The 57,671-nt window shown below is 52.0% G+C and carries 39 protein-coding genes, 19 pseudogenes and 1 other annotated feature (2 of these 59 running past the window's edge); of the genes and pseudogenes, 27 read left to right on the top strand and 31 right to left on the bottom strand.

What is annotated here, in order from left to right; translation table 11 throughout:
- Nucleotides 1–599 carry the 5' portion of an alpha-amylase family glycosyl hydrolase gene (locus O3W44_RS24920; protein ID WP_442954604.1) on the bottom strand. The gene continues 151 nt to the left of window position 1, outside the view, so 599 of the gene's 750 nt are visible here — the first part of the coding sequence; the start codon lies at nt 597–599; the stop codon falls past the left edge of the window.
- A 266-nt stretch (nt 600–865) separates the two neighbouring features.
- Between O3W44_RS24920 and O3W44_RS04755 the strand changes: the two genes are divergently transcribed.
- The 4 genes and pseudogenes from O3W44_RS04755 to pdxY all read left to right on the top strand — a co-directional run bounded on the left by O3W44_RS04755 (nt 866) and on the right by pdxY (nt 4,180).
- Nucleotides 866–1,192 (top strand): MliC family protein, encoded by a 327-nt coding sequence (locus O3W44_RS04755; RefSeq protein ID WP_269292181.1) that lies wholly within the window; start codon nt 866–868, stop codon nt 1,190–1,192.
- Nucleotides 1,193–1,197: 5 nt separating this feature from the next.
- Nucleotides 1,198–1,851, top strand: a pseudogene (pdxH, locus tag O3W44_RS24915) (pyridoxamine 5'-phosphate oxidase).
- A 140-nt stretch (nt 1,852–1,991) separates the two neighbouring features.
- A complete protein-coding gene (gene tyrS, locus O3W44_RS04735) occupies nt 1,992–3,266 on the top strand; it encodes a tyrosine--tRNA ligase (protein ID WP_269292177.1) in 1,275 nt (424 codons plus the stop codon).
- A 53-nt stretch (nt 3,267–3,319) separates the two neighbouring features.
- Nucleotides 3,320–4,180 carry a pyridoxal kinase PdxY gene (gene pdxY, locus O3W44_RS04730; RefSeq protein ID WP_269292176.1) on the top strand — a complete coding sequence of 287 codons (861 nt, stop codon included), beginning with the start codon at nt 3,320–3,322 and terminating at the stop codon, nt 4,178–4,180.
- Nucleotides 4,181–4,223: 43 nt separating this feature from the next.
- Here pdxY and gstA read toward each other — a convergent pair whose 3' ends face one another.
- Both gstA and dtpA read right to left on the bottom strand, forming a co-directional pair.
- On the bottom strand, nt 4,224–4,829 hold the full coding sequence (gene gstA / locus O3W44_RS04725) for a glutathione transferase GstA (RefSeq protein ID WP_269292175.1): 606 nt from the start codon (nt 4,827–4,829) through the stop codon (nt 4,224–4,226).
- Between the two features lie 141 nt (nt 4,830–4,970).
- On the bottom strand, nt 4,971–6,467 hold the full coding sequence (gene dtpA / locus O3W44_RS04720) for a dipeptide/tripeptide permease DtpA (RefSeq protein WP_269292173.1): 1,497 nt from the start codon (nt 6,465–6,467) through the stop codon (nt 4,971–4,973).
- Between the two features lie 672 nt (nt 6,468–7,139).
- On the opposite strand from dtpA, the gene O3W44_RS04715 reads away from it, so the two are divergent.
- Nucleotides 7,140–7,835, top strand: coding sequence for a CTP synthase C-terminal region-related (seleno)protein (locus O3W44_RS04715; protein ID WP_269292172.1), 696 nt, complete (start codon nt 7,140–7,142; stop codon nt 7,833–7,835).
- Between the two features lie 33 nt (nt 7,836–7,868).
- Here the strand turns inward: O3W44_RS04715 and O3W44_RS04710 are convergent, their stop codons facing one another.
- From O3W44_RS04710 to ydgT, 10 genes and pseudogenes are all read right to left on the bottom strand, one after another.
- Nucleotides 7,869–8,576, bottom strand: coding sequence for an HPP family protein (locus O3W44_RS04710; protein ID WP_442954659.1), 708 nt, complete (start codon nt 8,574–8,576; stop codon nt 7,869–7,871).
- 165 nt (nt 8,577–8,741) lie between these two features.
- Nucleotides 8,742–9,377 (bottom strand): endonuclease III, encoded by a 636-nt coding sequence (gene nth, locus O3W44_RS04705; RefSeq protein ID WP_269292170.1) that lies wholly within the window; start codon nt 9,375–9,377, stop codon nt 8,742–8,744.
- Nucleotides 9,374–10,075: an electron transport complex subunit E gene (locus tag O3W44_RS04700; RefSeq protein ID WP_269292169.1), complete on the bottom strand. Its 702-nt coding sequence runs from the start codon at nt 10,073–10,075 to the stop codon at nt 9,374–9,376. The genes nth and O3W44_RS04700 overlap by 4 nt, the downstream gene beginning before the upstream one ends.
- Nucleotides 10,068–10,700, bottom strand: a complete 633-nt coding sequence (gene rsxG, locus O3W44_RS04695) for an electron transport complex subunit RsxG (protein ID WP_269292168.1) — start codon at nt 10,698–10,700, stop codon at nt 10,068–10,070. The genes O3W44_RS04700 and rsxG overlap by 8 nt, the downstream gene beginning before the upstream one ends.
- A 3-nt stretch (nt 10,701–10,703) precedes the next feature.
- Nucleotides 10,704–11,761, bottom strand: a pseudogene (rsxD, locus tag O3W44_RS04690) (electron transport complex subunit RsxD).
- Complete coding sequence (gene rsxC, locus O3W44_RS04685; protein WP_442954603.1) at nt 11,762–14,536, bottom strand: electron transport complex subunit RsxC; 2,775 nt, start codon at nt 14,534–14,536, stop codon at nt 11,762–11,764.
- 62 nt (nt 14,537–14,598) lie between these two features.
- On the bottom strand, nt 14,599–15,177 hold the full coding sequence (gene rsxB, locus O3W44_RS04680) for an electron transport complex subunit RsxB (protein ID WP_269292167.1): 579 nt from the start codon (nt 15,175–15,177) through the stop codon (nt 14,599–14,601).
- Nucleotides 15,177–15,758: an electron transport complex subunit RsxA gene (rsxA, locus tag O3W44_RS04675; protein ID WP_269292166.1), complete on the bottom strand. Its 582-nt coding sequence runs from the start codon at nt 15,756–15,758 to the stop codon at nt 15,177–15,179. The genes rsxB and rsxA overlap by 1 nt, the downstream gene beginning before the upstream one ends.
- A 122-nt stretch (nt 15,759–15,880) precedes the next feature.
- Complete coding sequence (locus tag O3W44_RS04670; protein ID WP_269292165.1) at nt 15,881–16,324, bottom strand: DUF2569 domain-containing protein; 444 nt, start codon at nt 16,322–16,324, stop codon at nt 15,881–15,883.
- A 102-nt stretch (nt 16,325–16,426) separates the two neighbouring features.
- Nucleotides 16,427–16,642: a transcription modulator YdgT gene (ydgT, locus tag O3W44_RS04665; RefSeq protein WP_269294359.1), complete on the bottom strand. Its 216-nt coding sequence runs from the start codon at nt 16,640–16,642 to the stop codon at nt 16,427–16,429.
- Nucleotides 16,643–17,325: 683 nt separating this feature from the next.
- On the opposite strand from ydgT, the gene ytfQ reads away from it, so the two are divergent.
- From ytfQ to yjfF, 4 genes and pseudogenes are all read left to right on the top strand, one after another.
- A complete protein-coding gene (gene ytfQ / locus O3W44_RS04660; RefSeq protein ID WP_269292164.1) occupies nt 17,326–18,282 on the top strand; it encodes a galactofuranose ABC transporter, galactofuranose-binding protein YtfQ in 957 nt (318 codons plus the stop codon).
- Between the two features lie 54 nt (nt 18,283–18,336).
- Nucleotides 18,337–19,856, top strand: a pseudogene (locus tag O3W44_RS04655) (sugar ABC transporter ATP-binding protein).
- A 7-nt stretch (nt 19,857–19,863) separates the two neighbouring features.
- Nucleotides 19,864–20,863: pseudogene (gene ytfT / locus O3W44_RS04650) on the top strand (galactofuranose ABC transporter, ATP-binding protein YtfT).
- Nucleotides 20,860–21,846, top strand: a complete 987-nt coding sequence (gene yjfF, locus O3W44_RS04645) for a galactofuranose ABC transporter, permease protein YjfF (RefSeq protein WP_269292163.1) — start codon at nt 20,860–20,862, stop codon at nt 21,844–21,846. Before ytfT ends, yjfF begins: the two are co-directional and overlap by 4 nt.
- Nucleotides 21,847–21,894: 48 nt before the next feature.
- Here the strand turns inward: yjfF and yciA are convergent.
- The 4 pseudogenes from yciA to O3W44_RS04625 form a co-directional block, all read right to left on the bottom strand.
- Nucleotides 21,895–22,316, bottom strand: a pseudogene (yciA, locus tag O3W44_RS04640) (acyl-CoA thioester hydrolase YciA).
- A gap of 66 nt (nt 22,317–22,382) precedes the next feature.
- Nucleotides 22,383–22,917: pseudogene (locus O3W44_RS04635) on the bottom strand (septation protein A).
- A gap of 54 nt (nt 22,918–22,971) precedes the next feature.
- Nucleotides 22,972–23,705: pseudogene (locus O3W44_RS04630) on the bottom strand (YciC family protein).
- A gap of 27 nt (nt 23,706–23,732) precedes the next feature.
- Nucleotides 23,733–24,148: pseudogene (locus tag O3W44_RS04625) on the bottom strand (YkgJ family cysteine cluster protein).
- Between the two features lie 247 nt (nt 24,149–24,395).
- Here O3W44_RS04625 and ompW point away from each other — a divergent pair.
- Nucleotides 24,396–25,030: pseudogene (gene ompW, locus O3W44_RS04620) on the top strand (outer membrane protein OmpW).
- A 49-nt stretch (nt 25,031–25,079) separates the two neighbouring features.
- Here the strand turns inward: ompW and O3W44_RS04615 are convergent.
- From O3W44_RS04615 to O3W44_RS04590, 6 genes and pseudogenes are all read right to left on the bottom strand, one after another.
- The gene (locus O3W44_RS04615; RefSeq protein ID WP_269292162.1) at nt 25,080–25,394 is read right to left on the bottom strand and encodes a BON domain-containing protein; all 315 of its coding nucleotides are present in this window, start codon (nt 25,392–25,394) and stop codon (nt 25,080–25,082) included.
- A gap of 145 nt (nt 25,395–25,539) precedes the next feature.
- Nucleotides 25,540–26,343 (bottom strand): tryptophan synthase subunit alpha, encoded by an 804-nt coding sequence (gene trpA / locus O3W44_RS04610; RefSeq protein WP_269292161.1) that lies wholly within the window; start codon nt 26,341–26,343, stop codon nt 25,540–25,542.
- Nucleotides 26,343–27,533: a tryptophan synthase subunit beta gene (gene trpB, locus O3W44_RS04605; RefSeq protein ID WP_269292160.1), complete on the bottom strand. Its 1,191-nt coding sequence runs from the start codon at nt 27,531–27,533 to the stop codon at nt 26,343–26,345. The genes trpA and trpB overlap by 1 nt, the downstream gene beginning before the upstream one ends.
- A gap of 45 nt (nt 27,534–27,578) precedes the next feature.
- Nucleotides 27,579–28,940 carry a bifunctional indole-3-glycerol-phosphate synthase TrpC/phosphoribosylanthranilate isomerase TrpF gene (gene trpCF / locus O3W44_RS04600; protein WP_269292159.1) on the bottom strand — a complete coding sequence of 454 codons (1,362 nt, stop codon included), beginning with the start codon at nt 28,938–28,940 and terminating at the stop codon, nt 27,579–27,581.
- 2 nt (nt 28,941–28,942) lie between these two features.
- Nucleotides 28,943–30,536: pseudogene (gene trpD, locus O3W44_RS04595) on the bottom strand (bifunctional anthranilate synthase glutamate amidotransferase component TrpG/anthranilate phosphoribosyltransferase TrpD).
- Nucleotides 30,536–32,098, bottom strand: coding sequence for an anthranilate synthase component 1 (locus O3W44_RS04590; RefSeq protein ID WP_269292158.1), 1,563 nt, complete (start codon nt 32,096–32,098; stop codon nt 30,536–30,538). Before O3W44_RS04590 ends, trpD begins: the two are co-directional and overlap by 1 nt.
- Nucleotides 32,099–32,120: 22 nt before the next feature.
- Nucleotides 32,121–32,225: a sequence feature (Trp leader region), on the bottom strand.
- A 154-nt stretch (nt 32,226–32,379) separates the two neighbouring features.
- Here O3W44_RS04590 and rnm point away from each other — a divergent pair.
- Together rnm and O3W44_RS04580 are read left to right on the top strand one after the other, a co-directional pair.
- Nucleotides 32,380–33,258 (top strand): RNase RNM, encoded by an 879-nt coding sequence (gene rnm / locus O3W44_RS04585; protein ID WP_269292157.1) that lies wholly within the window; start codon nt 32,380–32,382, stop codon nt 33,256–33,258.
- Nucleotides 33,259–33,276: 18 nt separating this feature from the next.
- Nucleotides 33,277–33,897: an L-threonylcarbamoyladenylate synthase gene (locus O3W44_RS04580; protein ID WP_269292156.1), complete on the top strand. Its 621-nt coding sequence runs from the start codon at nt 33,277–33,279 to the stop codon at nt 33,895–33,897.
- Nucleotides 33,898–33,903: 6 nt separating this feature from the next.
- Here O3W44_RS04580 and O3W44_RS04575 read toward each other — a convergent pair whose 3' ends face one another.
- Nucleotides 33,904–34,551 carry a serine protease gene (locus O3W44_RS04575; RefSeq protein WP_269292155.1) on the bottom strand — a complete coding sequence of 216 codons (648 nt, stop codon included), beginning with the start codon at nt 34,549–34,551 and terminating at the stop codon, nt 33,904–33,906.
- A gap of 775 nt (nt 34,552–35,326) precedes the next feature.
- On the opposite strand from O3W44_RS04575, the gene rluB reads away from it, so the two are divergent.
- Nucleotides 35,327–36,229, top strand: a complete 903-nt coding sequence (rluB, locus tag O3W44_RS04570) for a 23S rRNA pseudouridine(2605) synthase RluB (RefSeq protein ID WP_269292154.1) — start codon at nt 35,327–35,329, stop codon at nt 36,227–36,229.
- Nucleotides 36,230–36,278: 49 nt separating this feature from the next.
- Here rluB and cobO read toward each other — a convergent pair whose 3' ends face one another.
- Both cobO and O3W44_RS04560 read right to left on the bottom strand, forming a co-directional pair.
- Entirely contained in the window at nt 36,279–36,869 is a 591-nt protein-coding gene (cobO, locus tag O3W44_RS04565) for a cob(I)yrinic acid a,c-diamide adenosyltransferase (RefSeq protein WP_269292153.1), read from the bottom strand.
- Nucleotides 36,869–37,629, bottom strand: a pseudogene (locus O3W44_RS04560) (YciK family oxidoreductase). Before O3W44_RS04560 ends, cobO begins: the two are co-directional and overlap by 1 nt.
- Before the next feature lie 175 nt (nt 37,630–37,804).
- Here O3W44_RS04560 and sohB point away from each other — a divergent pair.
- The gene (gene sohB, locus O3W44_RS04555) at nt 37,805–38,851 is read left to right on the top strand and encodes a protease SohB (RefSeq protein ID WP_269292152.1); all 1,047 of its coding nucleotides are present in this window, start codon (nt 37,805–37,807) and stop codon (nt 38,849–38,851) included.
- Nucleotides 38,852–38,890: 39 nt separating this feature from the next.
- On the opposite strand, the gene O3W44_RS04550 is transcribed toward sohB, so the two are convergent.
- Nucleotides 38,891–39,139, bottom strand: a complete 249-nt coding sequence (locus tag O3W44_RS04550; protein ID WP_269292151.1) for a DUF2498 family protein — start codon at nt 39,137–39,139, stop codon at nt 38,891–38,893.
- A gap of 372 nt (nt 39,140–39,511) precedes the next feature.
- Between O3W44_RS04550 and topA the strand changes: the two are divergent.
- The 5 genes and pseudogenes from topA to acnA all read left to right on the top strand — a co-directional run bounded on the left by topA (nt 39,512) and on the right by acnA (nt 47,203).
- Nucleotides 39,512–42,107: pseudogene (gene topA, locus O3W44_RS04545) on the top strand (type I DNA topoisomerase).
- A 187-nt stretch (nt 42,108–42,294) separates the two neighbouring features.
- On the top strand, nt 42,295–43,269 hold the full coding sequence (gene cysB, locus O3W44_RS04540; protein WP_269292150.1) for an HTH-type transcriptional regulator CysB: 975 nt from the start codon (nt 42,295–42,297) through the stop codon (nt 43,267–43,269).
- A 496-nt stretch (nt 43,270–43,765) separates the two neighbouring features.
- The gene (locus O3W44_RS04535) at nt 43,766–43,924 is read left to right on the top strand and encodes a YmiA family putative membrane protein (protein WP_269292149.1); all 159 of its coding nucleotides are present in this window, start codon (nt 43,766–43,768) and stop codon (nt 43,922–43,924) included.
- A gap of 3 nt (nt 43,925–43,927) precedes the next feature.
- Nucleotides 43,928–44,107 carry a hypothetical protein gene (locus tag O3W44_RS04530; RefSeq protein ID WP_269292148.1) on the top strand — a complete coding sequence of 60 codons (180 nt, stop codon included), beginning with the start codon at nt 43,928–43,930 and terminating at the stop codon, nt 44,105–44,107.
- 414 nt (nt 44,108–44,521) lie between these two features.
- A complete protein-coding gene (gene acnA, locus O3W44_RS04525) occupies nt 44,522–47,203 on the top strand; it encodes an aconitate hydratase AcnA (RefSeq protein WP_269292147.1) in 2,682 nt (893 codons plus the stop codon).
- A gap of 35 nt (nt 47,204–47,238) precedes the next feature.
- Here acnA and ribA read toward each other — a convergent pair whose 3' ends face one another.
- Nucleotides 47,239–47,832 carry a GTP cyclohydrolase II gene (gene ribA, locus O3W44_RS04520; RefSeq protein WP_269292146.1) on the bottom strand — a complete coding sequence of 198 codons (594 nt, stop codon included), beginning with the start codon at nt 47,830–47,832 and terminating at the stop codon, nt 47,239–47,241.
- Nucleotides 47,833–48,059: 227 nt separating this feature from the next.
- Here ribA and pgpB point away from each other — a divergent pair.
- The 5 genes and pseudogenes from pgpB to O3W44_RS04495 all read left to right on the top strand — a co-directional run bounded on the left by pgpB (nt 48,060) and on the right by O3W44_RS04495 (nt 51,675).
- Nucleotides 48,060–48,823: pseudogene (pgpB, locus tag O3W44_RS04515) on the top strand (phosphatidylglycerophosphatase B).
- 128 nt (nt 48,824–48,951) lie between these two features.
- Nucleotides 48,952–49,261, top strand: a pseudogene (locus O3W44_RS04510) (LapA family protein).
- A gap of 6 nt (nt 49,262–49,267) precedes the next feature.
- On the top strand, nt 49,268–50,437 hold the full coding sequence (gene lapB / locus O3W44_RS04505; RefSeq protein WP_269292145.1) for a lipopolysaccharide assembly protein LapB: 1,170 nt from the start codon (nt 49,268–49,270) through the stop codon (nt 50,435–50,437).
- Nucleotides 50,438–50,633: 196 nt separating this feature from the next.
- Nucleotides 50,634–51,353 (top strand): orotidine-5'-phosphate decarboxylase, encoded by a 720-nt coding sequence (gene pyrF / locus O3W44_RS04500; protein WP_269292144.1) that lies wholly within the window; start codon nt 50,634–50,636, stop codon nt 51,351–51,353.
- Nucleotides 51,354–51,418: 65 nt separating this feature from the next.
- Nucleotides 51,419–51,675: pseudogene (locus tag O3W44_RS04495) on the top strand (stress response translation initiation inhibitor YciH).
- Between the two features lie 81 nt (nt 51,676–51,756).
- Here O3W44_RS04495 and osmB read toward each other — a convergent pair.
- Entirely contained in the window at nt 51,757–51,972 is a 216-nt protein-coding gene (osmB, locus tag O3W44_RS04490; protein ID WP_269292143.1) for an osmotically-inducible lipoprotein OsmB, read from the bottom strand.
- 340 nt (nt 51,973–52,312) lie between these two features.
- Between osmB and araD the strand changes: the two are divergent.
- The 3 genes and pseudogenes from araD (at nt 52,313) to O3W44_RS04475 (ending at nt 55,233) form a co-directional block, all read left to right on the top strand.
- Nucleotides 52,313–53,012 (top strand): annotated as a pseudogene (gene araD / locus O3W44_RS04485) (L-ribulose-5-phosphate 4-epimerase).
- 225 nt (nt 53,013–53,237) lie between these two features.
- Nucleotides 53,238–54,220, top strand: a pseudogene (kdgT, locus tag O3W44_RS04480) (2-keto-3-deoxygluconate transporter).
- 146 nt (nt 54,221–54,366) lie between these two features.
- The gene (locus O3W44_RS04475; protein ID WP_269292142.1) at nt 54,367–55,233 is read left to right on the top strand and encodes a crotonase/enoyl-CoA hydratase family protein; all 867 of its coding nucleotides are present in this window, start codon (nt 54,367–54,369) and stop codon (nt 55,231–55,233) included.
- 15 nt (nt 55,234–55,248) lie between these two features.
- Here O3W44_RS04475 and pdeR read toward each other — a convergent pair.
- Both pdeR and O3W44_RS04465 read right to left on the bottom strand, forming a co-directional pair.
- Nucleotides 55,249–57,235 (bottom strand): annotated as a pseudogene (gene pdeR / locus O3W44_RS04470) (cyclic di-GMP phosphodiesterase).
- 158 nt (nt 57,236–57,393) lie between these two features.
- A pseudogene (locus O3W44_RS04465) lies at nt 57,394–57,671 on the bottom strand (YbdD/YjiX family protein); it runs 12 nt beyond the window's last position.

Here is a 57,671-nt window from a genome sequence, read left to right as displayed (position 1 = left end):
ACGATATCCAGCACCACCGAGAGGCCGTGATCGTGTGCGGCATCAACAAAGGCTTTGAATTCATCTGGCGTCCCGTAAGCAGAATGCGGTGCGTAGAGCAGCACGCCATCGTAACCCCAGCCTCGGTTGCCGCCAAATTGTGAAAGAGGCATCACTTCAATCATCGTAATGCCGAGTTCAGCCAGCCAGGGCAATTTTTCGATGGCGGCCTGAAACGTGCCTTCCGGCGTAAACGTGCCGATGTGCAACTCGTAAACCACGGTCTCTTCCCACGGGCGACCTCGCCAGGCTGAGTTCTGCCAGGTGTAGCGGCCAGGATCAACCACCAGGGAGGGGCCGTTAACATCCGCCTTCTGAGCGCGAGAGGCGGGGTCCGGGACAACCGTGCCGTCGGCAAGAATAAAGTTATACTCTGCACCGGGTAAGACATTATCGACCTGCAACCCGAACCAGCCGTCGCCGCTCTGGCGCATCGCGGTCTCTTTACCGGCAAGCCGGAGTACCACCTGATCCTGACCCGTGGCCCAGAGACGAAAGCGGACGGTTCCCGCCGCAACATATTCCGCACCCCAACTTTTAACAAATGATTTTGACGCCATTCATTTACCTCATGTGAACCAGAAATGAACAATAGATAGCATCACGCGGTGTGGGTGCCGGTGATGTGAGCTTCAATAGCGTAAACCTGTAGGTGTGCTCAGATGCTGGCAATCTTCGGGGTAGTCTGTCTACCCGCCGGGTCTGGGCTTGAAACGGTATCTGCGTCTCGCGCCCAGGCAGCATATGTAGAACAATCATAGACGACGGTAGAGGAATTGATGGGGCCTTCTTATAATGCTCACACTATTGACAGAGGAGAATCGCAATGTTGAAAGGATTAACTGTTGCCGCCGCCGTGCTGTTGTCGGGCTGTAGCCTGATGCATAAACCGGCTGAAGAGCCGCAAACCCTGCACTATCGCTGCGGAACGCTGCCGCTCACCGTGACGCTGGACAATGCCCGCCAGCAGGTCAGCTTTATTATGGATGGCAAACCGCTCACCTTAAAACAGACCCTGTCCGCCTCCGGTACGCGCTACAGCGATGGTAACTATGTCTTCTGGTCAAAAGGCGACGGCGCGTTTATTGAACGCAACGATAAAATCGTCGTCAACGATTGTGAGCTGCAATCCGCTAACGCATCCCGAGAGTGATAGCCATGAGCGATAACATTACCTTACAGACCATTGCCCACCTGCGCCGTGAATATACGCGCGGCGGTTTACGCCGCAAGGATTTGCCTGACGACCCGCTGGTGCTGTTTGAAAGCTGGTTAAAGCAGGCCTGTGAAGCGCAGCTGCCCGATCCGACCGCCATGACGGTAGCAACAGTGGATGAGCAGGGGCAACCTTACCAACGCATTGTGCTGCTGAAGCATTTCGATGCCCAGGGATGGTGTTTTATACCAACCTCGGCAGCCGTAAGGCTTTGCAGCTTGCCAGCAATCCCCGCATTGCACTGCATTTTCCGTGGCACTTTCTTGAGCGTCAGGTGATGTTTTTGGGCGAAGTGGAAAAGTTGTCGCCGCTGGAGGTGCTGAAGTATTTCCACAGTCGTCCGCGTGACAGCCAGATAGGTGCCTGGGTATCACAGCAGTCGAGCCGCATTTCTGCACGCGGCGTCCTGGAAAGTAAGTTCCTTGAGCTGAAGCAAAAGTTCCAGCAGGGCGAGGTTCCGCTGCCCAGTTTTTGGGGGATACCGGGTGAAATTCAACACCGTTGAGTTTTGGCAAGGCGGTGAACATCGCCTGCACGATCGCTTCATCTATCAACGTGATAGCGATGGCTGGAAAATCGACCGACTCGCGCCGTAAAACTGCACGTTTGCGCGTTTTCAACGCTGGCACAGAAGACGCCGGCGCTTTATGCTATAGCCCTTATTTTTTATGGTTCCGCAACTCAGCGGAAAGCTGTGTACCAGCCTAGGTGCAGTCTGATCAATTTGGAGTCAGTGATGACCAGCAGTAACCTGATACAACAATTGCAAGAGCGGGGGTTAATCGCCCAGGTGACGGATGAAAACGCGTTAGTAGAGAAACTGGCGCAAGGGCCAATTTCGCTCTATTGCGGCTTTGATCCCACTGCTGACAGCTTGCATTTGGGCCATCTGGTACCGCTGCTCTGCCTGAAGCGTTTTCAGGATGCCGGACACAAGCCGGTCGCGTTGGTCGGTGGTGCCACCGGCTTAATTGGCGACCCAAGCTTTAAAGCCGCAGAGCGTAAACTCAACACCAGCGAAACGGTCGGTGAGTGGGTAGAAAAAATTCGTCAACAGGTTGCACCGTTCCTGGATTTCGATTGCGGTGATAACAGCGCCATTGCCGCCAACAATTATGACTGGTTTGGCAGCATGAACGTGCTGACTTTCCTGCGCGACATCGGCAAGCACTTCTCTGTCAATCAGATGATCAACAAGGAAGCGGTGAAACAGCGCCTGAACCGTGACGATCAGGGCATTTCCTTTACCGAGTTCTCCTATAATCTGTTGCAGGGCTATGATTTTGCCTGTCTGAACGAACGACACGGAGTTTCTCTGCAAATCGGTGGATCCGATCAGTGGGGCAATATCACGTCAGGTATCGATCTGACGCGCCGTCTGCACCAGAATCAGGTTTTCGGTCTGACCGTACCGTTGATTACCAAATCTGACGGCACCAAATTTGGTAAAACCGAAGGTGGCGCGGTCTGGCTGGATGCGAAGAAAACCAGCCCATATAAGTTCTATCAGTTCTGGATCAATACGGCTGATGCCGATGTGTACCGCTTCCTGAAGTTCTTCACCTTCTTAAGCATTGAAGAAATCAATGCGCTGGAAGAAGAGGATAAAAACAGCGGTACTGCGCCGCGTGCGCAATATGTGCTGGCCGATCAGGTGACCCGCCTGGTTCACGGCGAAGAGGGTCTGGCCGCCGCGAAACGTATTACCGAAAGCCTGTTCTCTGGCGCGCTGAGCGATATGACAGAAGCGGACTTTGAGCAGCTGGCACAGGATGGTATGCCAACCATCACGCTGAGCGCGGAAGACGATTTGCAGCAGGCTTTAGTCAACGCTGAACTGGTGCCATCACGCGGCCAGGCACGTACCATGATTGGTTCCAATGCCGTCTCGGTCAACGGTGAGAAACAATCTGACGCTGAGTATCGCTTCAGCAACAGTGACAAACTGTTCAACCGTTTCACGCTGTTACGTCGCGGCAAAAAACATTACTGCCTGATTAACTGGCAGTAAGCTTTCAGGGCCGGTTTCCGGCCCTTTTTCATGGCAAGGCAGTACAGGGTAAAATGAAAAATATTCTCGCAATCCAGTCACACGTGGTTTTTGGTCATGCCGGTAACGCGGCGGCAGAATTCCCAATGCGCCGCCTCGGCGCAAACGTTTGGCCTTTAAACACCGTTCAGTTTTCAAACCATACGCAATACGGTCACTGGACGGGTACAGTGATGCCCGCTACGCATTTAACCGATATTGTCAAAGGCATTGCTGATATCGATCGTCTGAAAACCTGTGATGCAGTGTTAAGCGGTTATCTGGGATCAGCGGAGCAGGGCGAGCAGATTCTGGCGATCGTGCGCCAGGTTAAAGCGGCAAATCCAGACGCCTGGTATTTTTGTGATCCGGTGATGGGCCATCCAGAAAAAGGCTGTATTGTTGCGCCAGGCGTTGCAGAATTTCACTGCAAGATGGCCTTACCAGCCAGCGATATCATTGCACCGAATCTGCTTGAGCTGGAGATGCTGAGCGAACGCAGTGTGACCAGCGTTGAATCCGCTGTTGATGCTGCGCGTGCGCTGATTGCGCAAGGGCCAAAAGTGGTGTTGATAAAGCATCTGGCACGCGCCGGACGTCGTAGCGATCGCTTTGAAATGTTGCTGATAACCGCTGACGAAGCCTGGCATATCAGCCGTCCGCTGGTGGATTTTGGCGTGCGCCAGCCGGTGGGCGTGGGCGATTTAACCAGCGGCCTGCTATTAGTGAACCTGCTGCATGGTAAATCATTACAGGACGCGCTGGAGCATGTGACGGCCGCCGTCTATGAAGTGATGCTTAAAACCCACGAGATGGGCGAGTACGAGCTACAGCTGGTGGCAGCGCAGGATGCCATTGCCCAACCCACACAGCATTTTGCCGCTGAGAAGTTGTGACAGCAAAAGGGCCGGGTCGCGGCCCTTTTTTATCTGCATCGCTTTAGTTTAGTCCTTCCGCTTTCAAGGCTGCCTGCACTGCCGGGCGCTCATTTGCGCGTTTAAACCAGCTCTCTAACGCATCCAGACCGGTTAAATCCAGCTTCACGGCTTTCGCCCAGCGCATCATGACATACAGATAGGCGTCGGCGACGGTAAAACGCAGCCCCATTAACCACTGCCTGTCTTGCAACGCATCATCGACATAGCTGAATTTAGCTTCAAGCTGTGTGCGGCTCAGGCTTTTATACTCTTCTGGCGTGTCAGCTCTGAATAAGGGTGAAAATCCTTTGTGCAGCTCGCTACTGATGTAACTGAGCCATTCAATGGTGTGATAGCGCGTCAGGCTGCCCACAGGGGCCAGCAGGTGGCGATCCGGTTTTAAATCCGCCAGATACTGCACAATCGCTACGCCCTCGGTGAGCACCGTACCATCGCTGAGTTTCAGCGCAGGCACCTGGCCTTTGGGATTGATTTGCCAGTAATCTTCGCTGCGTTCAGTGAGTTTCTGAGCCAAATCGACATTGACCTGAGTGAAATCTAAGCCACATTCACGCAGAACAATATGCGGGGAGAGCGAACAGGCACCAGCTTTGCAATAGAGCTTCATAACGAGGCCTCCATGTTGCGATGGGATAATTGCATAATAAATCGCCAATGCAGAATTGCCAGTGATGATGATCAGGGATCATCAGGAAAGCATAAAAACAAAAAAGCCGGGCAATGCCCGGCCTGATTCAGACAACAACGCTTAGACTTCAGCTTTTTTCATTTTGGGCTGCGGATCCTGAGTCATGCGATTAAGCAGTGGCGCGGTCAGCAGCATCAGCACGGCGATGACAGCAGTGGCGATACCAATTTGCTGGAACACTGTGCTGTAAGTCGCCAGCGAAATCAGCGGGTCGGTGACATTTTCTGGCACAGCCATCAGGCCCGCGACTTTACCAGCGATAACGGCAGCGCCTGCCGTGGTCAGGAACCATGAACCCATGATAAAACCCATCAGACGCTGCGGAACCAGTTGTGCCACCATGGCAAGACCGAGGCCCGAGATCATCAGCTCACCGATACTTTGCAGTGCATAGCTCAGGATTAACCAGTTAACTGAAACGATACCGGCATCGCTGGCAAACTTTGCGCCAACTGGCAACACCAGGAAAGCAGCTGAACAGAGCACCATGCCGATGGCAAATTTATGCGGCATCGGCAGCTTATCGCCCAGCTTGTTATAGATCGCTGCCAGAATAGGGCTGGCCAGCATGATCCAGAATGGATTCAGTGCCTGGAACTGCTCTGGCTCGAAAGTGATACCCAGAATCGTATGTTCCACATTACGGATAGCAAAGAAGTTCAGTGACGTAGGCATCTGCATATACAGAACAAAGAAGACGATCGCTTCCAGCATCAGCAAGAACGCGACAATCATCTTGCGGCGTGATGCGCCATGCAGCGAGAACGCTTCTTTGGCAAAGATCAGGATGATACCCAGCGCGATTACGCCCAGCACAATGCGCGCGATGGCCTGATGATGCAGCATCCAGGTCGCCAGTGCTACCAGCAGCACTACACCGACCAGCGTCATCAGCAGTTTACCCATTTGCAGCGGTGCGAAATCTGGCTTAGAGCCGTAATCCTTAACCATACCTCTGCAGAACAGGAAATTAAGCAGCGTAATCACCAATCCGATTACCGACAGTGAAAACGCGACGCTCCAGCCATATTTTGCAGCCAGCCACGGCGTAAGCATCATCGAGAACAGCGAACCAATATTGATCGACATGTAAAACATGGTGTATGCACCGTCGATGCGTGGATCGTCTTTCTCATAGCAGGTGGAAAGCAGGGAAGCGGGATTCGCTTTAAATAAGCCACTGCCTACCGCAATGGTCGCCATACCGATATAAACGACGCCGACGTTATGGCCTGAGAAGGCCACCAGTGCATAGCCCAGCGCCAGAACCATCACGCCTAAGATAATGACACGTTTAGTGCCGAGCACTTTATCACCCAGCCAGCCGCCAATCGCGACCAGACCATAAACCAGGGCGCTGAAAGAGGAGAACAGAGTAATGGAATCTGCTTCAGACATTCCCAGCTGTTTCACCAGGTAGACCGCCATAATGGCTTGCAGACCATAGAAGCCAAAACGTTCCCACAACTCGATAGAGAAGATCAGATAGAACGCTTTCGGCTGTTTAAACGCATTGAGACTGACAGCCTCATCAGTGTGTTTGTTTGCAGTTGACACGTGTACCTCAGTTTTTTCATACCCTGCTTCGTGACAGGAATTAAGTCTGCGTCATGAACGACTGCCATGCGCAACATTGTTATTAGAAGGGAAAAGCGGCGCCTAATTTGGCTGATTAAGGACGACAGGGCAAGAAATTTTTGTTAACTGCAACGCCCTGATATTGTAGGGTTAAAATCTCTGGCCTCTCTTGTTGGCTGAATTATAATTTTGAATAACATCATTATAACAGCATAAACACTATGGCCACATGCCTGGCATTGTGCTTTGTTGACATTAACTGCTAATCAGCCTGTTTCTGGTTAATAAAAGGGGCAGAGCCTGTTTTTAAAGAAATAAATATAAATTTTTGCTGTTGTTTTAGCCTTTCTGACTATTCGCTGTGCAGTCAGGTAGGCATATTGTTTAAAATTCGACCGCCCAAGGGGCTTCTTCACAAATAACTGATTTAATAAGCAAAGAAAAAAAAGAAATCGTTTGCGCCGTTAGGTTTTCATCGACAAAACGCGATAAAACCCCATTTTCTATGATGAGTAATGCTAAAAATGCTGCCCAGCCGGGACGAGGGCGGCTTTAACGGGGCAAAGACCGTTCCGTTGAACCCTTTTTCCTTTTCTCGACAATAAGTTAACGCTGCTGTAACCTTTGCATTTCCCTCGACAGGAGCCTGCTATGACCTCTCCGTTACGTTTATCTCTGGTGGGCGATTACCGTGCCAGCGCCGTTGCGCATCAGGCTATTCCCCTGGCGATTGAGCGTGCCGCAGTGCATCTTAATATTCGGGTTGAGCCGAAATGGCTCCCTACAGACACGCTTGATTTACAGACAATCAAACAAAGCGATGCGATATGGGTGGTTCCCGGTAGCCCCTATAAGAAAGATGATGCCGTGTTTACCACTATTCGCTGGGCACGAGAAAACAACAGACCCTTTCTGGGATCGTGTGGCGGCTTCCAGTACGCGATCATCGAATATGCCCGAAACGTTTTGGGTTGGCATGATGCGCATCACGCAGAAACTGACCAGGGCGGCCGTATGGTTATTGCCCCGTTAAGCTGCTCGCTGGTGGAGCAACGCGGTGACGTTACGTTTAAGGCGGGATCGCGTCTCGCCAGCGCCTATGGCACATTACAAAGCAATGAAGGTTATCACTGTAATTTTGGCGTGAACCCTGAGTTTAGTGCTGCGCTTGAGGGCCGCAATTTGCAGATTACCTCATGGGACAGAGCAGGGGACGTTCGCGGTATTGAACTGAACGATCACCCTTACTTTGTCGCTACACTGTTTCAGTCAGAACGCGCGGCGTTACAAAATAAGGACTCACCGCTGGTAATCGCCTGGCTGCAGGCAGCACTGGCAGCGCGTTGAGGGATAAAACAAGCCATGCTGCCAGCGCAGCGTTTAGCTTGCTTTGTATAACTGACGACGCTGCGCAATCTCTTCAGCACGCTGGACCAGCGCCTGCAGATCGTCTTCATCTATATCCAGCAACTCGCCGCTTTGCAGCGCCTCGTGCAAATCATTACGCGTCAGGGCAACCGGCAGCAGTAAAGGCTGCTGCTGGGATTTTTCCTGCGTGGGCAGATGAGGATAACGCCGTCCTGAAAGATTATTAAAAATGATTGCCAGCAGCGCGAGGGTAGCAGAGTTCAGCAGAACCGGCGTCAGAACAAACTGATAGCCGAGATGCTGGACTGTCGGACCGCCAAGCACAGCTGTAAGCGCCACAGCCCCGCCAGGTGGATGCAGGCAGCGTAATGAAAACATCAGCACTATCGCGACACAGGCGGCAATTCCACAGGCCAGAACGGAATCGGGCACCAGCAGCGCGACGGTCACGCCAACCAGCGCAGAGAGGCTGTTACCGCCGACCACTGACCACGGCTGCGCCAGCGGGCTGGCAGGCACGCCAAACAGCAGCACCGCCGATGCGCCAACCGGCGCAACGAACCACAGATTAACTTCGCCCAGCAGCCAGTGACTGAACAGGCTGGTTAATGCCAGGCCAATACCTGCACCAGAACTGGCTAATAGCACCTGCTTTTTACTCACCGCTAAGGGGTGAGGCCAGAGGCGGGATAAAAAGAGCCGCGTTTTTACCCACCACATTGCGTATAACGGTTTATCTGTTGTTCTGTTCATCGAGCCATAACATTTTCTTATTGTTAAGGCCGGAGATTTTGCTTTAATGACAACGGCGTAACAACCATGAAAAAAGTAATGGTTTCAGGGCCTGGTTAAAAATAGCGCGCTGAACAGCGCAGGCGTGGCTGCTTATGTCTCGGTTTTTTCTGCATACTCGCAGAGATCTTCAATAAGACACGAGCCGCAGCGCGGTTTACGCGCCACACAGGTGTAACGTCCGTGCAGGATCAACCAGTGATGGCAATCCACCTTGAAAGGCTTCGGCACCACTTTGAGCAGTTTTTCTTCTACCTGTTCAACATTTTTACCGGGCGCAAATTTGGTGCGATTACAGACCCGGAAGATATGCGTATCGACGGCAATCGTCGGCCAGCCGAAGGCGGTATTTAACACCACATTTGCCGTTTTACGCCCTACGCCAGGCAAGGCTTCCAGCGCCGCGCGATCTTCCGGCACCTCACCGCCATGTTGCTCAAGTAAAATGCGGCAGGTCTTGATGACATTTTCCGCTTTGCTGTTAAACAAGCCGATGGTTTTGATGTACTCCTTCACACCCTCTACGCCCAACGCCAGTATGGTGGCGGGCGTATTGGCAACCGGGTAGAGCTTTGCGGTGGCTTTGTTAACACTGACATCCGTTGCCTGCGCCGACAGTAACACCGCAATCAACAGCTCAAACGGCGAAGTGAAATGCAGTTCAGTGGTAGGGTGGGGATTATTCGCCTGAAGACGGCTCAGGATTTCTATACGCTTGCTCTGGTTCACACGGCTTTCCCGGTATTGCCTTGCGGCTCATGTGCCGCCTGCGCGGCGCGGCGCGCTGCACGCTGTTTCACCTTTTGATCAATGACATATTTACCGGCCAGCATCATGCCAAGGCCAATAAACGCACCCGGCGGCAGCATCGCTAATAGCATTGGTGTGTCAAAGTGTACGACTTCTATACGTAATGCTTTCGCCCAGGGGCCAAGCAGTTGATCGGCGCCGTTAAACAGCGTGCCGCTGCCAATAATTTCGCGCATCGCCCCCAACACCAGCATGGCGCAGGTTGCGCCCATACCAATAGCAAATCCATCCAGTGCTGCAAGCGGAATGCTGGTTTTAGACGCCACCGCCTCGGCACGGCCTACCACAATGCAGTTGGTCACGATAAGCGGAATAAAAATGCCCAGTGACTGATACAGACCGTAAGCGTAAGCGTTAATGAGCATTTGCACGCAGCTCACCACAGAGGCAATGATCATCACATAAATCGGAATACGAATGTCAGATGGCACCCAGCGGCGTGAAGCAGAAATGGCGCTGTTGGTAATGGTTAACACCAGCGTCGTTGCCAGCCCAAGGCCCAGCGCATTAGTCGCGGTCGAGGTCACCGCCAGCAAGGGACAAAGGCCCAGTAATTGCACCAGCGCCGAGTTATTTTTCCACAAACCGCCAGTCAGCAGGTCTTTAGCTTCACTCATTTGCGTCTCCACACTCTGGTAACGAAGAGAGTTTTCCAGGAAGGGTTTCAATTAACAGCGCGGTACGTTTCGTGGCGTTAACCACCGCACGCGGTGTAATGGTGGCACCGGTAAACTGATCAAACTCGCCACCATCTTTTTTCACTGCAAAGTTTTTGTCACCGGCACCCTGAACCACTTTGCCGGTAAAGCTGTTGATCCAGTCAGAAATACGTAGCTCAATTTTATCGCCAAGTCCTGGCGTTTCGTGATGTTCTACAACACGAACACCCAGCACTTTACCGGTGAAATCGGCGCCAACCAGCATCTGAATAGCCCCAGAATAGCCATCGGGTGCAGTGGTCTCAAGCGCGGCGGCGACGGGCTGTCCGGCTTTACGTGCCAGGTAAAGATGGTGAGGCTTATCATTACCCAGGGCGGTACTCGTGACAACGTAACACTCTTCCTGGATATGATTATCATACATATCGGTTGGCACGACCTGATCGAGCAGATTTTTCTGCTGGCGCTGCGTTTGATGTTCAACTGTGGGTTTGGTCACGGTATTCACCACAGCGGTAAAACCGGTGGTAATGGCGGCAAATAGCGCCAGCGTGATGCCGTTTTTACGAATTGTTTCCAGCATCCGTTATTCCTTCCGGTGACCGTAAACGCGCGGCTGAGTGTAATAATCGATCAGCGGCACACAGATATTTGCCAGCAATACCGCAAAGGCTACGCCATCGGGATAACCACCGAAACTGCGAATCAGCCACACCAGTAAACCAATCAGCGCGCCATAAATCAGGCGCCCCCGGTTCGTGGTAGACGCGGTAACCGGATCGGTTGCGATGAAAAATGCGCCCAGCATCGTAGCCCCAGAAAAGAGATGAATCATGGGGCTGTTGAGCGATTCTGGCGAAAACATCCAGCCAAGCGTGGCACAGAAACCGAGTGACAGCAGCATCGCAGCCGGAATATGCCAGCGAATAGCATTTTTCCAGAGCAAAAACAGGCCGCCTGCTAAATAACCCACATTGATCCATTGCCAGCCCAGGCCCGCCAGCACGCCGCCATAAATTGGCTGCGCCAGCAGTTGATCGGCACTGTGACCGGCACGCAGGCCCGTTTTAAACGTGTCGAGCGGGGTGGCCTGGCTGACGCCATCTGCGCCCAGCTGTAACTGCTGCATGGTCTCGCCCGCCAGGGTATGGCCGCTAAAAATCATGCTCAGGGCGTCGGACAGGCTGGGTTTGATCGTCTGCAATACGTCGGGTGGCAGCCAGCTGGTCATTTGCACCGGGAAAGAGATCAGCAGCACCACGTAACCGACCATCGCCGGGTTAAAAGGGTTTTGTCCTAAACCGCCGTAAAGCTGCTTCGCGATCACGATGGCAAAAACAGTGCCAAGTACCACCAGCCACCACGGTGCCAGGGGGGCAGGCTGATACCCAGTAAAATGGCTGTCAGTAGCGCCGAATTGTCTGCCAGGTTAGCGGCGATGGGGGCTTTACGTAAGTGTAAGATCGCAGCTTCAGTGATCCAGGCCGTAAGGCTCGCCAAAATAACCTGCAACAGGCTGCCGTAGCCAAAAAAGTAACACTGCGCGGCGAAACCCGGCACGGCTGCCAGCGCCACCAGCAGCATGATATTGCCTGTGCTACGCCGGTTATGGGTGTAAGGAGAACTTGCGATACGAAAAGCCATTTATTCCTCAAGCGTCGATGTCGACTGCGCTTTACGCGCTTTGGCACGGGCGATGGCGGCAGCAATAGCTGCTTTTCGCGCATCTTCAGGTTGATTAAGGGCCGGAGCCTGTTCAGGTTCCGCATTAGCATTATTGGCTTGTTCTTCAGCCTGTTCCGCTTGTTCTACATTGGCGCGGGCAATCGCAGCCGTTTCAGCAGTGATGCGAGCATCTTGCTCTGCTTCTGCAATCGCCTCGTCTGAAGGGGCTTTTTCCGCCGCAGCGGCTTTTTTCGCCTTAGCGCGGGCAATAGCCGCAGCGACTGCCGCTTTACGCGGATCGTCCTGTGCGGTTTCTGCAACCGGCGCAGCTTCAGCAGGCGCAGCGTCCGCCGCAGCGGCTTTTTTCGCCTTAGCGCGGGCAATAGCCGCAGCGACTGCCGCTTTACGCGGATCGTCCTGTGCGGTTTCTGCAACCGGCGCAGCTTCAGCAGGCGCAGCGTCCGCCGCAGCGGCTTTTTTCGCCTTAGCGCGGGCAATAGCCGCAGCGACTGCCGCTTTGCGCGGATCGTCCTGCGCGGCTTCTGCAACCGGCGCAGCTTCAGCAGGCGCAGCGTCCGCCGCAGCGGCTTTTTTCGCCTTAGCGCGGGCAATAGCCGCAGCGACTGCCGCTTTACGCGGATCGTCCTGTGCGGTTTCTGCAACCGGCGCAGCTTCAGCAGGCGAAGCGTCCGCCGCAGCGGCTTTCTTCGCCTTAGCGCGGGCAATAGCCGCAGCGACTGCCGCTTTGCGCGGATCGTCCTGTGCGGCTTCTGCAACCGGCGCAGCTTCAGCAGGCGCAGCTTCCGCCGCAGCGGCTTTTTTCGCCTTAGCGCGGGCAATAGCCGCAGCGACTGCCGCTTTGCGCGGATCCTCCTGCGCGGCTTCTGCAACCGGCGCAGCTTCAGCAGGCGCAGCTTCCGCCGCAGCGGCTTTTTTCGCCTTAGCGCGGGCAATAGCCGCAGCGACTGCCGCTTTACGCGGATCGTCCTGTGCGGCTTCAGCAACCGACTCAGCCTCAGCAGGCGCAGCTTCCGCCGCAGCGGCTTTCTTCGCCTTAGCACGGGCGATTGCGGCTTCGACCGCTGACTTACGTGGATCAGCGGCTGGCGCGTCGTTGCCTGCAACCACTTCTGCTGATGACGGTTTTTTCGCTTTAGCGCGGGCAATGGCGGCTTCCACCGCAGCCTTGCGTGGATCTGTTGTCTGACGGCTCAGTGCCTGTGTTTCAGCCTGAATTTCAGCCTGACGCAAACGTGCCTGTGCATGACGGGCTTCGCGCTGCGCAACGGCGGTGGCTTCGTCAACTTCAGCTTCCTGCTTCGCTTTCAGTCGGGCTTTCGCTGCGGCAAGTTCAGCGTTATCGCTGCGCGCTACACGCTGCTTCGCCTCTACATGGCGGGCTTCACGGGCCAGTTTTTCACGTTCCAGTCGCGCCTGACGCGCTTCGAAACGGGCTTTCGCTTCCAGCGTGCGTTTCGCTTCTAAATCAATGGCGCGCAACGCCGCTTTTTCCTGGCGATAATATTGCACCAGCGGGATATTGCTTGGGCACACGTAGGCGCAGGCACCGCATTCAATGCAGTCATCGATATGGTGCGCGCGCGCTTTGTCATGATCGCCACCCTGGCTGTACCAGTAAAGCTGCTGCGGTAACAGCTTCGCCGGACAGGCATCCGCGCAGGCAGAGCAGCGAATGCAGGACTGCTCCTCTTCGTTGTTCCCCATTTCGTTGCGGGAGGGCGCAAGTATGCAGTTGGTCATTTTAACCACGGGCACATCCAGTGAGGGCAGGGTAAAGCCCATCAGCGGACCGCCCATGATCACCATCTGTTGCGGTGCGGGACGAAAACCAACATGATGCAGCAGATGGCTGACTGGCGTGCCGAGCCGACTCCAGACGTTGCGCGGCTGGGCAATCGCTTCACCGGTTAGCGTCACAACGCGCTCGGTAAGCGGTTCTCCGTTGATAATGGCGCGCTTTACTGCCCATGCCGTACCCACGTTTTGCATCAGAACGCCAATATCGGTAGAGCGTCCGCCGTGTGGCACTTCCATCCCGGTCAGGATTTTCGTTAATTGTTTCGCGCCCCCTGACGGATATTTGGTTGGAATGACGCGGATCTGCAAGTCACGTTCGCCACCCAGCGCATGTTTCAACGCGGCGATGGCGTCAGGCTTGTTATCTTCAATACCAATGAATACGCGTTCTGCTTGCAGCGCCCATGCCAGAATGCGACAGCCTTCCAGCACTTCGGCGGCGTAATCCTGCATCAGCCGGTCATCGGCAGTGATGTAAGGTTCACATTCAGCCGCATTGATAATGAGTGTCTTAACGCCACGCAAGCCCCCTTTCAGCTTGGTTGCGGTAGGGAAGCCTGCACCACCCAAACCGGCAACGCCCGCATCGTGAATGCGCTGAATGATCTCGCCGCGATCGTGCTGCCGATAATCGGGCAGCGGGTTCAGCGGCATCCAGCGGTCTTCACCATCTGGCGTCATGAAAATGCACAGCTCAGACAAGCCAGACGGATGCGCAGTCATATGTTGACTAATAGCGTCAATCACACCGGAAGTTGGCGCGTGAACCGGTAACATGCGCCCGTTGCCAAAGGTCAAAGGTTGACCACGCAGCACGTTGTCACCGGGTGAAACACAGATTTCGCCTTCGTGACCAATATGCTGCTTCAGCGGAATGATAAAGCGGTGCGGCAGCGGCAGTTCGCTCAGCGGCGTGCCGTTGGACTGGGTTTTCATTTCGGGGGATGAATACCGCCCTGAAAATCCCAGATTTTATCTTTTTGAAGAAATTTAACAGATTAAGCATGACTCTCTACCGGGATCACTCGCACAGGAATGGTCTCAAGATCCCACTTCCAGTTGGCAGTGGTGGTCGCCACTGGACGCATTTCAATGCAGTCGGTAGGACAAGGTGCGACACACAGATCGCAGCCAGTGCAGACGTCGCTCAGTATAGTATGCATGGCGCGCGTGGCACCCACGATGGCATCCACCGGGCAGGCCTGAATGCACTTGGTACAGCCGATACAGTTCTCTTCGTCAATCCACGCCACGGTGCGTACGGGCGCTTTGGCCTCTTCATCACCGTCAATGGGTTGGGGGTCAACGTTAAGCAGTTCAGCCAGCTTAAGCATGGTCTGCTCGCCGCCTGGCGCGCATTTATTGATCGCTTCTCCGTTGTTTCCGACAGCATCCGCATAGGGGCGGCAGCCCGGGTAGCCGCACTGCCCACACTGGCTTTGCGGCAGCACAGCATCAATCTGCTCAACAATCGGATCCTCTTCGACCTTAAAACGGCGCGAGGCATAACCCAGCAAGGCACCAAAAACCAGGCTGAGGGCACTTAATACTGCAATAGCTATCCAAATCGCACTCATCAGAATTTCACCAGCCCGGTAAAGCCCATGAACGCCAGCGCCATCAGGCCAGCGGTAATCAGTGCAATTGAACTGCCTTTAAAAGGCGCAGGCACATTGGCCAGCACCAGACGTTCACGCATGCCAGCGAACAGCACCATCACCAGCGAAAAACCGATCGATGCGCTAAAGCCGTACAGGGCTGCTTGTAAGAAAGTGTGGTTGAGGTTAACGCTCAACAGCGGCACACCGAGCACCGCACAGTTAGTGGTGATCAGCGGCAGAAAAATGCCTAGCAGGCGATAAAGCGATGGGCTGGTTTTACGTACCACCATTTCTGTGAACTGCACGACCACAGCGATCACCAGAATATAGGCCATGGTGCGCAGATAGACTAAATCAAGCGGCAGCAGGATAAGGTGATTGACCAGCCACGCACAGATCGAGGCCAGGGTAATCACAAAAGTGGTGGCGAGTCCCATGCCAATTGCCGTTTCCAGTTTTTTGGAAACGCCCATAAAGGGACAGAGGCCGAGAAACTTCACTAATACGAAGTTATTCACCAGCACCGTGCCAACAAAAAGGAGTAGATAATCGGTCATTTTTTCGCCATGAATTCGGAAAGCGGCTTATTATCAGGGATAAGAGGATGCATCTCAACTCCTGCGCCTCATCAGACGCAGGAGACCGCACTCAGAATTAAATTATTAACCTTTTTAGGACATTAAGGCTGGGTAAAGGTCGCTTTAACGCGCTGAGAACGTTTGAAATAAGGTGCAAACACAGCAGCAGCCAACAGTGACAGCAGCAGCGTTTGTAATGCTTTCGCATCAGAGACTGGGGTAAAGGCAAAGGTTTTCAGTGCCAGCAGCACGGTTACCAGCAGCCACAAGACATAATGGCGCGGCAGGCGACGCGAACGTTTGAAAAACAGCCAGCAGACCCACAAGCTGTAGAGCCAGACAGCGGCGGCGGTCAGCACAGATATCGCCCACTGCAGCAGCAGGGTGCTGCCGTGGGAGAAGAGCGTAACGCGCCATGCCGGGTTAAACAGCGGCGAGAGATACATCGCCAGTACCAGGGCGGTGGTTAACAGGGTCATAATTAGCCAGGCCAGCGGCAGCAGTAACCAGCCACCAATACGCGGCGCAGCAACCTGTTCATTCATAAAGGGTGTTCCTGTTTCGGGGATCGAAGCAGAGCAGAATAGCATGTCCAAACAGGACACGCCCGACCTGGACAAGAGCAGCATAAAAAGAGGGCGGCAGCGTTAAATCACGTAGCGCCAGACCGTTTTCGGCACGCGCCCGAGATCGAATAAACGTCCGCCGGAAGCGAGCTCAGCGCGGCGATGATCAGCAGCGCGGTACATATTGATGATGTCCTTATCGTCGGTGAGCGAATAGTTGAGGTGATCGTAGAGTTTTTCCAGACTCTCAAGGTTATTCACTTTGCGAAATTTAAGCAGGTAATCGTGCGCAGTCATCATTGCCATAACATAAGGGAACAAAGGAGTGCTCAGTATAGGGAGCAACCTTAGCCTGTCCAGATCCCAGCGACAAAAAAAGTACAAAATCAGACTAACGTGTAAGTTAAGTCACTAAAAGTGACTTTTTGCTAATCCTGGAGCGAACAGCCAGAGTGCTGATGACGTTTCGCTTCGTAGTCAGGCGTCAAATCTCAGGGATCTGTCTGTAACTTTCAGGCCATCACAGCATTGCAAACTTTTTTTCGCATCTTTCTCTCTGCTGTCAGGGTTTTTTTCCAGGGTTTATTTGCCTTTTTAAACCGTTAACCGGAACAAACTGGCGAGCCGGCGTTATCCCACTGCTGTTTAACGCAGAAGGGTCAGAACGCCTTTGTGGCAGGAATCACAAAATGCGTTATTTATCGCTTCGCTCGCAGATAACCATTCTGTACGCATCTCTGTAATCGCTTTCAATCGATACGCACATAAGCGATTCTGTTTATTACAATTATTTAAACGGAACGTTAAATAACAGCAGTTATTTCGTCCATAACACCTGGCTACACTCAGGGCTGCTACTCTCGTAACCCCTTTAAATCGTTCAATTTTGTGAAGCTCGTCGCCCTTATTCCAGCGGTTTTAGTCCAGGCTGAAAAGGCTCTTTACCCTACAAAGCAAACGCCCTTCAGAGGAAAAAAAATATGTGGAAACGTTTACTTCTGACCACGCTGGTCAGCGCCGCGTTGACCGGACCGGTGATGGCTGCGGATATGACGGTTGGCTTCTCACAGGTGGGCTCAGAATCCGGCTGGCGCGCAGCAGAAACCAATGTGGCGAAAAGTGAGGCACAGAAACGCGGCATTACATTGAAAATCGCAGATGGACAGCAAAAACAAGAGAATCAAATCAAAGCAGTACGTTCATTTATCGCACAGGGCGTAGATGCGATTTTTATCGCCCCGGTCGTACAAACAGGTTGGGAGCCAGTATTAGAAGAGGCCAAAGAGGCCAAAATACCGGTATTCCTGCTGGATCGCGCCATTGTAGTGAAAGACAAATCGCTCTATATGGCGGTGATAACGGCGGATAACGTTTTAGAAGGCAAACTGATTGGCGACTGGCTGGTAAAAACCGTTGGCGATAAACAGTGTAACGTGGTGGAACTGCAGGGCACCGTGGGTGCCAGCGTGGCGATTGATCGTAAGAAAGGCTTTGCCGAAGCGATTGCGGGTCACCAAAACATCAAGGTGATCCGTTCGCAGTCGGGTGACTTTACCCGCAGTAAAGGCAAAGAGGTGATGGAAAGCTTTATCAAAGCAGAAAACAACGGCAAGAACATCTGCATGGTGTATGCGCACAACGATGATATGGCAATCGGTGCAATTCAGGCCATTAAAGAAGCGGGTCTGAAGCCAGGGAAAGATATTCTGACCGGATCAATTGATGGTGTCCCTGATATTTACAAAGCGATGATGGCAGGCGAAGCCAACGCCAACGTGGAACTGACGCCAAATATGGCTGGCCCGGCGTTTGATGCGCTGGAGAAGTTCAAAAAAGAGGGGACTTTGCCACCCAAAATTATCAAAACCGAATCGAAACTCTTCTTACCTGCCGACGCTCAGGTGGAGCTGGACAAGAAAAAAGGGATGGGTTACTAAGCCGCAAACCGCCCTTTGGGGCGGTTTTTCATGACGTGAGGCGGAGTCGGGCACATGACCACACATAATGAATCATCGTTGTTAACCCTCAGTGGCGTCAGCAAAATTTCCCTGGCGTTAAGGCGCTGGACAATGTCTCTTTTAGCCTTCGCAAAGGCGAAATAATGGCGCTGTTAGGGGAAAACGGTGCAGGTAAATCGACGCTGATCAAGGTATTAACCGGTGTGTATACACGCGATGCTGGCACCATCACCTTAAATGGTCAGCTTGTTTCGCCCCATAGCACGGCTGACGCGCAGGCGATGGGTATCGGTACGGTTTACCAGGAAGTGAATTTACTGCCTAACATGTCGGTGGCGGATAACCTTTACATTGGGCGTGAACCGCGCCGTTTCGGCATGATCGATCGCAAGCGTATGATGCGCGACGCAGACAAGCTGATGCGTAATTACGGCTTTTCGCTCGACGTGACGCGTCCGCTGGGCCATTACTCGGTGGCAATGCAGCAAATTGTGGCCATCTGTCGTGCGGTCGATCTCTCTGCTCAGGTGTTGATCCTGGATGAACCGACCGCAAGCCTCGATGCCAGTGAAGTAGAGATGCTGTTTACGCTGATGGCGCAGCTGAAAGCCAAAGGAATGAGCCTGATTTTTGTCACTCACTTTCTGGACCAGGTCTATCGCATTACCGACCGAATTACGGTATTGCGCAATGGGCAGTTTATCGCCACGCGAGACACCGCATCCTTGCCGCAAATTGAGCTGATTAAGCTGATGCTGGGCCGCGAATTGCTGCAAACCGCCTTGCAGCGCCAGGGCAGCACACTGCGCAGTCATCACCCCGTCGTCTCCTTTGAGGATTATGGTAAAAAAGGGACGATTGAACCCTTTAACCTGGCGGTCCGGCCTGGTGAGGTGGTAGGGCTGGCGGGTTTACTGGGATCGGGCCGTACCGAAACCGCAGAGGTCTTGTTTGGTATTCGCCGTGCCGATCGCGGCACCGCAAAGATCAAAGGCAAAGTGCAGCATATTCGCACCCCCGCAAAGGCATCACGGCTGGGGATGGGTTTTTGTCCTGAGGATCGTAAAACTGACGGGATCATTGGCGCAGCCTCGGTGCGCGAAAATATCATACTTGCGCTGCAGGCTCAGCGCGGCTGGCTGCGCCCGATTAAAAAGCGTGAACAGCAAGCCATCGCTGAACGATTTATCAAAAGTCTCGGTATTCGTACTCCGCATGCCGATCAACCGGTTGAGCTGTTATCGGGCGGTAACCAGCAGAAGGTGCTGCTGTCACGCTGGTTAGTGACTAAGCCGCAATTTCTGATTCTGGATGAGCCGACGCGCGGTATTGATGTTGGCGCTCATGCCGAAATTATTCGGTTAATCGAATCCCTGTGTGCAGACGGGCTGGCGCTGTTGGTTATCTCCTCTGAACTTGAAGAACTGGTGGGTTATGCCGATCGCGTATTAATTATGCGTGACCTGAAACAGGTGGCAGAAATTCCACTGGAGCAGCTTTCCGTGGCGTCGATTGTGAATGCTATTGCCGACGGGGGCGCACAACATGCTTGAATCCCCTATGACATCTGAAAAATCGAACCGGCGTAAGCCAAAACTGCCGCCCGGCATGCCGCAGATTGCCGCACTGATTTTGGTGCTGCTGGTGGACAGCCTGGTGGCAAATAATTTTTTGCTGTGCATCTGCAAGACGGACGCCTGTTTGGCAGCCCGATTGATATCCTTAACCGCGCGGCCCCGGTTGCCCTGCTGGCGATTGGCATGACGCTGGTAATTGCAACCGGGGGCATTGATTTATCCGTTGGCGCGGTGATGGCGATCGCGGGGGCGACCGCGGCTACCCTGACGGTGGCGGGGCACAGCGTGCCGTTTATTATCCTGGCCACGCTGGGTACTGGCTTGTTGTGCGGTGTGTGGAATGGCGTGCTGGTGGCGCTGTTGCGTATTCAGCCCTTCGTAGCCACCTTGATTCTGATGGTGGCAGGGCGCGGCGTTGCGCAACTGATCACCCAGGGTCAAATTGTCACCTTCGACAGCGACAGCCTGGGCTGGTTTGGCAATGGCTCGCTCTGGCTGCTGCCCGTGCCGGTATGGATGACGGTAGCAATGGCACTGCTGGTCTGGCTGCTGACACGTAAAACGGCGCTCGGTTTGTTTATCGAGGCGGTGGGGATTAATTTACGTGCGGCGCGCAACGCGGGCGTTACCGGCTGGCTGGTGGTGATGTCGACCTATGTCATCAGTGGCTTGTGTGCTGCGGTTGCAGGGCTGATCGTGGCGGCCGATATTCGGGGGCTGATGCCAATAACGCCGGTTTGTGGCTTGAATTAGACGCCATTCTGGCAGTGGTAATAGGCGGTGCGTCGTTAATGGGGGGCCGCTTTAATCTGGTGCTCTCCCTGATCGGCGCGCTGATCATTCAGTCGATGAATACCGGCATTTTGCTTTCCGGTTTTCCACCTGAACTGAATCAGGTAGTCAAAGCGGTAGTGGTGATGTGTGTGCTGCTGCTGCAATCGCCGCGCTTTATTGCGATGCTGAAACGGAGACGCCCACAATGATCAAACGTCATCTTCCCTTAATGATTACGCTGCTGGTGTTTATCGCGGGTTATCTGTTCTGCCTGAGTCAGTTCCCTGGCTTCGCCTCGACACGGGTGATTTGCAACATCCTGACCGATAACGCTTTTCTTGGCATTATCGCAGTGGGCATGACCTTTGTGATCCTCTCTGGCGGGATTGATCTCTCGGTGGGGGCGGTGATCGCCTTTACTGGCGTGTTTCTGGCGCGGGTTATTGGCGATTTTCACCTTAATCCACTGGTGGCTTTTGCCCTGATTTTAACCCTGGGCGCGCTGTTTGGTGCCATGATGGGCTGGCTGATTGATGCGCTGAAAATCCCCGCCTTTATCATTACCCTGGCGGGAATGTTTTTCCTGCGCGGCTGTAGCTATCTGGTGTCTGAAAACTCAATACCCATTGATCATCCACTTTATGCCACGCTTTCAAGCCTGGCCTGGAAAATCCCCGGCGGTGGGCGGCTTAGCCTGCTAGCGGTGATCATGCTGATCGTGGTTGCAGGCGGCATCCTTCTTGCTCATCGGACCCGCTTTGGTAATCAGGTTTATGCCATTGGTGGCAGCCTGACCTCTGCCCAATTAATGGGTGTCCCGACTCGCGCCACAACCATCAGGATTTATATGCTTTCCACCACGCTGGCAACGCTGGCAGGCATCGTCTTTTCAGTTTATACCTCGGCAGGCTATGCGTTAGCCGGTCTGGGTGTGGAGCTGGATGCAATTGCTTCGGTGGTAATTGGCGGCACGCTGCTGTCAGGCGGGGTAGGCACCGTATTAGGTACCCTGTTTGGCGTGCTGATTCAGGGACTGATTCAAACCTGGATTAACTTCGACGGCACGCTGAGCTCATGGTGGACCAAGATCGCTATTGGCATTTTGCTGTTTGCCTTTATTGCCTTACAACGTTTACTGACTGTGATGTGGGATCGCCAGCAAAATGCGCCGGTAAAACGGGTAACGCCCTAAAAAACAGGCGGCTCGCAGGAGCCGCCTGGGTTGCTGGCAAAAAGCAGGTTAGCTGGAGGGCTGTTGATTCGCGCGTCCTGACGGCAGCGGGCGAGATTTCCCTTCATTATCGACGGCGACGTAGATAAATACCGCTTCGGTTGCGCAGTAGGTCTGACCAATAGGTTCAGACGAGACCTTTTGATCCACACTTCCACATTGATTGTCATTGAACTGGTACCGGTGCGAATGCAGCGCGCATGGCAACTGACGACATCGCCGACAGCCACCGGTTTCATAAATGACATGCCATCAACGCGCACCGTTACGACGCGACCTTCAGCGATCTCCTTTGCCAGAATCGCGCCACCCATATCCATCTGCGACATGAGCCAGCCACCAAAAATATCGCCATTTGCGTTGGTATCCGCCGGCATGGCTAAGGTACGCAACACCATTTCGCCTTGCGGCAACTTATGTTTATCGTCCATTGCTTCAGTTTCTTATGCAGGTGATGGCGGCAAGCGCCAAAAATGCCCGGCGTACCGGGCAGAGTTTTATTTTTGTTCTTGTGGCATCTGTCGCCAGATATAGAAGCCGCTGAGTAGAGTAAACAGCAGGGTAAGCCCGGTCAGACCAAACACTTTAAAGTTAACCCAAAATGCCTGAGATAACCAAAATGCAACATAGATATTCAACAGGCCGCAAAGCAGAAAGAAGAGGGCCCAGGCAATATTCAAACGGCGCCAGACAGCATCAGGAAGCTGTAACTCTTTGCCCAGCATGCTCTGAATTAAAGGCTGTTTCATAAACCACTGGCTGAACAGCAGCGCCAGCGCAAACAGGCTATAGATAACCGTGACTTTCCATTTGATAAATTCATCGTTATGAAATACCAGCGTCAGGGTGCCAAACACGGCGACCAAAACAAAGGTAAAAGGGTCATTTTTTCCAGCTTGCGATAAAGCACCCAACTGACGACAAGCGCCAAACCGGTTGCCACAATCAGTGCGCCGGAAGCAACAAAATGTCGTACATCTTGTAGAAGATGAAAAAGACCACGAGGGGAAGAAAATCGAGTAGCTGCTTCATAAATATTCCAGTAAGGCTGGTGTATCAGTCAGTGCGCCCGCAGGCGCACGACAATTAACGTAACAGCATATAGAGCCGGTACAAATAGATAATCAAAATCACTGAAACCAGATTGCCCACCGCAGTAAGCAACACGGACGTGACATTGGCTGGCAGCACTGTGAGAGAAGAGAAAAAGAACATGACTGCGATTTTAGCCAGTAACCAGAGGATAATCGCAGGCGCAATCAGCTTCATGTTTTGCCATGCCATACGCATACTGGCGCGCATCGCGCTTATCACACCCATTTTTTCGCTCACCAGCATCACCGGCGCAAGCGAGAACAGAATCGCAAAAATGACCCCAGGCACTAATACCACCATGAAGCCCAACTGTACCAACAGGGTGATCAGAAACGTTTGCAGCAACAGCTTTGGCAACAGGGGCGCAGACGCGCCAATCGCACGCAGTGCACTCACGCGTTGACCCGATGAAACCATCGGGATCAGGCAGAGCATACCGCCTAACAACAGCGTGTTGCCGACCAGAGCGGCAAAGGTGCCTGCCGCAGAAGCCCGCAGTAATACGCGCTGTTGCTCGGGCGACATATTCTGAACCATTTCAAACAGGGAAGTGGCGCTGGAATCGCTCTGTTGCAGGATCGCCAGTTGATCCTCTCCGGGCGTTAGTGCATGAGCCAGCATAACCGTAATGAAAGCAGTCAATAGCGACATCAGCACCAGCGTCAAAAGCTGGTGGCGAAAAAATTTCCAGTGTCACGGTATAACGAGCTTGCCGTGATAGACATGTACACTCCTTGGAGGAACCGGGTTGATTAACCCGGCGATTGTACATGTTCTGCGTGCTCGCTGGCACCCGCCGCGGCATAACTTTCTGTCATTACAGGTAAAGATGGATGAAAAAGTGCGGGAAGCCCGTAGCGTGCTCGGGCGCGATCGCATGCTTCATTCCACTCGCCATTTTCACCCGACATCGCAAATTCACGACAGGGCGAAGGGCGGTGTTCATAAATACCGCAAGAAACGCAGCCGCCAATCTCACCCTGTAACGCGACACAGCGCGGCTGGCGATCGTTGGTGCCGCGCATATTGCGCATCAAAAGACTGAGTGGCTCGGTTAACTCAGTCGGCACAACGCCGCCGGCATCGTCTGCTTCGGCCCAGTAAAAGAGACACGGAAATGGGCGCAGCAGGCGCCACAGCTAATACAAGGGTTTGTTATTTCGCTCATTTGATCGCCCGCCACTCCTGAGGCATCGAACCAAAATCACCAATGAAGATCAGCAAAATAATCCTGGCGAAATCGTTCGGCAAGCGAATTTTTGTAACGCTAAAGAGGGATAAAATTGATCTGCGTCAATCCTTTGTTTTTTAAGCTATTTATAGCAAATGATTGGGGTGCAATTTTTTCTGATTCACGCTAAACCTTTGCCGACAAACAAATAAAACATTCGTTCAAACATTTATGCAAAGGAGTGATGATGAAACTGGCAAAATGCGCCATGCTGCTGGCGATGCTGTTACCGGAAATCGCACTGGCTCATCAGGCGGGCGATTTCTTTATCCGTGCAGGCAGTGCCACGGTCAGGCCCACCGAAGGGTCAGATAATGTATTAGGCATGGGGGATTCACGGCTAACAACGATACGCAGTTAGGCCTGACATTTACTTATATGGCAACCGATAACATTGGCGTTGAATTACTGGCAGCAACGCCGTTTCGCCATAAAGTGGGGCTGGGACCCACTGGTACGCTGGCAACGGTACGTCAACTGCCGCCAACCTTGATGGCGCAATACTACTTCTTCGACAGTAACAGCAAAGCGCGTCCTTACGTGGGAGTTGGCATTAACTACACCACTTTTTACGATGCCGAATTTAATCAGACCGGGCGCGATGCGGGTTTAAGCGATCTGAGCGTAAAACACTCCTGGGGCGTAGCGGGTCAGGTGGGGCTGGATTACCAAATCGACCGTAACTGGCTGCTCAATGCATCGGTGTGGTACATGGACATAGATACCGAAGTGAGATTCAAAGCTGCCGGAGAGCAGCAGAATATCAATATGCGCGTCGATCCCTGGGTTTTCTTTTTTGGTGCAGGTTACCGCTTCTGATAAGAAAAAGGCCGCGTCACAGCGGCCTTTTCATGGGGTGAAACCAGCGTTATTTAATTTGCATATTGTTAACCACGGATTTCACGCCTGACACGGTGCGCGTCACTTCAACCGCGCGACTGGCCATTTGTGGCGAACTGACGAAGCCACTCAGCTGAACTTTACCTTTGAACGTTTCTACGTTGATTTCCGTGGATTTCAACGAATCATCTTTTAACAGCTCGCTTTTCACTTTGGTGGTGATCACGGTGTCATCAATGTAGCCACCGGTGCCTTCTTTGGTCGCTGTTGGCGCACATGCGCTCAGGGTCAACGCGACCACACCGGCAATTAACGCACTGGCCAGAACTTTGAACCATTTCATTGTCTCTCTCCCTGTCACAAAGTGGATGCGACGTTACCATAACGGCGCGCATTAATTGTGGTGCATGAAAATCAAAAGGGGCAACCCGGAAGAGGTAAAAAAGCGGGAAATCATGCCTTACCCGATGATAAGGCATGAGGGGGGATTAGCGGCTGGCAGCCTTGAGATTACTGACAAAGTTCTTGAGTTCGCTCAGCATGACATCTGGCTGGGCGTGATTTTTTTCAATAATTTTTACAATTGCTGAACCGGAGATTGCACCCGCTGCGCCTGCCGCAATCGCCTCTTTAACCTGGCCTGGCTCTGAAATACCGAAACCCTGTAAAGGCGGTGCGGCATGATATTCGCGCAGTTTAGTGATCAGGTGGTTTAGCGGCAGGCTGGCACGATTCTCAGCCCCGGTTACGCCTGCACGTGACAGCAAATACGTATAACCGCGACCATGAGAGGCGATTTCACGCAGCAGATCGTCGCTGGCATTTGGCGGACAGATAAAAATGGGCGCCACGCCATGACGTAACGCTGCCTGACGGAAAGGTGCAGACTCTTCCACCGGAACATCAGCGACTAACACCGAATCCACACCCACTTCTGCACAGCGCGCATAAAAAGCATCGACGCCATTGGTAAACACCAGGTTAGCGTACATCAGCAGACCAATCGGCAGGTCAGGGTATTTCTGACGCACGCTCGCCAGAATTTCAAAACACTGTGCGGTGGTGGTGCCGGAGGCAAAAGCACGCAGGGTAGCATTTTGAATCGTCGGGCCATCGGCCAGCGGATCGGAGAAAGGAATACCCAGCTCCAGTGCATCCGCACCGCCTTCAACCAGCGCGTCAATAACGCGCAACGAGAGTTCCGGTGACGGATCGCCTAAGGTGACGAACGGGACGAAAGCGCCTTCTTTATTCGCCGCCAGACGCTTAAATAGCTGATCGTAACGTTCCATTAGATTTCTCCCTGCGCTGTCAAAATATCGTGAACCGTGAAGATGTCTTTATCGCCACGCCCGGAAAGGTTAACGACTAACAACTGTTCTTTATCGGGATCGGCCTGAATAATTTTCAATGCGTGCGCCAGCGCATGTGATGATTCGAGGGCAGGGATAATGCCTTCAGAACGACACAGCTGTTTAAAGGCTGCCAGCGCCTCATTATCAGTGACAGAAACATATTCAGCGCGCCCGGTGCTGTTAAGGTGCGCATGCTGGGGACCAACGGACGGGAAATCTAAACCAGCCGAAATTGAATAGGACTCTTCAATCTGTCCCTCTTCGGTTTGCATCATCGGAGCTTTCATGCCGAAGTAGATGCCAACACGACCATGCTTAAGCGGCGCACCGTGTTCGCCGGTTTCAATGCCGTGACCCGCCGGTTCAACGCCGATGAGCCTGACGCTGCTGTCATCAATAAAATCAGCAAACATACCGATAGCGTTAGAGCCACCGCCCACACAGGCGATCACAGCATCCGGCAGGCGTCCTTCTTTCTCAAGGATCTGCTTTTTCGTCTCTTCACCGATCATACGCTGGAATTCCCGTACGATAGTTGGGAAAGGATGCGGACCCGCAGCCGTACCGAGCATATAGTGTGCGGTCTCATAGCTGCCCGACCAGTCGCGTAGCGCCTCATTACAGGCATCTTTCAGCGTGGCAGAACCGCTGTGTACCGGGATCACTTCAGCTCCCATCAGGCGCATACGGAACACATTAGGCGACTGACGCTCTACATCTTTCGCCCCCATATAAATGCGGCACTTCATGCCGAGCAGCGCACACGCCAGGGCGGAAGCCACACCATGCTGACCGGCACCGGTTTCGGCGATGATCTCATTTTTACCCATGCGTTTCGCCAGCAGCGCCTGACCTAACACCTGGTTAGTTTTATGTGCGCCGCCATGCAGCAAATCTTCACGCTTCAGATAAAGACGGGTTTTGCTGCCTTTGGTCAGATTGCTGCACAGCGTCAGGGCTGTCGGGCGACCAGCATAGTTTTTTAACAAGTCGGTGAATTCAGCCTGAAACTCAGGATCTTTCTGCGCGTCAACAAAGGCTTCTTCCAACTGGCGCAGGGCTGGCATCAGGATCTGCGGTACATACATACCGCCAAATTCGCCAAAATAGGGATTCAGTAAGGTCATTTTTTCATCTCTCTTTTCTGGTCCGCACAAGACGGACCCGGCAAATCAGTAGGCGCGCAGTGTTTTAAACACCGCCGCGATTTTACTGGCATCTTTAATGCCCGGCGCGCTTTCTACACCTGAATTGAAATCGAGTCCGGCACAGCCCAACTGCGCCGCTTCGACGCAATTGTCAGCGCCTAAGCCACCCGCGAGTAGCACATCACTCAGCGTTTGGCCCTGTAACAACGACCAGTCAAAACGTTGGCCCGTTCCGCCGTTGCCGTTATCAAATACGTAGCGGTCAACGTGCGGCCAGTTCCGTTCGGGAAGTGCGCCTTCGATGCGCAACGCTTTCCAGATTTGGATCTGCGCCGGTAAAGCCTGACGCAAGTCAGCGACATAAGCCGGGTCCTCATCACCATGAAGCTGTACAGCGCACAGATTTAAGGCGGTGGCCTGCGTGACAACGTCACTGATGGCAGCATTGCGATAGACACCAACGTAGCTCAGTGGAGCGCCCGTCATGACGGCGTTTGCGTTCTCGTCAGAGAGATAACGCGGTGAGTATTTAACAAAGATCAAACCGCCAAAAATCGCGCCAGCCTCATACGCAGCGCGGGCATCTTCTGCACGTGTCAGGCCACAGATTTTATTACTTCCCAGCGTGACGCGACGCACCGCACTTTGCAGATCCGCTTCTTCCATCAAAGCCGAGCCGATTAAAAAGCCGTTAGCAAAATGACTCAATTCGCGAATATCGGCATAGCTGTTAATGCCAGATTCACTGATAACGGTTACACCGTGAGACAGGCGCGGCGCCAGTTGGCGGGTGCGGTTCAGGTCAATTGACATATCCCGCAAATCGCGGTTGTTGATGCCCACCACTTTCGCTTCCAGCGCAATAGCGCGCTCCAGCTCTTCTTCATTACTAATTTCGGTCAGCACGCCCATTTTCAGGCTGTGTGCGACAGCGGCAAGCTGGCGATACTGCTCATCATTCAGTACTGAAAGCATCAGCAGAATGGCGTCGGCCTGATAGTGGCGCGCTAAGTAGATCTGATAAGGATCGATGATAAAGTCTTTACACAGCACCGGTTGGGTAATAGCTGCGCTGACTATCGGCAAGAAGGCAAAATCGCCCTGAAAATATTTTTCATCCGTCAGCACTGACACGGCGGAAGCATAATGTCGGTACACGCCTGCAATGGCAGCAGGATCGAAATCTTTACGAATTAATCCCTTAGAAGGCGACGCTTTTTTGCATTCAAGAATGAATGCCGTGCGTGCGCCTTGCAACGCGTCATAAAAGCTACGTGTTGCAGGTTCTACGCTGTGTTGAAAATCAGCCAGCGGTTGCTGCTGCTTACGCGCTTCTACCCAAACCGCTTTATCCTGAACGATTTTATCTAACACTGTACCTTGCATGGTTATCCTCTTGCTGCCAGAGCGACCACGCGCTCGTAAGCCTGACCGCTACGGATCGCCACGAGCGCACGCTGTGCATTTTCACGCAGATCTTCATTGCCAAAGACTTTAAGAAGCATAGCGACGTTGACGGCTACCGCTTCCTCATGGGCTTGCTGGCCATTACCCTGAAGTAAACGTGTCAGAATGTCACGGTTTTCTTCGGGTGTACCGCCTGCCAACGCTTCCTTTGGATGGAAACCGAAACCAAAGTCTTCGGGTGAGAGCTGATAGCGGGTGATTTCCCCGTCGCGCAGTTCGGCGACGTGAGTAACATCATGCAGCGCCACTTCGTCCATGCCACCACCGTGAACCACGGCGGCACGTTGATAGCCCAACACTTTCAGCGTCTGTGCAATCGGTAACACCAACTCCGGGCTGTAAACACCAATCACAGCCAGCGGTGGACGCGCCGGATTGATCAGCGGCCCCAGTACGTTAAACAGCGTGCGGGTTTTAAGCTGCTGTCGAACCGGCATCGCGTGACGAAATCCGGTGTGATACTGCGGCGCAAACAGGAAGCAGACGTTTAAATCATCTAACGCTTTGCGCGCCTGATCGGCAGGCATATCCAGATTGATACCAAACGCTGCCAGCAGATCAGAAGAGCCTGACTTGCTGGATACGCTGCGGTTGCCGTGTTTGGCCACTTTTAACCCACAGGTCGCCGCAACAAAGGCGCTGGCTGTTGAGATATTAATGCTGTTGCTGCCATCGCCGCCGGTACCGACAATATCCGCAAAGGCGTAACCGGGGCGCGGAAAAGGTTTGGCATCTTCCAGCAGCGCGGTCGCCGCACCGGCAATCTCTTCCGGCGCTTCGCCTCTGACTTTCATGGCAATCAGCGCCGCAGCAAGCTGTGTCGGTTCCAGCTGCCCCGTAATAATGGCGCTGAACAGTTGATGGCTTTCTGCCTGATTCAGCGTTTGCGCCTGGTAAAGTTTTTCCAGAATAGTGTGCATTTTATTCTCCCTGTTACTTCGCCAGCGCCCAGGCTAAGGTCTGCTCAAGCAGGCGCGCGCCCTGGGTCGTTAAAATGGATTCGGGATGAAACTGGAATCCGCAAACACGATCTGCATCATGACGCACCGCCATTACCATACCGTTGAAACTGGCATTGACCGTGAGTTCATCAGGCGTGTTGCTCCCCACCAGCGAGTGATAACGCGCCACCGGCAGCGGGTTACTCAGGCCCGCGAACATCGCTTCACCATCGTGTGTAACCGAAGAGGCTTTGCCATGCAGGATTTCTCCCGCCTGGCCCACATGTCCGCCGTAGGCTTCAACAATGGCCTGATGACCCAGGCAGATGCCAATAATCGGCAAATGCCCCCGCAAAACCCGCAGCAGTTCGGGCATGCAACCCGCATCTTTCGGCGCGCCAGGGCCTGGTGACAGCATCAGTACGGGGTTTTCCATACGCTGAAGATGTTCAATCAGCAGTTCAGCCGGCAGGTTGTTACGATAAATCACCACGTTGTGGCCGAAGGTGCGCAGCTGATCGACCAGGTTGTAAGTAAAGGAATCGATATTATCGAGCAGCAAAATGTCAGCCATCAGAAAATCTCCTTGCAGTGATGAGCGGTTGCGATAGCGCGCAACACCGCGCGAGCTTTATTTCGGCTCTCATCCGCTTCAGCCTGAGGATGAGAGTCGAGCACCACGCCAGCACCCGCTTGCACGGTAGCGATGCCATCTTCGACATAGGCGGAGCGAATCACAATGCAGGTATCTAAATCACCGCTGGCGGTGAAATAACCCACCGCGCCGCCGTAGCTGCCACGCCGCGTGCCTTCCGCTGCGGCAATGCGCTGCATGGCGCGCACTTTTGGCGCGCCACTCAGCGTGCCCATGTTCATGCAGGCGCGATAGGCATGTAGCACATCCAGATCGTCGCGCAGTTTTCCGACCACGCGCGACACCAGATGCATCACAAAGGAGTAACGGTCAACTTTCGTCAGATCTGCCACGTAGCGGCTGCCGGGTACGCAAATGCGCGCCAAATCGTTACGGGCTAAATCCACCAGCATCAAATGCTCCGCCAGCTCTTTATGATCGGTACGCATTTCCAGTTCGATGCGGCTGTCGAGATCGCGATCCAGCGTGCCGTCGGCGTGACGTCCACGCGGGCGGGTGCCGGCAATCGGATAGATTTCAATCTGGCGCGACGTTGCATCATATTTCAGTGAGCTTTCTGGCGAGGCGCCGAACAGCGAGAAATCCTGATCCTGCATGAAAAACATATACGGGCTGGGATTACTGTTTTTTAACGTTTCATACGCTGCCAGCGGCGATGGGCAGGGCAGCGAGAAGCGGCGCGAAGGCACCACCTGGAAAATTTCACCGATGCGGATCGCCTCCTGCATCTGGCGCACCACGTCACAATAGGCTTCATCGCTTTGGTTGGTGCTCAGCGTCATTTGCTCAACGGTTTGCACCGGTAAAACCGGTGCTGGTTGCAGCATCTGACCATGCAACTGTTCAATGCGGCTCTGCAGGCGCTGGAACTCGCTGGTGGAAGGGCAAAACAGACTGGCTTGTAAACGCGCAGTGCGCGCCTGATGGTCCAGCACTAATAAGGTTTCAGCCAGATAGAAGCAGTAATCGGGGCAACGCTGCGTATTATCAAGTTCAGGCAGGTCTTCAAACCCGGCAACTAAATCGTAAGCAAACAGTCCCCCCAGCAATAATGCTTCACGCTCGTCGGCTGGCGTATTCACCAGCTGCGGGATGAGGCGCAGTGCATCAAATACCGAGAGCGCCTGTAAGCGGGAATCTTCATCCTGTGCGCCTGCTGTTTGAGGAAACGTCAGCTCACGACCATCAGGACGCACGTTGATGGATACGGCTTCAGGCAGGGCCGCATCCAGCAAGGGCAGCAGGGCGCGTCCATTTTCTGACAGCACTTGTACGGTCACGCGATTACCCAACGCGCTGATACGCAAAGCACTGTCGACAATCAGCAGGCTTTTTAAGTTACGTTTGCTGTCAATATCAGCCGATTCGAGCAACAGGGTTGCCGGACGTGCGCCGCATACCTGATGAAACACTGCGGCCGGATCTTCGCGATAGGGCGCGGTGCCGGTAATCAACTTCAATGTAGGTTTCGCATTTGGCATGATGAATTCTCTGAATTTCGCTCAAAAAAAGCCCGCTCAGTGGCGGGCTCAGGTATTTGCACAGTGCTTACGCAAGTCGTGCACGACCATGTCGCCCGTTTCTGGGAACATCGCGCCACCAACCGTTTAAAAGCGTATGAATAACAGCCATGATGAAATACCCGTTACGTGTGAACTTGTGTACTAGTTAACGGGTTCAGGGCGAAAATGTCAATACACTTTTTCTCGCACCGTCAAAATCGTTATCATGCTGGCCGGTTTAGTACTTTGCAGGAGTTATCTTGAGCGATATCGCCCGTTTTCCAGTTTACGATTTACACAGCCATACGCGCGCGTCTGACGGCTTGCTCACGCCGCAGGCTTTGGTGCAGCGAGCGGTTGAGATGCGCGTGGGGGTATTAGCCATCACCGATCACGATTCCGTGTCGGGCGTCAGCGAGGCGCAACAGGCGGTTATTGAACAGGATTTACCGATTAAGGTTGTTCCTGGCGTTGAGATCTCAACGGTGTGGGAAAATCATGAAATACATATTGTCGGTCTGAATATCGATATCCACCATCCGACGATGACCGCGTTTTTAGCGGCGCAGCACGCCTGTCGGCAGGCGCGGGCCGAACGTATCGCCGAACGGCTGGAAAAAGCCGCGGTGCCGGGTGCGCTGGCGGGTGCAGCGCGCCTGGCCGACGGTGGCGTCATCACGCGCGGACATTTCGCCCGTTTTCTGGTGGAGCAGGGCCGGGCCGACAATATCGCCCAGGTGTTCAAAAATTATCTGGCGCGCGGCAAAACCGGTTACGTGCCGCCACAATGGTGTACAATTGAACAAGCTATTGATGCTATTCATCATTCTGGCGGTTGTGCGGTACTGGCGCATCCTGGACGCTATGGGCTTTCTGCCAAGTGGCTCAAACGTCTGGTCGCCTTTTTTCGTGAGGCCGGCGGGGATGCAATGGAAGTGGCGCAATGTCAGCAAGCGCCAAATGAGCGTACGCAATTAGCGCAGTATGCTCAGGATAACCATTTAGCCGCATCGCAAGGGTCTGATTTTCATCAGCCTTGTCCCTGGATCGAGTTGGGCCGCAAATTATGGCTGCCCGCAGGTGTCGAGCCCGTCTGGCAGCGTTTTCCGGATCTGGCCCCTGCATTTGAATACACCTAAAGGTGACATGAGGTTTCTATGAGTCAACTGTTTCATATCCATCCTGACAATCCGCAACCCCGGTTAATCAATCAGGCGGTGGATTACCTTAATAAAGGCAGTGTCATCGTCTATCCAACCGACTCGGGTTATGCCCTGGGCTGCCGACTGGAAGAGAAAGGCGCAATGGAGCGCATCTGTCGTATTCGCCAGTTGGATGGTAATCACAACTTTACGCTTATGTGCCGCGATCTCTCTGAGTTGTCGGTTTACTCACAGGTGGGTAACTCTGCGTTTCGCCTGTTAAAAAACAATACGCCAGGCAATTACACCTTTATTTTAAAAGCGACCAAAGAAGTGCCGCGCCGCCTGATGAACGATAAACGTAAAACCATCGGCCTGCGCGTGCCCTCCAATCCGGTCGCGCTGGCACTCCTGGAAGCCCTGAATGAGCCGATGATGTCCACCTCGTTGATTCTGCCCGGCAACGATTTTACGGAATCCGATCCCGAAGATATTCAGCACAGCATTGGCAAACTGGTCGATCTGATTATCGATGGCGGTACGCTCGGGCAGCAGCCCACCACGGTGGTTGATCTGACGCAAGATGCGCCAGCGGTCGTCCGCGAAGGCGTTGGCGATACCCGGCCGTTCCAGTAAATAGCGTCAGGCGCCGCGAGTTGGTGCCTGCGCAATATTTTTTTCCAGCCAGCCTTTAAACGCGCCGTAAGGAATATAAAGCGAAACGTCTTTGAGAATTATTTTCCCGGAGCGGCGATTTTTAATCGCGCCAGAATAACCCACAATGACCCCGCCAAGCGTTTCGTCACTATTATAGACACCACCGCCAGACATACCCTGTACCACACCCGCATTTGACGCCATTGCCATGCAGGGACTTTTATTCCAGCTATTACGGATTGCAGTGCGTGCCAAATTAACGCCAGACGATTCCACCGGCATGGCAGAAATAAAGCTGTAGCCATACATTTTTACGGCGTCGCCAATATCACTGCTGCGAAATTTCGCCAGCGTATTCGCGTCATTTTTATGATAAATAATCGCAAGATCGCAATAAGGATGATAAGCCTTTACGCGTTGCACCGCATATTTAGCAACGTGCGCCGCTGTCAGGCTGTATTCAGGCGTGAGCGGGATGCTGGTGCCCAGTGTGCCCAGACCAAGGATCGTTGGAATGCCGGTCACGTTCATATCAACATGCTGCATCGCCGCGCGACTATACTCAGTATGGCCCACAGAGCAACCGCTTAGCGCCAGCGCAGCAAACACTGGGGCCAGAAACAGTTTTCTCATGGTTAGGATCTTTATTCAGGCATGTCTGTAAAATCCCTGGTGAAGATTTCTGACATGCTAATTTAGGTTCATCATTGAACCGTATTAACGCAACAATCCCGGATGCGCCGGTTTATTGTATTAATTCAGGAGAGGCTTATTTATTAATAATTAATTTATATGAAAATATATGTTTAAGTGATTAAGGTTAAACTTTCACTCAAGTTTTCTTTGCTCTCCTGGGGTAAATTTTACACAAATAATAAACCGGTACAATTGAATAAAATTAATATTAATCAAAAAGAATAAAAAATAAGGTATTAATCCAACCTGTGGCGTAATTAGCCTGATAATTTATATTTAACGGAAGGCTAATCTCATGTAAAAGCAATTCATTAGCATAATGTGCTATTAAGTGCTTCTATTTTAGTTCATGTGATGCAAGGGTTATCCTTATAAAGCTTAAGATACTGTTAATGATTTCGCTGGCAGCATTTTGCTTTAAGTAGGTGACAAATTGGCAAATTTGCAGGTTATTCAGTACCGGTTATTATGATTGCAATTCGCTAGCCTGGCATTTTAGCTGTGCGTTGCTAATGTTTTTCTGGCTGAGATTTTCTTCATGAAAGAATGCCTTTTGTTCACTATTCTCACTTAGCGGGCCACAAAAACAAAGCGCGTTACATTAGGGTTAAATGTCTGTATAATGGGCCAAACTTTTTAAGTTAACCTTTTGATTTAAAAAAGAATTATCACTCTACCGTGACGCCTGGGAAGGCGACAATGAGGAAGCTCAATGAGCGAAAAGTTACAGAAAGTCTTAGCGCGTGCCGGTCATGGTTCGCGTCGTGAAATCGAAGCAATGATCGCTGCCGGACGCGTAAGCGTTGATGGCAAACTGGCTACGCTAGGCGACCGTATTGAAAACAATAAAGCCCTGAAAATCCGTATTGATGGTCATCTGGTGTCGATTGCTGAATCAGCAACGGACGTTTGCCGCGTGCTGGCTTACTACAAACCAGAAGGCGAACTCTGTACGCGTAGCGATCCAGAAGGGCGCCCAACCGTTTTTGACCGTCTGCCGCGTCTGCGTGGTTCACGCTGGATTGCTGTAGGTCGTCTTGACGTTAATACCTGCGGATTGATGCTGTTTACCACTGATGGTGAGCTGGCAAACCGTTTGATGCATCCAAGCCGTGAAGTGGAACGCGAATACGCTGTGCGTGTGTTTGGTCAGATTGATGATGATAAAATCCGTCAGTTAAGCAAAGGCGTGCAGCTGGAAGATGGCCCGGCGGCTTTTAAAACATTGCGTTTTGCCGGTGGTGAAGGCATTAACCAGTGGTATAACGTTACGCTGACTGAAGGGCGTAACCGTGAAGTGCGTCGCTTGTGGGAAGCTGTCGGCGTACAGGTCAGCCGTCTGATGCGTGTACGCTATGGTGATATCACTTTACCAAAAGGCTTGCCGCGGGGTGGCTGGACCGAACTTGATCTGTCAGCCGTTAACTACTTACGCAATCTGGTCGGTATGGACGATGAAACCGTCACCAAACTGGTGGTTGAAAAAGATCGTCGCCGCACCAAGGCCAACCAAATCCGTCGTGCTGTGAAACGCCACAGTCAGACAAGCGGCAATCAACGCCGTAACAGCGGTGGTAAAACGGGTGGTAAAAGCAGTAAACGCACCAGCAATTAATTTACCCGCCGGTACAAAAAACGCAGCTTAACCGCTGCGTTTTCTTTTATTACCAGTCAATACCTTGTTGCGCCTGAATGCCTGCATCAAAGGCATGCTTAACCGGTCGCATTTCTGTCACGGTATCTGCCATCTCAATAAGGCTACGATGACAACCGCGTCCGGTAACGATCACGCTTTGATGGGAAGGGCGCTGGGAAATCGCCGTAATGAGCGCCTCCAGTGGCAGATAGTCCATACTGACCATATAGGTTATTTCATCCAGAATGACTAAATCCAGACTGCTATCGGCGAGCATACGTCTGGCATGTTGCCAGACAGCGAGGCAGGCTTCTGTATCAGTCTGACGATTTTGCGTATCCCAGGTAAAGCCGGTTGCCATCACCTGAAATTCAACGCCGTGCTGCTCCAGCAGATTTCGCTCGCCGTTCGGCCATTCACCTTTGATGAACTGAATAACGCCCACACGCTGATGATGACCACAGGCGCGCACAGCAGTGCCAAATGCTGCGGTGGTTTTGCCTTTTCCGTTGCCCGTAAACACCATCAGAATGCCGCGCACCTCGGTTGCCGCCGCAATGCGCGCATCGACCTGCTCTTTAAGCCGCTGCTGGCGTTGTTGATGACGATCGTCACTCATTATTCAGCCGCTCCGGGTTTTCTGCCGGGCTGTGCATCAAAGCTGATGCCGGTTTTACGGCGGCTGTCATCTCCCATCAAATAAAGGTAAAGCGGCATTAAATCCCCTGGCGTTTTAAGCTTGTTCGCATCTTCTTCTGGAAAAGCACTGGCGCGCATTTTGGTGCGGGTGCCGCCTGGATTAATACAATTCACCCGTAAATGATGGTTTTTATACTCATCGGCCATCACCTGCATCATGCCCTCTGTGGCAAATTTCGATACTGCATAAGCCCCCAGCCCGCACGTCCGGTCCGGCCCACACTGGAAGTCGTAAACACTAATGACCCTGCGGCGGATTTCAGCAGCAGTGGAAGCAGCGCCTGGGTAAGATAGAAGGTGGCATCAACATTGATTTTCATTACCTCTTGCCAGACCTGCGGGTCGAGTTCGGCCAGCGGAACGATCTCACCCAGAATGCCTGCGTTATGTAAGACGCCGTCTAAATGAGAAAATTGTTGTGCCAGTTGCTGCGCCAGCTGCTGGCAGTTTTCGGGCGTCGCTTGCGCCAGGTCAAATACCACACTGTGAGCAGGACGTTTGTTTAACTGATTGATTGCATTTTCGGCTTGCTGCAGTCGCTCAAGGTTGCGTCCCAGCAGAATGACCTCTGCGCCATAACGTGCATAGGTTAACGCAGCCTCACGACCGATGCCGTCAGATGCACCCGTGACAAGAATAATACGGTTATCGAGCAGATCGCTTTTTGGTTGATAGTACACGGCGTAATCCTCGGGCGATGGGCAAAGTATTTTCGCTTTATGCCTTAATTTCCCATCAGGTGCAATCATCGCCCGGCGCATTCTGTGCCAGATGATGGCATTTCAGGCGACGCATGGCATCAAACCAGTTAAACTAGCTTATTGTCTCTAATTCTCTGTTTAATAAGGCGACGCGATGGACCTTTTTTCAAATTATGGACTTTTTCTCGCAAAAGTAGTGACGCTGGTGGTTGCAGTCGCTGCCATTGTGCTGATCATTATGAATGCGGCGCTGCGCAAGCGCGGCCAGAGCGGACAACTCCGCCTGACGCATCTGGGTGATGATTATCAACAGATGAAAGACGATTTGCTGTTAGCAAAAATGAAGCCGCATGCGCAAAAGCTGTGGCTAAAAAATCATAAAAAAGCGGAAAAGCAGAAAGCAAAAGCTGAAAAGCGGGCAGCGAAGCAGGGTGAAAGCGAAACCCCTAAACCTACCATGTATGTTATTGACTTTAAAGGCAGTATGGATGCCAGTGAAGTCACTTCGTTGCGTGAAGAAGTCTCTGCGGTGCTGGCTGTGGCACAGAAGGGAGATGAAGTATTACTGCGCCTCGAAAGCCCTGGCGGCGTTGTGCATGGATATGGGTTAGCCGCGTCACAATTGCAGCGTTTACGCGATCAGGGTTTGCGCGTGACGGCAGCCGTAGACAAAGTCGCTGCCAGTGGGGGCTATATGATGGCCTGCGTTGCAAATCATATTGTGGCGGCCCCTTTTTCAATCATTGGTTCGATTGGCGTCGTGGCGCAAATCCCTAACTTCAATCGTTTATTAAAGCGCAATGATATCGATATTGAGCTGCACACTGCGGGACAATACAAGCGTACGCTCACCCTGTTTGGTGAGAATACGGAAGAAGGACGCGAAAAATTCCAGGAAGATCTTAATGAAACGCATCTGCTGTTTAAAGATTTCGTCCATCAAATGCGTCCCTCTTTAAATATTGAAAATGTTGCGACCGGTGAACACTGGTATGGGCGTCAGGCGTTGGATCTGGGCCTGGTGGATGCGATTGGCACCAGCGACGATTTGATTATTTCACACATGGACAGATTCAATGTGTTGGGCGTGCATTATGCGCGTCGCCGCAAGATGATCGACCGCGTGACGCACAGTGCAGGCGCTGTTGCTGAGCGGTTGTTGCTGAAACTGTGGCAGCGTGGCGAAAAACCCTTGTTATAAAAGAAACCCGGCACCCGCCGGGTTTGTTTTTAAGGGCTTTTATTCAAGGTGATAAAGAGGCGATAACGTTACCGTGAGATGCTTAAACAGGTTAAACACCGCTGTGGTTTTTGCTGTTGGTACATCATCGGCATCAAGAAAGAAAGGGCCACGAAATACCAACAGCTCGCCTTGCTGTATCACGTCAGTGGTTTCCATTCCGGCAAAATAATCATCATGCTCTTTGATTAACGCGTTCGCTTTTTCCAGTAACGCGCGGCGTGTAATAGCCTGGGTATTGTTCTGCATTTATCCCTCTCTTTTTTGACAGCACCTTAATCCTTTCTATATTACTTGCGAGTCATGTTGTTCGACAATTCATCGTAATCGCTGAAAAATTGGCGCAAATTTAGCCAGAGTGCTAATTAAGTTGCGTAACAGATTTTATCAGGTACAGTGTGGGCGATTCAGATTTCAGGGAGATCGCACCGGGATGTGTGATTATGTCAGGTGGAAAAAGCGATTTTTATCAAAACGTTGCACAATGCCATGGAGTCTGACCTGAGATTGATCCCTCCGCCTTGAAATGTTCAACAGGCGCAGCAATATTGAACCCAATGGGTTTTTGGGCATCCAATTCTCTCCCGATTAGCAGGACGTTTTCATTAGGTAAAGGTAAATATGGGTAAAGCACTCGTTATTGTTGAGTCCCCGGCAAAGGCCAAAACAATCAATAAATACCTCGGCAGTGACTACGTGGTGAAATCCAGCGTGGGTCATATCCGGGATCTGCCGACCAGTGGTTCAACCGCAAAAAAAGTGCTGACGCCTCGACAGATAAAAAAGCCAAAAAAGTTAAAAAAGACGAAAAGGCTGCTTTGGTCAGTCGCATGGGTGTCGATCCTTATCACGGCTGGGAAGCGGATTATCAAATCCTGCCCGGTAAAGAGAAAGTTGTTGCTGAATTAAAAGCCTTAGCCGCAAACGCAGATCACGTTTATCTCGCAACTGACCTTGACCGCGAAGGGGAAGCCATTGCCTGGCACCTGCGGGAAGTGATAGGCGGCGATGACAAACGGTTCAGCCGCGTAGTGTTTAACGAAATCACTAAAAATGCGATTCGTCAGGCGTTTGAACAGCCAGGCGAATTGAACATCGATCGTGTAAATGCCCAACAGGCGCGTCGTTTTATGGACCGCGTTGTGGGTTACATGGTTTCTCCACTGCTGTGGAAAAAAGTGGCGCGCGGTTTATCTGCGGGCCGCGTGCAATCTGTTGCTGTGCGTCTGGTTGTCGAGCGCGAGCGCGAGATCAAAGCGTTTGTGCCTGAAGAGTACTGGGAACTGAGCGCCAGTCTCGCCACGCCAAAAGGCGACGATCTGCCGATGGACGTCACGCATTACGGTGACAAAGCTTTCCGTCCAGTCAACCGTGAGCAGACGCATGCTGCTGTCGCACTGCTGGAAAAAGCCCGCTATGAAGTCATTGATCGTGAAGATAAGCCAACCAGCAGCAAACCTGGCGCACCTTATATTACGTCTACGCTGCAGCAGGCAGCCAGCACGCGCCTGGGTTTTGGCGTGAAGAAAACCATGATGATGGCGCAGCGGTTGTATGAAGCGGGCCACATTACCTATATGCGTACTGACTCAACTAACCTGAGCCAGGATGCCATCGCGATGGCACGGGGTTACATCGAAAGTCACTTTGGTAAAAAGTATTTACCTGACGCTGCCAACACCTACGCCAGTAAAGATAATTCCCGGAAGCGCACGAAGCGATTCGTCCTTCTGACGTTGAGGTTGTTGCTGAAAAACTAAAAGATATGGAAGCGGACGCACAGAAGCTGTATCAGCTGATTTGGCGCCAGTTCGTTGCCTGTCAGATGACCCCAGCGCAATACGACTCCACGACATTAACCGCTGCCGCAGGCGACTATAAACTCAAAGCTAAAGGGCGCACGCTGCGCTTTGACGGCTGGACGAAAGTGATGCCGGCGCTGCGTAAAAATGATGAAGACCGGACATTACCGCCAGTAAACGTTGGCGACGTGCTTGACCTGCAACAGCTGATGCCGAGCCAGCACTTTACCAAACCGCCTGCGCGTTTTAGTGAAGCATCGCTGGTGCGTGAACTCGAAAAGCGTGGCATTGGTCGTCCTTCGACTTACGCCGCGATTATTTCAACCATTCAGGATCGGGGTTATGTGCGGGTCGAAAACCGCCGTTTCTATGCTGAGAAAATGGGTGAAATTGTTACCGATCGGTTGGAAGAGAATTTCCGCGAGTTGATGAACTACGATTTTACTGCGCACATGGAAAACAGCCTGGATCAGGTGGCGAATAACCAGGCGCAGTGGAAAGCGGTGCTCGATAACTTCTTCAGCGACTTTACCCAGCAGCTCGATAAGGCGGAGAAAGATCCTGAAGAAGGCGGCATGCAGCCTAACCAAATGGTGCTGACCTCCATCGATTGCCCGACATGCGGTCGTAAGATGGGTATCCGAACCGCCAGCACCGGCGTTTTCCTCGGCTGTTCTGGCTATGCCTTACCACCGAAAGAGCGTTGCAAGCAGACCATTAACCTTATCCCAGAAAATGAAGTCTTGAATATTCTGGAGGGTGATGACGCAGAAACCAATGCGCTGCGTGCGCGTCGCCGCTGCCAGAAGTGCGGGACGGCGATGGACAGCTACCTGATCGATAATCAGCGCAAGCTGCACGTATGTGGTAACAATCCGGAGTGTGACGGCTACGAAATTGAGCAGGGCGAATTTCGTATTAAAGGGTATGACGGTCCGATTGTTGAGTGCGAAAAATGTGGCTCTGAAATGCACCTGAAAATGGGGCGTTTCGGTAAATACATGGCGTGTACTAACGACGACTGTAAAAATACCCGTAAGATTTTACGTAACGGTGACGTTGCTCCGCCAAAAGAAGATCCGGTGCCATTACCTGAACTGGCGTGTGAGAAGTCGGATGCTTATTTTGTCTTACGTGATGGCGCAGCGGGCGTATTTCTGGCCGCAAACACCTTCCCGAAATCGCGTGAAACTCGTGCGCCGTTAGTGGAAGAGTTACAACGTTTTAAAGATCGTCTGCCAGAGAAATTAAAATATTTGGCCGAGGCACCTGCTACCGATCCAGACGGGAACAAAACGATGGTGCGCTTTAGTCGTAAGACTAAACAGCAGTATGTTTCCTCTGAAAAAGAGGGCAAAGCCACCGGCTGGTCCGCCTTCTATTTAGAAGGAAAATGGCAAGAAGCCAAAAAGTAACCCTTTCAGGCCAGCATTCGCTGGCCTTTTTCTGTTCCTTATATCAATACGTTCTACAATCCTTTGCTAAATGATATAGTGGTTATAGCATTTCCGACCTTTCTGATACCTGGCATTCAGCACTTTTCATAGGCGACGTTACGTCAGCCGGGGATGCGACTCTGTAGCTTACTGGGATGGAACATTTATGAAATTACAGCAGTTGCGCTATATCGTTGAAGTAGTCAATCACAACCTCAATGTCTCCTCTACGGCCGAGGGGCTTTACACCTCACAACCTGGCATCAGCAAACAAGTACGCATGCTCGAAGATGAACTTGGCGTGCAGATTTTTGCGCGTAGTGGCAAACATCTCACCCAGGTCACACCGGCGGGTGAAGAGATTATCCGCATCGCCCGTGAAGTCCTGTCTAAAGTCGATGCGATTAAGTCGGTTGCCGGTGAGCATACCTGGCCCGATAAAGGTTCCCTCTATGTGGCAACCACGCATACCCAGGCGCGTTATGCTTTGCCTGGCGTGATTAAAGGTTTTATTGAACGCTATCCGCGCGTCTCGCTGCATATGCATCAGGGATCGCCCACTCAGATAGCGGAAGCGGTATCGAAAGGAAATGCCGATTTCGCCATCGCCACCGAAGCGTTACATCTGTACGACGATCTCATCATGCTGCCGTGCTATCACTGGAATCGGGCCATTGTAGTGACACCCGAGCATCCATTAGCAGGTAAAGCGCAAGTTACGATTGAAGAGCTGGCGGATTATCCACTGGTGACTTATACCTTCGGCTTTACCGGGCGTTCTGAGCTTGATACTGCCTTTAACCGGGCAGGGTTAACACCGCGTATTGTGTTCACCGCAACCGACGCTGACGTCATTAAAACCTACGTCAGATTAGGGTTAGGCGTGGGTGTGATAGCCAGCATGGCGGTTGATCCGGTTTCCGATCCTGACCTGGTGAAGATTGGGGCTGCGGAAATATTCACCAACAGCACCACCAAAATCGGCTTCCGTCGCAGTACCTTCCTGAGAAGTTATATGTATGATTTCATACAACGTTTTGCGCCACATTTAACCCGGGATGTGGTTGATGCCGCTGTTGCGTTGCGTTCAAATGAAGATATTGAAGCCATGTTTAAAGACATCAAGCTGCCCTTTAAATAATCACTTTATCGATTAACCCCTTTTAAGGCTGCCTGTTGCAGCCTTTTTTATTTCCAATTGTTAGCGCCAGCCTAATCTCGAACAAACCTATTATTTTTTTGTAAATGAAACACTGATCACATGTTTTTTCATTGTTGTTTCTTAAATGCGAATTAGTACACATTTTTTGTCATTCTACTTTGCGACCTGCCAGGATTATTCCCATACTCCAGTTAAGACCTGATGCAGAGCCGCTTTCGCAGGGGCTTTAAAATTAACGCTTTAGTTTAAATTGGTACTAACATTTAATTTAAGCCAAATTTATAACGTAATTGTTTATTTAAGTTAAGGTGGCAAAGTTAATGATTACTTAAGTTATTTTGTCTATTTTGATAAATAGCATTAATCGTTGTACTCAATAAAAATAACTGGATTTTTGGTCTTAAGGCGTTTAGGATTCGTCCTAAATCTTAATTGGTGTTATCAATCATTTTATTGAGAGTGATTATCAAAAACTATGACTACTCGACTGACTGTTCAACCGGGCTTCCCGGCTAAAAGCACTAAGGTTCAGCGATCAGGTAATACACGTCGCAAAGCCTGGTTAACTGTGTTTGCGGCTTCTGCGCTTTTTTGGGTAGTGGTTGCATTAATGATTTGGCGTATGTGGGGCTAAGCCATGTGGGCGAATATACTCAGCCATAAACGCGATTTAATTGCACGCCAGCACAAGCCTTCTTCTTGCAAGGTGAACGAGCCGGTTGCAAAAAATGAAAAAGTGACTATCCCGGACTCCTGGGAGTTGAGTGATACTCAGCGTCACTTCATCGAGTCTTTCATGGACCCGAAAACTAAATAATGCTGTAAGCACGACTTTATTACTCTTAAAACTCTTCTTTCCGGTTTATTCCGGCGGGCACTTTAAAAGCCCAGTCATCACACTCAGCATAAAAAAGGTGTCATCTTTTAAAAGATGATCGAATGACTTTTTGCGCCGTTTTCGGCGGGGAGTGCTCTTATGAATACGATTAAATTGTCCTGGTTCTCTGCCTACGCATTCTCCTTTGCGTTTTGGTCGGCGGCTGTATGGATCGCATTATAATATGAGTTAAATTGCTTCTTTCCGATGCCTCGTATTGCCCACGGGGCATTTCGTTTACGTCAATTGTTGCAATTCGTGTTGTAATCAAAACGTTAACGAAATTGTGGTCTATCTTTAACATAAACCTTGTTATCACTGAGGTTTAAAGATCACGATTATAAAGGAGGAAATATGTCGTTAACCCTACGCGAGCAGAGTCAGGAAACACTGCAGGTCGACAATCAAACCTATCACTACTTCAGTCTTCCCTATGCTGCGCAACACCTCGGTAATATCGATCGTCTTCCAAAATCAATGAAAGTTTTGCTGGAAAACCTTCTGCGCTGGCAGGATGGGGATTCCGTTACGCAGGACGATATTCAGGCGCTGATTGACTGGCAAAAAGATGCCCATGCCGACCGTGAAATCGCTTACCGTCCTGCACGTGTGCTGATGCAGGACTTTACCGGTGTCCCCGCTGTGGTGGATTTAGCGGCGATGCGTGAAGCGGTAAATCGGCTGGGTGGCGAAGTCGCCAGAGTTAATCCGCTCTCTCCGGTTGATCTGGTGATTGACCATTCAGTCACCGTGGATCATTTTGGCAATGATGACGCTTTCGAAGAAAACGTGCATCTGGAAATGGAACGTAACCACGAGCGTTATGTGTTCCTGCGCTGGGGACAAAAAGCATTTGATAAATTTCGCGTTGTTCCACCCGGTACGGGCATCTGCCATCAGGTAAACCTTGAGTATTTAGGTAAATCTGTCTGGCATGAGAAAATCGACGGCAAAGAGTTTGCGTGGCCTGACACCCTGGTCGGCACCGATTCCCACACCACCATGATAAACGCGCTGGGCGTACTGGGATGGGGCGTGGGAGGGATCGAAGCGGAAGCGGCAATGCTCGGCCAACCTGTTTCCATGCTGATCCCGGACGTCGTAGGCTTTAAGCTGACCGGAAAATTGCGTCCCGGCATCACCGCGACTGACTTAGTGCTTACCGTCACGCAAATGCTACGTAAGCACGGCGTGGTAGGCAAGTTTGTTGAATTCTACGGTGACGGACTTGCAGATTTACCGCTGGCGGATCGTGCAACCATTGCGAACATGGCACCTGAATATGGCGCAACCTGCGGCTTTTTCCCGATTGACGAAGTCACCGTCGCCTATATGAACCTGACCGGACGTGATGCTGAACAGGTCGCGCTGGTTGAAGCTTATGCTAAAAAACAGGGGATGTGGCGTAATCCCGGTGATGAGCCGATCTTTACCAGCACCTTAGCACTCGATATGAATGAGGTTGAATCGAGCCTGGCCGGTCCAAAACGTCCACAGGATCGCGTCTCTCTGGGCGAGGTGCCTGCGGCGTTTGATGCCAGCAACGAGCTGGAGGTTAACCATGCGCAGAAGCCGCATAAAAGCGTTGAATATATTGATAGCGATACCGGTCTTCATCATCAGCTAACTGATGGTGCGGTGGTTATCAGTGCGATTACCTCATGCACCAATACTTCTAACCCCAGCGTATTAATGGCGGCGGGTTTGCTGGCGAAGAAAGCGGTTGAGCGAGGCCTTAAGCGTCAGCCCTGGGTTAAAGCATCATTAGCGCCAGGCTCGAAGGTGGTTTCTGATTATTTAGCGGTTGCCCAGCTCACCGCTTATCTCGATAAACTGGGCTTTAACCTGGTGGGTTACGGCTGCACTACCTGTATCGGTAACTCTGGCCCCTTGCCGGATAATATTGAGTCGGCGATTAAAGAGGGCGATTTGACCGTTGGGGCGGTGCTGTCGGGCAACCGAAATTTTGAGGGCCGTATTCATCCGCTGATCAAAACTAACTGGCTGGCTTCTCCGCCGCTGGTGGTGGCTTATGCATTGGCGGGCAATATGAAGGTTAATCTGCAAACCGAGCCGCTCGGTAACGATCGAAACGGACAGCCCGTTTACCTTAAAGATATCTGGCCATCGCCAGAGGAGATTTCAACCGCTGTCCAGCAAGTCACCAGTGACATGTTTCACAAAGAATACTCTGAGGTGTTTGACGGCACGCCGGAGTGGCAGCAAATTAAAGTGAGTGAAGCAGCCACCTATGACTGGGATGAAGGATCAACCTATATCCGTCTGTCGCCATTCTTTGATGATATGGAGAAAGAGCCGAAGCCGGTTACCGACATCAAAGGTGCCCGAATGCTGGCAATGCTCGGTGACTCAGTGACCACAGACCATATTTCGCCAGCAGGCAGCATCAAAGCAGAAAGCCCGGCAGGACGCTATTTACTGGCACATGGGGTCGAGCGTAACGACTTTAACTCTTATGGCTCGCGTCGGGGAAACCATGAAGTCATGATGCGCGGTACCTTTGCCAATATTCGTATTCGCAACGAAATGGTGCCAGGGGTAGAAGGTGGCTACACCAGGCACTATCCGTCGGGTGAGCAACTGGCTATTTATGATGCCGCAATGAAATATCAGGAAGAGGGGATCCCGTTAGCGGTTATCGCGGGCAAAGAGTATGGTTCCGGATCCAGCCGTGACTGGGCTGCGAAGGGGCCTCGCCTGCAAGGTGTTCGCGTGGTGATTGCAGAGTCTTTCGAACGTATCCACCGTTCCAATCTGATTGGTATGGGAATTTTGCCGCTTGAATTTCCACAAGGAGTCACGCGCAAAACGTTGGGCTTAACCGGTGAAGAAATGATTGATGTTGAAAATCTTAATCAGCTTCAGCCAGGCTGTACGGTGAAAGTCACGTTAACCCATGCCGATGGAAGAAAGGAGACGCTCGATACACGCTGCCGTATTGATACCGGTAACGAGCTTACTTATTACCGCAACGATGGCATCCTGCATTATGTAATTCGTAATATGCTGACCTGAAATGAAACCGGGGCTGTTTCGGCCCCGGTTTTTTATCACGACTTCGGCAAAAGATGCCCCATTTTGGCTGCCTTGGTGTCGAGATAGTGTGCATTTTTCGGATTGCGACCCACCACTAACGGCACGCGGTCAACGATATTAATGCCAGCTTCTGACAAAATTTCGACTTTACGTGGATTGTTAGTTAATAAGCGCACCTCATTTACACCCAGCAGTTTGAACATGTCAGCACACAGCGTGAAATCACGCTCATCAGCGGCAAATCCTAACTGATGATTAGCTTCAACCGTGTCGTAACCTTTATCCTGCAGGGCATAGGCGCGAATTTTATTCAACAAACCGATATTGCGGCCTTCCTGGCGATGATACAACAGCACGCCACGCCCTTCTTCGGCAATAGCGTTCAATGCTGCTTCGAGCTGGAAGCCGCAGTCGCAACGCAAACTAAAAAGCGCATCGCCTGTCAGACATTCAGAATGGACGCGCGCCAGAACCGGATCGTTATCGTTAATATCACCATAAACCAGCGCGACGTGATCGTGACCGGTTGCCAGTTCTTCAAAACCGACCATCAGGAAATCTCCCCATGGCGTTGGCAGTTTGGCTTCTGCCACCCGTTTAAGCTGCATGTGACTCTCCAGAACCTTCAGAGGATGCACTATCATCATGATAGCGCACGGGCAAGTGTAGCCCGACAAACGTGCAATATTGTGCCACAACCTGTTGTTGGGCTGGTAATCTGTCATAACGATTGTAGTGATAAAGCACAATTATCCAATCCGCAATGGTTATGTTATTCTTTTTTAAGCTAAAGTTATTGATCTGACATCGTTAAGGTTCTAGCAAAGGATAGGGAATGCTTAAAATTTCGCGCCGTACCACCTTAGGGATGTTGCTGCTTTTACTGCTGCCGTCAGGCGTTTGGTTATCTGGTTGGCAGTGGCAGCCGGATGAAAGCAGTGCGCTTTTAAAGCTGTTGTTCTGGATGACTGAAACGGTCACCAGCCCGTGGGGGATTTTAACCAGCCTGATACTCAGTGCGTGGGTGCTGTGGTGTTTACGCTTCCGGCTGAAGCCCGCCATCGTGCTGCTGTTAATAATGAATGCAACGATTTTAGCGGGTCAGTATACAAAATCTTTTATCAAAGAACTGGTGCAGGAGCCGCGCCCTTATGTCATTTGGCTGGAGCAGAGCCATGGACTGGACGAGCAAACGTTTTATGAATTACCGCGCAAACAGCGCAGCCAAATGGTGAATGCGTTAATGGCAGACGACAAACACCTGCCCGGATGGTTAAAAAAGCACTGGGCCTACGAGACCGGTTTTGCTTTCCCTTCCGGGCATACTATGTTTGCTGCCAGCTGGGCGCTGCTGGTCATCGGTTTGTTATGGCCACGACGTCACTATAAAACGGTGGTGGTGGTTTTCTTATGGGCCAGCGCCGTGATGGGGAGTCGATTACTGCTGGGCATGCACTGGCCGCGTGATTTAGTGGTCGCGACGGTTTTATCCTGGCTGCTTGTCACGATTGCCACCTGGCTCGCACAGCGTTTTGCGGCCCGCTTACTCTGCCTCCGGCGGAACAAAAAGAGGTGGAGCAGCGTGAACCCGATTTGTAATTATGTGCGGCGGCCCCATATGATTGATTGTGCATGTGTAAAATCAATTTTCTCAATGCTGCCGGGAGCAGCATTTTTGCCATAGTTTTGGCATAATTCTAACCGACAACCTCACAACAGGAAGCACTGTGAAATATTTGCTGATTTTTTTAGTGGTTTTGGTCATTTTCATTATTTCCGTCACCTTAGGTGCGCATAACGACCAGGTTATCACCTTTAACTATCTGCTTGCGCAGGGCCAGTTCCGCATTTCTACGCTGTTAGCCTCCCTGTTTGGTGTAGGATTTTTTGCTGGGTTGGGCAATCTGCGGTTTATTCTGGCTTCGGGTTCGCGTTTCGCTGGCGAACGCACAGCGCAAAGTGAAGCGTATGCAGGCGCAACTCGAACAAAGCAGCACTGCGGTGACAACGTCACCTGCAACGACTGATCAGGAATAAGCCCTCATGCTTGAATTGCTGTTTCTGTTGCTTCCTGTAGCGGCTGCTTATGGCTGGTATATGGGACGCCGCAGCGCACAACAGGATAAGCAGCAAGAAGCGAACCGTTTGTCTCGTGAGTACGTTGCTGGCGTTAACTTTCTGCTTTCAAATCAACAAGACAAAGCCGTCGATCTGTTTCTGGACATGTTAAAAGAGGACAGCGGCACGGTTGAAGCTCACCTGACACTCGGTAATCTCTTTCGCTCACGCGGCGAAGTAGACCGGGCTATTCGCATCCATCAGTCGCTCATGGAAAGCGCATCGTTGAGTTACGAACAGCGTCTGCTGGCTGTACAGCAACTGGGACGCGATTATATGGCAGCCGGGCTTTATGACCGGGCTGAAGATATGTTCAAGCAGCTAACCGACGAAACTGATTTCCGTGTTGGCGCACTGCAACAGCTCCTGTTGATACACCAGGCGACCAGCGACTGGCAGCAGGCGATTGACGTCGCTGAGCGTCTGGTCAAACTGGGCAAAGACAAGCAGAAAGGTGAAATTGCGCATTTCTATTGTGAACTGGCGTTGCAGGCGATGAGCAGCGACGATCTGGATCGCGCCATGAACTTACTGAAAAAAGGCGAAGCGGCCGATCGCCAGAGTGCGCGTATCTCTATCATGATGGGGCGCATATTCATGGAAAAGGGTGAATATGCGAAAGCGGTGGAGCACTTGCAGCGCGTGCTTGAGCAGGATAAAGAGCTGGTCAGCGAAACCCTGCCGATGCTCGAAACCTGTTTTCAGCGACTGAATCAACCCGAAATGTGGGCTGAGTTTTTGCAACGCTGTGTTGAAGAAAATACCGGTGCCGCAGCCGAACTTTATATGTCAGATATTCTTGAACAGCAGCAGGGGCCAGAAGCTGCGCAACTCTATATCAACCGGCAGTTGCAGCGCCATCCTACCATGCGTGTGTTCCATCGGCTGATGGATTTTCACTTACATGAAGCGGAAGATGGGCGCGCCAAAGAAAGCCTGATGGTATTGCGCGATATGGTGGGTGAGCAGATTCGTACTAAACCGCGCTATCGCTGCCAAAAATGCGGTTTTACCGCTCATGCACTCTACTGGCACTGCCCATCCTGCCGCACCTGGTCATCAGTTAAACCGATCCGCGGCCTCGATGGCCAATAAGCAGTGGCGTCAAAACTGATACGCTAGGGTAGCTCTTAGTTACAACATACTAAATGATTAAATCACCCGTCACATCAGCAGCGTGCAAATTGTCTGCAGGCAGCACAGTAGAGCGATTGTGGTGATCCAGACCCGCAGGTAGAATGCATGCCGTTTGTCTATTGCGCCTGCGGGTGCCAACTGAAAAGGAAATGCCATGCCTTCACCCCTTCATGTGACCGCTTCGCCGATTCTGGTGGCTCTCGATTATCATGACCTTAATAGCGCGTTACGCTTTGTTGATCAGATCGATCCCCGCAGTTGCCGGCTCAAAGTGGGCAAAGAGATGTTCACGCTGTTTGGCCCGTCACTGGTTAAAGATTTGCAACAGCGTGGTTTCGAGGTTTTTCTTGATCTCAAATTTCACGATATTCCCAACACGACCGCTCATGCAGTGGCTGCCGCAGCCGATCTGGGTGTCTGGATGGTAAACGTGCATGCCAGCGGTGGGGCGCGCATGATGAATGCAGCGCGTGAAGCTCTGGTGTCGTTTGGTAAAGATGCGCCTTTGCTTATTGCGGTTACGGTGTTAACCAGCATGGATGCCGACGATCTCAAAGGCTTAGGCATTATGCTCACACCCGCAGAGCAGGCTGAGCGTCTGGCGAAGCTGACGCACGAATGTGGGCTTGACGGTGTGGTTTGTTCTGCGCATGAAGCCCGCCGTTTCAGGCAGGTCATTGGCCAGGATTTTTCGCTGGTGACACCCGGTATTCGTCCGGCTGGCAGTGACGCAGGCGATCAGCGTCGTATTATGACGCCGCAGCAGGCCAAACTGGCTGGCGTAGACTATATGGTTATTGGGCGTCCGATCACCCAATCTGCCGATCCGGCCACAACGTTGCAATCCATTCTGCACAGCCTGGAGGAAATATAATGAGTCGCGATAATCCTTTAGTTTACTCCACGGATTCCGGGCGCATCGAGCAGCCACAGCCAAAAGTGGAACGTCCAAAAGGAGACGGTATTGTGCGCATTCAGCGGCAAACCAGCGGGCGCAAAGGCAAGGGCGTCTGCCTGATCACGGGCGTAGATTTAGACGATGCTGCGTTAAATCAGCTTGCTGCTGAACTGAAAAAAAGTGCGGCTGCGGCGGCTCCCTTAAGGATGGCGTCATTGAGATCCAGGGTGATAAACGCGACTTACTCAAAAATCTGCTGGAAGCAAAAGGCATGAAGGTTAAACTGGCTGGCGGTTAACCACAAAAAAATCGGGCTACCTGAGTAGCCCGATGTGTAAGCAGATGCATTGCGTAGCCGATGATTATTTTAATTCGGTCATTAATGAACCTGATGACCGATAATACCCCCAACTGCCGCGCCGCCAACGGTGCCAAGTGCGCTACCGTTAGTTAATACTGAGCCACCAATTGCACCGGCACCCGCGCCGATGGCTGTGTTACGGTCGCGTTTCGACCAGTTAGAACAACCGCTTAACGCGACAACTAAGGTGGTGGCGAGAACGGCTGCAGTCATACGCTTCATTGTAATTGTCATAAAATTCTCCTTTAGTGTGCTCACAGAGGCAACACGGTAAGTATAGCTCTGAAATAAAATTCACCCGCTTATGCCCCTTTTTTTGCCGCATCCTTGCCGTGATCCATAAAGGGCAGAACGTGATGTACGGCGGGTGTATAACCAGGCCTGAACAGGACCGACCTGAGTCAGAGAGAATTTTAAACATTCTGCGACATTTCCGAAGATAGACAATTCTTAATTCACGCCACATTTTTACGTTAACAGCTATTTCATTCTGCGTTTACAGCGTTTTGCTCCATAACCTTTTGCCCGTGTGCTTTGCAAAATCAAAGGACGATTTATCAGCAGGAGAAGAGGAATGCTGGAACACCTTAAACAGCAGGTTTTGGAAGCCAATCTGGACCTGCCTAAATATAATCTGGTCACGTTTACCTGGGAAACGTCAGCGCCGTAGATCGTGAACAGGGATTGCTGGTCATTAAACCTTCTGGTGTCAGCTACTCCGTTATGCAGCGCGATGACATGGTGGTCGTTGATCTTGCCAGTGGGAACGTGGTGGAAGGCGAGAAACGTCCTTCCTCTGATACAGCAACCCATCGTGCTCTTTATCTGGCATGGCCTGAAATTGGCGGGATCGTTCATACGCATTCGCGTCATGCCACAATATGGGCACAAGCGGGGCGCGCTATTCCCGCCTGGGGCACTACCCACGCGGACGATTTCTATGGCGAAATTCCCTGCACGCGGGCCATGCAGGATGACGAAATCAAACACGATTACGAGTGGAATACTGGCGAAGTAATTATTGAGACATTTGCCCGGCGTGAACTCTCCCCAGTGCGATTCCGGCAGTGCTGGTGAATTCGCATGGGCCTTTCGCCTGGGGCAAAGATGCTCATGCAGCAGTACACAGCGCAGTGGTGCTGGAAGAGGTGGCTTATATGGGGCTGTTCAGCCAGCAGTTAACCGCAAACTTACCGCCCATCCCACAGACGTTACTTGACCTTCATTACTTACGAAAGCACGGCGAAAACGCCTGGTACGGGCAAAAATTCTGACACCGAAAGGGACGCTCATCTGCGTCCCTTTTACTTTTCCTCACCGATGCGCTGCTGGTATGGCGATCGCGATCATGTTTTTCAGAACAGGTTATCTATAAAAGTAAAACGCTGTTTCATTTTTATATGATCGATCACTGTTTTCGTTTCCTGAAGTCATTAATTTGCTGTCATCGCCCTCGGGCTAATCACTCATTCCTCTGGACCAGCAAAGGTGACAACGTTATGCATATCAAACGTGCAATTGATAAAATCCCTGGCGGCATGATGTTAATACCGCTTTTTCTCGGCGCACTTTGTCACACCTTTTCCCCGACTCCGGTAAATATTTTGGCTCATTCACCAATGGCCTGATGACAGGCACGGTGCCTATTCTGGCCGTCTGGTTCTTCTGCATGGGTGCGTCAATTAAACTCAGTGCAACGGGCACGGTATTACGAAAATCCGGTACGCTGGTTCTCACTAAAATTGCTGTGGCCTGGGTAGTCGCCGCTATCGCCTCACGCCTGATGCCGGAAAATGGCGTGGAAGTGGGCATGTTTGCGGGCCTGTCGACGCTGGCGCTGGTTGCGGCGATGGATATGACCAATGGTGGGCTTTACGCCTCAATCATGCAGCAATATGGTTCCAAAGAAGAGGCGGGCGCATTTGTCCTGATGTCGCTGGAATCAGGCCCGTTAATGACAATGGTTATTCTTGGCACCGCCGGTATTGCCTCTTTTGAACCGCATGTTTTTGTCGGCGCTGTGCTGCCGTTTATTGTGGGGTTTGCTTTAGGGAATCTTGATCCTGAGCTGCGCGAATTTTTTGGCAAAGCAGTCCATACTCTTATCCCTTTCTTCGCGTTTGCATTGGGCAACACCATTAACCTGGCGGTGATTGCGGAAACCGGGCTGCTCGGCATCATGCTGGGTGTGGCGGTAATCATCGTGACGGGCATTCCACTGATTATCGCTGACCGGGTAATCGGCGGCGGAGATGGCACAGCAGGCGTTGCCGCATCCAGTACGGCGGGCGCGGCTGTTGCAACGCCAGTATTAATTGCTGAAATGCTGCCGCAGTTTAAACCGGTTGCACCTGCCGCAACGGCACTGGTGGCCACCTCGGTTATCGTGACTTCCGTTCTGGTGCCCATTATCACGGCTGTTTATTCAAAACGTGTTAAGCGTTCGCACGTTGCTGTCGCGCAGCGTGCTGCTATCAAGTAACCCCTCTAATCAATCCCCGGCACCCTTGTCGGGGATATCTCTGGATTTTGTGATACAAATCAATCTCTCATTTGGTCTGGCCTCACTCTGCATTACGCTGATGTGGCGTAAAAAACGCATCAAACTAATAAACAGAGGATGAGACTATGACCGTTATTAACCAAGCTACCTGCAGATTATTTACTGAAGTTGGACACACCACACAGTTAGTGGCGTATTACGAGGAAGGTCGTCGCACCATGTGGATGATGCTGCGGGCGCAACCGCGTCCCAGCTTCAACCACGAATTAATAGAGGAGATCATGAATCTGAGCTACGCGGCTCAGCGTTCAGGTTTACCGATTGATTTCTGGGTGACCGGCTCGCTGGTACCACAAATGTTCAACGCCGGGGGTGACCTGCGCTTCTTTGTTGAATGTATTCGTAACAACCGTCGCGAAGCATTACGTGCCTATGCGCGCGCCTGTGTTGACTGCATTCATTCAGCCGCTCGCGGGTTTGACACGGGCGCGGTAACGCTGGCGATGATTGAGGGAAGCGCATTAGGCGGTGGTTTTGAGGCGGCGCTGGCGCATCACTTCATTCTGGCGCAGAACAATGCACGTATGGGTTTTCCAGAAATTGCTTTTAACCTGTTTCCCGGTATGGGCGGTTATTCGCTGGTGGCACGCCGTGCAGGCATGAAGCTGGCAGAAGAGTTGATCTGTGAAGGGGAATCACACAGTGCCGAATGGTACGAAACGCGTGGGCTGGTGGACAAAGTCTTTCAGCCCGGCGACAGCTACCGTGCAACACGCACCTTTATAGACACGCTGCGTCCTAAATTAAACGGCGTCAGGGCCATGCTGAAGGCGCGTCAGCGCGTGCTGCAATTGTCACGCGCTGAGTTGATGGATATCACTGAGGATTGGGTCGATTACGCCTTTACCATTGAAGCAAAAGATATCGCTTATATGGAACGTCTGGTGCAGTTACAAAACCGCCACAGCGCCTCGCTGCGCAAAGCGGGATAATAACGTAACACAGCGTTAAACGCGGGCAGGATGCTTAGCCAGCCAATGCCCAAGCTGCTCTGCGGGCATTGGTTTTGCGTAGTAATAACCCTGACGCCCATCGACACCATTGTTAAGAACAAACTTTTCTTCTTCTCTGGTTTCAATGCCTTCGGCAATTACCAACAGGTCAAGTGCTTTGGCTACGGCAACAATCGCCCGGACCAGCGACTGTGAAACAGGCTGTTTATTGATATCGCGAATAAAACTCTGATCGAGCTTAATGGCATTAATCGGCACGCGCGCCAGTTGTGACAGCGACGAATAACCCGTACCAAAATCGTCAAGATGGACCTGGGCGCCCAGCTCCTGAAACTGTTTCATCAGCGTTAAGGCTTCCGCTTCATTCTCGATTAAACAACTTTCAGTGAGTTCGATATCAATCGGGCAATCAACAAGCGCAGCATCGGCTAATGCCAGCTTGAGATCGCTATAAATACTTTGGTCAATTAACTGCCGTGCAGAAACGTTCACGGCGACACGCAGAAAGATGCCTTCTTGCCGCCACTGAATAATCTGCTTAAGGACTCTGAGCATAACCCAGCGACCCAAAGGCACAATCAGGCCGGACTCTTCGGCATAGGGAATAAATTCAGCGGGTGAAACCATGCCACGCTCAGGCGAGTTCCAGCGAACCAGCGCCTCTGCGCTGCGCACTTCGCCATCGCGATCAACTTTCGGCTGGTAAAAAACCGTTAAATGATCAAGCTCCAGCGCCTTACGCAGATTGGTATCCAGCCACAGGTACTCGAACACCCGTTGATTCATTTCGGCGGCAAACACGCAAAACTTGCCACGTCCGTTTTCTTTGGCGTGATACATGGCGGTATCGGCATTGCGAATCAGGCTGTCGCGATCTTCGCCATGCAGCGGGGCGATAGCGATACCGATTGAGCAGCCGCTATAAACTTCGATCAGTCCGATGCGGAACGGCTGACGCAGCCGTTCCAGTATGCGTGAGGACATCGCTTCAAGTGCCGCCTGGCTGGTATGTTCAGCCAGTACGACAAACTCGTCACCGCCTAACCGGCCCAGCGTCTGGTCCTTGCCGAGGCAGCTCAAAATAGCCAGTGAAACAGCCTGCAGGAGTTGATCGCCAAACATATGACCGTAGGCGTCATTCACTTTTTGAAATTATCCAGGTCGAGATAGACCACACCGGTCTCATCGCCACTTGCGGCTCGCTCCAGCGCCTGCGTCATTTGCTGGTGAATGGCGTTACGATTGGGTAAACCGGTCACTGTATCGGTGTTCGCCAGCACGCGCAGGCGTTCCTGCGCGCGTCGTTCTTCAGTTATGTCCGTACCTGAACAGATGAGGAAAATTTCATTTTTCCCGCTACCGCTGTGCACGAACTTATTACGAAACAGAAACAGTCTCTGGCCTTTTTGGTTTTAACCCAGCGTTCCACTTCATAAGAATTGCCATCGCGGAAAAAGCCGGCAATGTTGCGTCGTGACGCTGCTGCCTCTTGCTTACTCATAAACAACTGAAATACGTTGCGGCCGATAACATCGTGTTCATTCAGGCCAGTGTATTCTTCACTCAGGCGATTGAAGCGTTGGATGTTGCCGCGCTGGTCGAGAATAACGATTACCGAATTGGCTTCTGAAACAACCTGTTCCGCAAAAGAGAGGCCGAGAGTCAGATCGCGTGCGACAGCTGAGGTATCGCCCCAGGCTGATGCCGTTCCGGCCCAGGTCGACTGATTGACTTTCCGCCCGACGAAATGCATCGGCACCGGTACGCCATGCAGCGCCAGCGTAAGATTGATGCTTGAGGTGATCACCGGCATGGCGCGTAATAAGCTGGCCTGGCCGGGCGTTAATGCAAGGGCAATGTTAGTATTTGACGATTCGTCTTCAGCAAAATGCAGCGCATCGCTGTCCGCGGTAAGACGCCAATGAGGGCTGGTTGTACCAAACAACGTAAACAGTAACGTTTGCCCTTGTTCATCGGTCATGGAAACTTCCTCCGGGAAGTGCTCTGCAGTCGTTATCTCATTATTTTAGCAACAGTATTCATCATCTGAGGCAAGCACAAGATGCAAAGCCAATATATTTTCGCATCCAGCGAATAATGGCACAAAAAGCCCCGCAAAGGCGGGGCGACCAGGCAGTTTTAACAGGGGCATTTCCCCAGTTTACCTCCCTGACTGGGGAAGCGGGCATCCAGGCAATAGCGATGAAATTCCCGCTCGCTCATGGGGGAACGTTCAGGATGATGCAGGCGCATATGCTGTAAATAAGTTTGATAATCCTGAACGCCAACCATTAAGCGAAAGCTTTGTTGCAATCCTCGCCATAAGCGACGCCAGCTAAACCCGGCGAAGGGGGCGCAGAGAGGAGCTGGCAGCGCATGATCTGCCAGCTGCCAGTTGGCCGGATGGCGCGGTAGAT

Origin of the sequence: Pantoea sp. LMR881 (genome assembly GCF_027157825.1) — a bacterium.
Classification (GTDB): domain Bacteria; phylum Pseudomonadota; class Gammaproteobacteria; order Enterobacterales; family Enterobacteriaceae; genus Pantoea; species Pantoea haifensis.
This window is presented reverse-complemented; position numbering and strand designations above follow the sequence as displayed.

Excerpts from the sequence above, each read along its gene's own strand:
- O3W44_RS04755 (WP_269292181.1), top strand. The coding sequence starts at position 866 with ATGTTGAAAGGATTAACTGTTGCCGCCGCCGTGCTGTTGTCGGGCTGT.
- ytfQ (WP_269292164.1), top strand. The coding sequence starts at position 17,326 with ATGTGGAAACGTTTACTTCTGACCACGCTGGTCAGCGCCGCGTTGACC.
- trpA (WP_269292161.1), bottom strand. The coding sequence starts at position 26,343 with ATGGAACGTTACGATCAGCTATTTAAGCGTCTGGCGGCGAATAAAGAA.
- O3W44_RS04475 (WP_269292142.1), top strand. The coding sequence starts at position 54,367 with ATGACCGTTATTAACCAAGCTACCTGCAGATTATTTACTGAAGTTGGA.
- cobO (WP_269292153.1), bottom strand. The coding sequence starts at position 36,869 with ATGAGTGACGATCGTCATCAACAACGCCAGCAGCGGCTTAAAGAGCAG.
- tyrS (WP_269292177.1), top strand. The coding sequence starts at position 1,992 with ATGACCAGCAGTAACCTGATACAACAATTGCAAGAGCGGGGGTTAATC.
- O3W44_RS04715 (WP_269292172.1), top strand. The coding sequence starts at position 7,140 with ATGACCTCTCCGTTACGTTTATCTCTGGTGGGCGATTACCGTGCCAGC.
- O3W44_RS04710 (WP_442954659.1), bottom strand. The coding sequence starts at position 8,576 with ATGTGGTGGGTAAAAACGCGGCTCTTTTTATCCCGCCTCTGGCCTCAC.
- cysB (WP_269292150.1), top strand. The coding sequence starts at position 42,295 with ATGAAATTACAGCAGTTGCGCTATATCGTTGAAGTAGTCAATCACAAC.
- rsxA (WP_269292166.1), bottom strand. The coding sequence starts at position 15,758 with ATGACCGATTATCTACTCCTTTTTGTTGGCACGGTGCTGGTGAATAAC.
- O3W44_RS04575 (WP_269292155.1), bottom strand. The coding sequence starts at position 34,551 with ATGAGAAAACTGTTTCTGGCCCCAGTGTTTGCTGCGCTGGCGCTAAGC.
- trpCF (WP_269292159.1), bottom strand. The coding sequence starts at position 28,940 with ATGCAAGGTACAGTGTTAGATAAAATCGTTCAGGATAAAGCGGTTTGG.
- rsxB (WP_269292167.1), bottom strand. The coding sequence starts at position 15,177 with ATGAGTGCGATTTGGATAGCTATTGCAGTATTAAGTGCCCTCAGCCTG.
- osmB (WP_269292143.1), bottom strand. The coding sequence starts at position 51,972 with ATGACAATTACAATGAAGCGTATGACTGCAGCCGTTCTCGCCACCACC.
- acnA (WP_269292147.1), top strand. The coding sequence starts at position 44,522 with ATGTCGTTAACCCTACGCGAGCAGAGTCAGGAAACACTGCAGGTCGAC.
- rluB (WP_269292154.1), top strand. The coding sequence starts at position 35,327 with ATGAGCGAAAAGTTACAGAAAGTCTTAGCGCGTGCCGGTCATGGTTCG.
- O3W44_RS04530 (WP_269292148.1), top strand. The coding sequence starts at position 43,928 with ATGTGGGCGAATATACTCAGCCATAAACGCGATTTAATTGCACGCCAG.
- O3W44_RS04615 (WP_269292162.1), bottom strand. The coding sequence starts at position 25,394 with ATGAAATGGTTCAAAGTTCTGGCCAGTGCGTTAATTGCCGGTGTGGTC.
- O3W44_RS04535 (WP_269292149.1), top strand. The coding sequence starts at position 43,766 with ATGACTACTCGACTGACTGTTCAACCGGGCTTCCCGGCTAAAAGCACT.
- ydgT (WP_269294359.1), bottom strand. The coding sequence starts at position 16,642 with ATGACTGCGCACGATTACCTGCTTAAATTTCGCAAAGTGAATAACCTT.
- pdxY (WP_269292176.1), top strand. The coding sequence starts at position 3,320 with ATGAAAAATATTCTCGCAATCCAGTCACACGTGGTTTTTGGTCATGCC.
- O3W44_RS04670 (WP_269292165.1), bottom strand. The coding sequence starts at position 16,324 with ATGAATGAACAGGTTGCTGCGCCGCGTATTGGTGGCTGGTTACTGCTG.
- yjfF (WP_269292163.1), top strand. The coding sequence starts at position 20,860 with ATGATCAAACGTCATCTTCCCTTAATGATTACGCTGCTGGTGTTTATC.
- trpB (WP_269292160.1), bottom strand. The coding sequence starts at position 27,533 with ATGACCTTACTGAATCCCTATTTTGGCGAATTTGGCGGTATGTATGTA.
- O3W44_RS04700 (WP_269292169.1), bottom strand. The coding sequence starts at position 10,075 with ATGAGTGAAGCTAAAGACCTGCTGACTGGCGGTTTGTGGAAAAATAAC.
- O3W44_RS04580 (WP_269292156.1), top strand. The coding sequence starts at position 33,277 with ATGAGTCAACTGTTTCATATCCATCCTGACAATCCGCAACCCCGGTTA.
- rsxC (WP_442954603.1), bottom strand. The coding sequence starts at position 14,536 with ATGAAAACCCAGTCCAACGGCACGCCGCTGAGCGAACTGCCGCTGCCG.
- rsxG (WP_269292168.1), bottom strand. The coding sequence starts at position 10,700 with ATGCTGGAAACAATTCGTAAAAACGGCATCACGCTGGCGCTATTTGCC.
- ribA (WP_269292146.1), bottom strand. The coding sequence starts at position 47,832 with ATGCAGCTTAAACGGGTGGCAGAAGCCAAACTGCCAACGCCATGGGGA.
- O3W44_RS04550 (WP_269292151.1), bottom strand. The coding sequence starts at position 39,139 with ATGCAGAACAATACCCAGGCTATTACACGCCGCGCGTTACTGGAAAAA.
- gstA (WP_269292175.1), bottom strand. The coding sequence starts at position 4,829 with ATGAAGCTCTATTGCAAAGCTGGTGCCTGTTCGCTCTCCCCGCATATT.
- lapB (WP_269292145.1), top strand. The coding sequence starts at position 49,268 with ATGCTTGAATTGCTGTTTCTGTTGCTTCCTGTAGCGGCTGCTTATGGC.
- pyrF (WP_269292144.1), top strand. The coding sequence starts at position 50,634 with ATGCCTTCACCCCTTCATGTGACCGCTTCGCCGATTCTGGTGGCTCTC.
- sohB (WP_269292152.1), top strand. The coding sequence starts at position 37,805 with ATGGACCTTTTTTCAAATTATGGACTTTTTCTCGCAAAAGTAGTGACG.
- O3W44_RS04590 (WP_269292158.1), bottom strand. The coding sequence starts at position 32,098 with ATGCCAAATGCGAAACCTACATTGAAGTTGATTACCGGCACCGCGCCC.